A 57,671-nucleotide genomic window follows, 5' to 3' on the forward strand; every position below is an offset into this window, starting at 1 on the left:
ATATCCCCCAAACCGCACCCCCCTCCCCCCCCACCCCCCTCCACCCCCCCCCCCCCCCCCCCCCCCCCCCCCCCCCCCCCCCGCCCCCTCCCCCCCCCCCCCCCCCCGGCCGCTGGTGAGACGAGTGTTACAGCCGTCTCGTGGCGCCGGTGGCGGTCCTACAGGCCGAGCTCGACCTCGAACTCGCCGGCCTCCAGGATCGCCTTGACGGCCGTCAGGTAACGGGCCGCGTCGGCGCCGTCCACCAGACGGTGGTCGTAGGAGAGCGACAGGTACGTCATGTCGCGGACGCCGATGACGGTGCCCTCGGCGGTCTCGATGACCGCCGGACGCTTGACGGTGGCGCCGATGCCCAGGATGGCGACCTGGTTCGGCGGCACGATGACCGTGTCGAACAGCGCGCCGCGCGAGCCGGTGTTGCTGATCGTGAAGGTCGCGCCGGACAGCTCGTCCGGAGTGATCTTGTTGGCGCGGACCTTGCCGGCCAGCTCCGCGGTCGCCTTCGAGATGCCGGCGATGTTGAGGTCGCCCGCGCCCTTGATGACCGGGGTCATCAGACCCTTCTCGGAGTCCACGGCGATGCCGATGTTCTCCGAGTCGAAGTACGTGATGGTGCCCTCGTCCTCGTTGATCCGGGCGTTGATGACCGGGTGGGCCTTCAGCGCCTGGGCCGCCGCCTTCACGAAGAACGGCATCGGGGACAGCTTGACGCCCTCACGGGCGGCGAAGGAGTCCTTCGCCTGGCCGCGCAGCTTCATCAGCTTGGTGATGTCGACCTCGACGACCGAGGTCAGCTGGGCCTGCGAGTGCAGGGCCTTCATCATGTTGTCGCCGATGACCTTGCGCATGCGGGTCATCTTGACCGTCTGGCCGCGCAGCGGGGACGCCTGGAGGGACGGGGCGGCCTTCGCGGCGGGGGCCGCAGCGGCGGCGGCCGGAGCCGGAGCCTTGGCGGCCTCGGCGGCGGCGATGACGTCCTGCTTGCGGATGCGGCCACCGACGCCGGTGCCCTTGACCGCGCCCAGGTCCACACCGGACTCGGAGGCGAGCTTGCGCACCAGCGGCGTGACGTACGCGCCGTCGTCACCCGAGGTGGCGACCGGAGCGGCAGCCGGAGCAGCCGGAGCCGGGGCGGCCGGAGCCGGGGCAGCCGGAGCGGCCGCGGGGGCCGGTGCCGGGGCGGCCGGAGCCGGAGCCGGGGCGGCGGGCGCGGCCGGGGCGGCCGCGGGGGCGGGGGCCGGTGCCGGAGCGGGCGCCGGAGCGGGCGCCGGAGCGGCGGCCGGGGCCGGGGCGGCCGGGGCCGGAGCCGCGGCGGGAGCCGCACCCGGAGCACCGATGACGGCGAGCTTGGCGCCGACCTCGGCGGTCTCGTCCTCGCCGACCACGATCTCCAGGAGCACACCGGCGACCGGGGCGGGGATCTCGGTGTCGACCTTGTCGGTGGAGACCTCGAGCAGCGGCTCGTCCTCGGCCACCTCCTCGCCGACCTCCTTGAGCCAGCGGGTGACGGTGCCCTCGGTGACGCTCTCGCCGAGCGCGGGGAGGACGACGTCGGTGCCCTCGGCGGAGCCACCGCCGGAAGCGGCCTCGGCCGTGGGGGCCGGGGCGGGGGCGGCGGCCTCGGTGGAGGGCGCCGCCTGCGGGGCCGGGGCGGCGGGGGCGGCCGGAGCCTCGGCCTCGGCCGGAGCCGGGGCGGCGGCCGGGGCACCGGTGCCGTCGTCGATGATGGCGAGCTCCGCGCCGACCTCGACGGTCTCGTCCTCGGCCACCTTGATGGAGGCGAGGATGCCGGATGCGGGGGCGGGGATCTCGGTGTCGACCTTGTCGGTCGAGACCTCGAGCAGCGGCTCGTCGGCCTCGACGCGCTCGCCCTCGGCCTTCAGCCAGCGGGTGACGGTGCCCTCGGTGACGCTCTCGCCGAGCGCCGGAAGGGTTACGGAAACCGACATGGTTTCGGTTGCTCCTTACGAATTGCGGGAAGTGGTCGTCGCGCCCGAGGGGCTACTAGTCGTGGGAGTGCAGCGGCTTGCCGGCCAGCGCCAGGTGGGCCTCGCCGAGCGCCTCGTTCTGCGTCGGGTGCGCGTGGATGAGCTGCGCGACCTCGGCCGGCAGAGCCTCCCAGTTGTAGATCAGCTGGGCTTCGCCGACCTGCTCGCCCATACGGTCACCGACCATGTGGACGCCGACCACGGCGCCGTCCTTGACCTGGACGAGCTTGATCTCGCCCGCGGTCTTGAGGATCTTGCTCTTGCCGTTGCCCGCGAGGTTGTACTTCAGAGCGACGACCTTGTCCGCACCGTAGATCTCCTTGGCCTTGGCCTCGGTGATGCCCACGGAGGCGACCTCGGGGTGGCAGTACGTCACCCGGGGCACGCCGTCGTAGTCGATCGGGACGGTCTTGAGACCGGCCAGACGCTCCGCCACCAGGATGCCCTCGGCGAAGCCGACGTGCGCGAGCTGGAGCGTCGGGACGAGGTCGCCGACGGCGGAGATGGTGGGCACGTTGGTGCGCATGTACTCGTCGACCAGGACGTAGCCGCGATCCATCGCGACGCCCTGCTCCTCGTAACCGAGGCCCTGGGAGACCGGGCCGCGGCCGATGGCGACGAGGAGGACCTCGGCCTCGAACTCCTTGCCGTCGGCCAGCGTGACCTTCACACCGTTGGCGGTGTACTCGGCCTTCTGGAAGAAGGTGCCCAGGTTGAACTTGATGCCGCGCTTGCGGAACGCGCGCTCCAGGATCTTGGAGCTGTTCTCGTCCTCGACCGGCACGAGGTGCTTGAGGCCCTCGATGACGGTGACGTCGGTGCCGAAGGACTTCCACGCCGAGGCGAACTCGACGCCGATGACGCCGCCGCCCAGGATGATCGCGGACTGCGGGACGCGGTCCAGGGTCAGCGCGTGGTCGGAGGAGATGATCCGGTTGCCGTCGATCTCCAGGCCCGGCAGCGACTTCGGCACGGAGCCGGTCGCCAGGAGGACGTGGCGGCCCTGGATGCGCTGGCCGTTGACGTCCACGGAGGTCGGGGACGACAGGCGGCCCTCACCCTCGATGTAGGTCACCTTGCGGGAGGCGACCAGGCCCTGCAGACCCTTGTACAGGCCCGAGATGACCTCGTCCTTGTACGCGTGGACCGCGTTGATGTCGATGCCCTCGAAGGTGGCCTTGACGCCGAACTGGCCGGCCTCGCGCGCCTGGTCGGCGATCTCGCCGGCGTGCAGCAGGGCCTTCGTGGGGATGCAGCCGTTGTGCAGGCAGGTGCCGCCGAGCTTGTTCTTCTCGATCAGTGCGACGTCCAGGCCCAGCTGCGCTCCGCGCAGGGCCGCGGCGTAGCCGCCACTGCCACCGCCGAGGATCACTAGGTCGAAAACGGTGCTGGCGTCGTTCGCCACGTCACGTCCTCCATGCATGTGCGCCGGGCGCGGTCGTCGATGACCGGCGGCGGCTGGTGTTCGGCCGCTTGTCTTCGGCCCTGTGGTGGGGGCCCTGTCCTGCCGAGAACCCATCTTCGCACTTGTTGACGGAAGGCGGGACGCGGGGCCGGGGTCTGAGACGGCTGATCGTCGGGCTCAGCGCCTCTCAGAGGTCACTCCACCGCCGCGCGGAGAGGCACGGATTTCATCCACAGCGAAATCCGGCCGGAGCGCGGCGGTACGGAGCGTGCACACGGGCGGCCCCGGAGCGTGTGCCCGGGGCCGCCCTGTGGGTCGGCTGTGCCCGGGCTGTCAGCCGAGGTCGCCGGAGGCGGTGCGCTCCGCCAGACGGAGCAGGGTGCGCACGGAGGAGCCGGTGCCGCCCTTGGGGGTGTAGCCGTGCGGGGCGCCCTCGTTGTAGGCCGGGCCCGCGATGTCCAGGTGGGCCCAGGTGATGCCCTCGCCGACGAACTCCTTCAGGAACAGGCCGGCCACCAGGCCGCCGCCCATCCGCACGCCCATGTTGGCGAGGTCGGCGGTGGGGGAGTCCATGGTCTTGCGCAGGTTGGCGGGGAGCGGCATGGGCCACGACTGCTCGCCGGACTCCTCCGCGATCTCGTGGATCGCGGTGCGGAAGGCGTCGTCGTTGGCCATGATCCCGAAGGTGTGGTCGCCGAGGGCCAGCACCATGGCGCCGGTCAGGGTGGCCACGTCGACGATCGCGTCCGGCTTCTCCTCGGAGGCCTTCCACAGGGCGTCGGCCAGGACCAGGCGGCCCTCGGCGTCGGTGTTGAGGACCTCGACGGTCTTGCCGCTGTACATGCGCAGGACGTCACCCGGGCGGGTGGCGGAGCCCGACGGCATGTTCTCGGCCAGTGCGAGCCAGCCGGTGACGTTCACCTCGAGTCCCAGGCGCGCGGCCGCGACGACGGCGGCGAACACGGCGGCGGCGCCGCTCATGTCGCACTTCATCGTCTCGTTGTGGCCGGCCGGCTTGAGCGAGATGCCGCCCGAGTCGTAGGTGATGCCCTTGCCGACGAAGGCGAGGTGCTTGGCGTTCTTGGCGTGGGTGTACGAGATCTTCACCAGGCGGGGCGGGTTGGCCGAGCCGACGCCGACGCCGAGGATGCCGCCGTAGCCGCCCTTCTCCAGCGCCTTCTCGTCGAGCACCTGGACCTTGAGCCCGTGCTCCTTGCCCGCGGCCGACACGACGGCGGCGAAGGCCTCGGGGGTGAGGTCGTTCGGCGGGGTGTTGATCAGGTCGCGGGCGCGGTTCATCTCCTCGGCCAGCGCGAGGGAGCGCTCGGCGGCGGCCTTGTGGGCCTTGTCGCGCGGCTTGGCGCCCAGCAGCGCCACCTCGGCGAGCGGGTTCTTGGCGTCGGCGCCGCGGTCCTGGTAGGCGGTGAAGGCGTACGCGCCCAGGAGGGCGCCCTCGCCGATCGCCTCGACGTCCTCGGCGGCCTCGACCGGCAGCGCGAACGCGGCCTTCTTCACGCCGTGCAGGGCGCGGGCGGCGTTGCCCGCGGCGGTGCGCAGCACCTCGGCGGCGTACGCCTCGTCCTGGGCGGGGGCGGTGCCGAGGCCGACCGCGAGCACGAACGGCGCCTTGAGGCCGGCGGGGGAGACCACCTTGGTCACCTCACCCTCGGCACCGGTGGCGCCGAGGGTCGCCAGGACGGTGGCGAGCTTCCCGCCGAACGCCTTGTCCACGGCCTCGGCGCCGGGCGCGACGACCAGCCCACCCTTGGGGCCGGCGGCCTTGGCGACGCCGACGACGAGGGCGTCGGCACGCAGCGTTGCCGCACCGGCAGTGCTGAGAGTCAGAGCAGTCACGGTGGTGAGATCTCTCTTCCTTGAGAAGCCTGTGGAGTGTTCGACCGTCGGATGGGCCGGCCGGGGCCCGGTCCATCGTATTTCGGGCGGGTCGACCACCAGCCACGAGCCTACGCGCGGTGACGGCGTTCGATAGCGGTGGCCGCAATTCACTCATCCGTGGTGTCTCTTTCACGTTTGGGCCGCACACTCCGTGAGAGCTCCGTCACACTCGCCTCAATCGAGTACAGGGGGCACCGCGCCCCTTTGCATCATCACCACAGGTTCTTCGTGCAAGCTCTGAGCGCGAAGGCTCTATGAGGGGGGACAAATGAAGGCGAAGGCCTTGAATGTGGGCAGAACCCGGCTTGCGCTCACCGCGCTGATGGCCGCCGGACTGCTCACCACCGCCATCCCGGCCGCCAACGCGGCGGCCACGGTGGCACCGCGCATCGATCTGAAGGTGCTGGTCCTCGACGACGGCGGAAGCGCGGTCGGGGCGGTCGTCGCCGAACTGAAGAACACCGGAGTCCCGTACCAGACGGTCCAGTTGAGCGCCGCCGGCCGGCCCACGGTCGACGCCGCTTTCCTCAGCGACACGGTGGGCGGGCGGCCGCGCGCCAAGTTCCAGGGCGTGGTCGCGCCCAACGAGATCCCGTTCGGCTCGGCGAGCGCGCCCGAGCAGACCGCTCTCGCCGCGTACGAGAAGACCTTCGGGATCCGCCAGATCGACGCCTACACCTGGGCGCACCCCGAGGTGGGGCTCGACTACACGGACCAGAACGGCGGTTGGTCCGGCGTCCTGGACGGGGCGAAGACCCAGGTCACCGCAGCTGGCAAGGCGGGCCCCTTCGGTTACCTCAACGGGCCGCTCACCTTCGAGGACAACGACCCTGCGGTTCCCGAGAGTTACGGCTACGCGGCCCATCCCAGGGACGGCTTCACCAGCTACCTGGACGCGCCGACCGGCGGCAGCATGCTCGGCCAGTACACCCACGACGGCCGCAGCGAGCTGGTCGTCACCTTCGCCTACAACCAGTACCAGGAGCAGTTCCAGGCACTGGCCAAGGGCATGGTGGAGTGGCTCACCCAGGGCGTGCACCTGGGCCAGAGCCGCAACTACTTCTCGGTGCACGTGGACGACGTGTTCGCGCCCGACTCCCGCTGGGACAGCGTGCACAACTGCACCCCGGGCGACTTCGACTGCCCCGCCGGCGGCGCCACCAACCCGGACATCCGGATGACCGCGGCCGACGCCCAGTACGCGGCCCAGTGGGAGCAGGCCAACGGGTTCACGCTCGACATGGTCTTCAACGCGGGCTCCGGCGAGGAGTGGAAGTCGGAGAACGGCGGCACCGACGCGCTCGCCGCGCAGCTGCTCGCCGACAAGGCCAAGTTCCGCTGGGTGAACCACACCTACACCCACGAGTTCCTCGGCTGCGTCCAGGACAACACCGTGGTGCCCTGGCAGTGCAAGAAGAACGCCGACGGCTCCACCCAGTGGATGAGCCGGGCCGACATCTCCGCCCAGATCTCGCAGAACAACACCTGGGCGGCCCAGAAGGGCCTGCCGGTCGACAGGAGCGAGCTCGTCACCGGTGAGCACTCCGGCATGAAGGTCCTGCCGCAGCAGCCCGACGACAACCCGAACCTGGCGGGCGCGCTCGCCGACAACGGGGTCAAGTGGACCGGCAGCGACGCCTCGCGCGAGCCCGACCAGCGCGCGGTCGGCGCGGCCCAGACGGTGCCCCGGCACCCGATGAACGTGTACTACAACGTCGGCAAGGCCGCCGAGATGACCGACGAGTACAACTGGCTGTACACCTCCAAGGCCGACGGCGGCAGCGGCGTCTGCGAGAACAACCCGGCCTCCACCTGCATGGCCGCCCCGCTCGACACCGCCACCGGCTACCAGTCGTACATCGTCCCGAGGGAGGCCAAGACCGCGCTGTCGCACGTGCTGTGGAACGACCCGCGGCCGCACTACGTGCACCAGTCCAACCTGGCCGAGGAGCGGATCCTCTACCCGGTCCTGGACACGGTCCTCGGTGACTACAAGGCCCTCTACGCCGCCAACGCCCCGATCGTGAACCTGCGCGAGAAGGACGCGGGAACCGAGTTCGCCCGGCGCGCGTCCTGGGACAAGGCGCTGGCTTCCGGTTCGGTGACCGCCTACCGGATCGGCGACACTGTCACCGTGCAGGCTCCGAAGGGGGTGGCCGCACCGATCACGGCACCGGAAGGCACGCGCAAGCAACTGCTGCTCGGCACCGCCGTGTTCGGCACGCCGTACGCGGGTCAGCGCTCCGACTGGTCCTCTCCCGAGCTGCTCCAGTCGGCGATCACGCTGAAGCTGCCGGCCTGATCGCTCGTCTCGCACGACCGCTTGTCCTGGGGGGACATCCATGCCGAGCAGTGGCCGTCATGTCACCATGCTCACCGAAGGCACATATCCGCACATACACGGGGGTGTGAGCACCTGGTGCGACCAGCTCGTCCGCGGCATGCCGGAGGTCGACTTCAACGTCGTCGCCCTCACCGGCAGCGGCCGCGAGCCGGTCGCCTGGGAGCTTCCGGCCAACGTCTACCGGCACACGGCCTTCCCCCTGTGGGGGCCGCGGCCCGGTGGGCGGCGGCCGCTCCTCGGCAAGGAGAGGCGCCGGTTCACCGACACCTACGAGCGCTTCCTGCTCGCCATGCTCGACCCGGAGTCCGGTTGCGACTTCACCTCGGCCCTCTACGGGCTCGCGGAGCTGGCCCGGGCCGGGCGGCTCTCGGCGGCGCTGCGTTCCGAAGCGGCGCTGAAGTCGCTGATGTGGATCTGGACCATGCCGCACCTGGCGCTGTCCAGGGCGAAGCCCACCGTGCACGACGCCCTGACCGCGACCGACCTTCTGGAACACGCACTGCGCCCGCTGTCCGCCCGCATTCCGGCGGACAGCGTGGCGCACGCGGTCAGCAGCGGCCTCGCCACACTGCCGGCGCTCGCCGCGCAGTACTTCGACGGGGTGCCGTTCCTGCTGACCGAGCACGGGATCTATCTGCGCGAGCGCTACCTCGGCTACCGCACCGGCGAGCAGAGCTGGCCGGTGAAGGCGGTCCTGCTGGGCTTCTACCGGGAGCTCAACTCCACGGGCTACCGCCAGGCCGACCTCATCACCCCGTGCAACCAGTACAACCGCCGCTGGGAGGAGCGCGGAGGCGCCCCGTCCGAGCGCATCCGCACGGTCTACAACGGGGTCGACCCCGACCTCTTCCCGCACGCCGGGCCCGACCCGGCCGTCCCCACCCTGAGCTGGTGCGGACGCATCGACCCGATCAAGGACCTGGAGACCCTGATCCGCTCGTACGCCATCGTGCGGGCCGAACTCCCCGAGACCCGGCTGCGGTTGTACGGCGGAGTCCCGGCCGGCGGCGAGGACTACCGCACCCGCCTGGAGAAGCTCGCCGCAGAGCTGGGCGTCACCGACGGCATCTCCTACGAGGGCCGGGTCAGCGACGTGGCGAGCGCCTACGCCTCGGGCAGCGTGGTGATGCTCTCCAGCATCAGCGAGGGCTTCCCGTTCTCGCTGATCGAGGCGATGTCCTGCGGCCGCGCCACGGTGTCCACGGACGTCGGGGGCGTACGGGAGGCGGCCGGTGAGGCCGGACTCGTCGTGCCGCCCCGGGAGCCCGCGGTGATGGCCGAGGCGACCCTCGGGCTGCTGCGCGACCACGAGCGGCGGGCCGAGCTCGGGGCCGCCGCCCGGCAGCGGGTGATCGACAAGTTCACCCTGCACCGCTCGGTGGACGGCTTCCGCCGCATCTACCTGGAACTGGCGGGCCACCCCGAACCGGAGCTCGCGCAGGCCGCGTTCACGCCCGAGGACGACTGGACCCTTCAGCTCACCGGGCCGTGGTACCGCGAGCTGTCCGGCGGGGCCAAGGCCGGTCTGCTCGACGGGGCACCCCGGTGAGCGGATCCCTGTGGGTCGGCGGGGAGGAGGGGCAGGACACCCTGCCCTTCATCCCCCGCCAGCGCCTGCCCAAGCTGCCCGAGGACGACCCGCTGGCCGAACTCGCTCTGCGCCTGGACGACTTGATAGCCGCGGCCGTGCACCCGGACGAGATAGCCGCGATCATCGAGTCCGACGGCATGACGGACGCCCAGATAAGAGCCGTCTACGGCCACCCCGACTCCTTCTCGCTCGCCGAGGAGCTCTACGGCCGCGTCGAGCGCCGCTACCCCGCGGCCGCGGCGCCGCCCGCCGAACCCTGGCACGCCCACCTCGGCTCCTGCCTCCTGCGCGGCCTCGTCTTCGCGCTGCCCGGCCTCGCCTACGTCCTGGGCGCGCCCCTGCTCGGCGGCCCGCGCGCCACGCTCGGCCTGCCCGCCGGAACCATTCCGCTGCTCGCCGGAGCCGTCACCGGCTGGGTGTGGAACCAGTCGCTCTCGCACCGGGCCCACTCCTGGCTCAGCCTCGCCGACCGCCCGACCGCCGTCCGCGCCCTGCGCCTGGGCGCCCCGCTCGGCGCGGCGCTCAGCTCCCTGGCCGCGCTGGCCGTGACCGGCCCGGGCGAACTGCCCGCCGCCGCGTTCGCCGCCGGACAGTGCTGTTACCTCGCGGCGGCCACCGCGCTGCTCGTGCTCGGCCGCGAACGCCCGCTGTTGTGCGCCCTGTTGCCGCTGACCCTCGGGCTCGTACCCGGGCTGCCGTCCGCCGTCGGCCCGGTGCTGCTGCTCGTCTCGCTGCTCGCGGCGGTGACCCTCGCCGTGCTCGCGCTGCGCGGCGAGACGGCCGGGGCCGGGCCGCGCGGCGCCGTGTCGCCCCCGATGGCCGCCTCCGTGCCGTACGGCCTGTTCGGGCTCGGCGCGGGCGTGCTCGTCCTGTACGCCGCCCTCGGCGACGTGTTCCGGCACGGCTCCGCCGGAGCGGTGGCCGGGCCGTCCGCGGTCGCGCTCACCCTCAGCATGGGCCCCGCGGAATGGCTGCTGCACCGGTTCCGGGCCGTGAGCCTGGCCGGGCTGCGGACCACGTCCAGCGCCCGGGCGTTCCGCGGCTCGGTCGCCGCCACCGTGACCTGCTGCCTCGGCGCCTATCTGCTGATCCTGGCCGCGCTCGCCGAGGCGGGCACCCGGCTGTGGCCGGACGCCCCGGCCCTCGGCGGCCTGCGCCTGGCGACGCTGCTCCTGATCGGCGCGGTGCTGTGGGCCGGGCTGCTGCTCCAGTCGTTCGGGGCGGCGCCGGGCGCGGCCCTGGTGTGCTGCGCGGCGGCCGTCGCGCAGACCCTGGCGCTCGCCCTCGGCGCGCCCCCGTCGACCGGTCTGGTGGTGTCGGGGTGTGCGGCCGCGCTGCTCGCCGTGCTGGTCTGTGTCCTGCTGGGGAGGGCGACCGCCCACCGCCCATGAGGACGCCGTCGAGGAAACAGAGCCACCCGAGGACCCCGAGCATGCTGCGAGGAAGCCCATGAGCAAGCTGCTGGTGCCCTACTACGAGCACCCGGCCGAGCAGCCCGAGGCCTGGGACGCGCTGATCGCCGCCGCACCCTCGCTGTACGGGGTCGTCCTCAACCCGGCGAGCGGCGCGGGTCCTTCGCCCGACGCCGCCTTCGCCGCGGTGGCGGGCCGGCTGCGCTCGGCGGGGGTGCGGGTGCTCGGGTACGTGGACACCGCCTACGGCCGCCGCCCCCCGCAGGACGTCGTGCGCGAGGCGGCCCGCCACCGCGCCTGGTACGGGGTGCACGGGCTCTTCCTCGACCAGGTGGCGACCTCGGCCGTCCAACTGCCGTACTACGCCGACCTGCGGGCCGCGCTCGCCGCCACGTACGACACGTATGTCACCCTTGTTCTGAACCACGGCGCCGTGCCGCATCCCGGCTACGCCCGGATCGGCGATCTTCTGGTCACCTTCGAGGGACCGTGGTCGGCGTACCGGCCGACCGGGCCGACCACCCCCGACACCTGCCACCTCGTCTACGGGGCCCCGCCGGACGCGGTGGCCCTGGCCCCCGTCCACTGCCTCGTCCCCGGTCAACTGCCGCACCCCTGGGGCACGTTGCCGCACCGCTTGGAGCCCGTCCGGTGAAACGCGCACTCTGGCTGCTTGTCCCGCTGTTCCTGCTGGCGGCGTGCTCCAGCTCCCCGGACGGCCCCGACGACGGGCACGACCGGACCACCTCGCCCCCCGCGCCCTCCGGCCCGCACTGGCAGCCCACCCCGGGCCTGACCTGGCAGTGGCAGCTCAAGGGAAAGCTCGACCCGGGCGTCGACGTCCAGGTGTACGACATCGACGCCGTCGACCAGGACGCGGCGGCCGTGGCCGATCTGCACCGCCGGGGCCGCAAGGTGATCTGCTACGTCTCGACGGGCGCCTGGGAGAACTGGCGGCCCGACGCCAAGCAGTTCCCAAAGGCGGTGCTCGGCAAGGGCAACGGCTGGGACGGCGAGCGCTGGCTCGACATCCGCCGCACCGACGTCCTGGAACCCCTGATGGCCAAGCGGTTCGACCTCTGCAAGCAGAAGGGCTTCGACGCGGTCGAGCCGGACAACATGGACGGCTACAACAACGACACCGGATTCCCCCTCAAGGCCGCCGACCAGCTGAAGTACAACGAGCTCATCGCGAGGCTCGCCCACGACCGGGGCCTGGCCGTGGGTCTGAAGAACGACCTCGACCAGATCCCGCAACTGCTCGCCCACTTCGACTTCGCGGTCAACGAGCAGTGCGCCCAGTACGGCGAGTGCGACAAGCTCGCGCCGTTCGTCAAGGCGAACAAGGCCGTCTTCCACGTCGAGTACGAACTGCCGCCGGAGCGCTTCTGCGCCCAGTCCAAGAAGCTCGGACTCAGCTCGATGGAGAAGAAGTACGACCTGCTGGCGTGGCGCAGACCCTGCTGAGCCTCAGCCGAGGGTGAGGGCGGCCAGGGCCGCGGTCGCGGCGGTCTCCGCGACCGCCCCGAACACATCGCCCGTCACCCCGCCGAACCGTCCCACGCACCGCCGCAGCAGCACCTGGGCGGCGGCGAGACCGGCCGCGACGGCGAGCGCGAAGTGCAGCGCGGACCAGGGCCCGAACAGCGCTCCCGCCGCCGCGCAGGCGGCCGTCACCAGGGCGGCCACCGCGAACGCGCGGCGCACCGGCACCGTGCCCGCCACCACCGCGCCGAGCCCCTCCGGACGGGCCGCCGGGACCCCGCGCCGGGAGGCCAGGGTGAGGGCGGTGCGGGCGGCCACGGCCGAGACGACGGTCGCCGCGGCCCCCCGGGCCCAGCCGCCGTCCTCGTACAGCCGGGACAGGGCGGCGATCTGGGCCAGCAGACAGAAGAGCAGCGCCACGACGCCGAACGGGCCGATGTCGCTGCGCTTCATGATGCGCAGCGCGTCCTCGGCGGGCTTGGCGCTGCCGAGGCCGTCGGCGACATCGGCGAGCCCGTCCAGATGCAGACCCCGGGTGAGCACAGCGGGCACGGCCGCGCTCACCACCGCCGCGAGCAGCGCCCCGGACCCGAGCCCCCAGAACCCCGCGCCCGCGGCCGCCGCGCACAGGCCGACGGCGAGCCCGGCGAGCGGGGCGAGCGTCATGCCCGCGCGGGCGGCGGAGCGGTCCCACCGGGTGATGCGGGCGGGGAAGACGGTGAGGGTGCCGAAGGCGAAACGTACGCCGTGCAGGGCCTTGCTGGGGTTCACCCGGCGCAGGGTATCCCGAGCGCTCCGGCCCCCGGCGGCGGTAAATTGCGCATACCAGCGCAAACAAGGGCGGGTGGGATGGGTCACTGGTTCTATCGGAACATCACGGAGCCGGGCAAGCTCCCGATGCTGCTCGCGCTGGCCTCGTTCGTCGTGACGTTCCTGGTCACGCGCTCCATCACCCGCCTGATCCGGGCCGGGCGCGGCCCGTTCCGGAACATCAGGCCGGGCGGGATGCACATCCACCACGTGGTGCCCGGCGTCATCCTCACCGTCGTCGGGGGCTTCGGGGCGGTCGGCAGCGGACGGCACGGCATCGCGGCGGCCACCTTCGCCGTGCTCTTCGGGACCGGCGCGGGCCTGGTTCTCGACGAGTTCGCGCTGATCCTGCACCTCGACGACGTGTACTGGAGCGAGAACGGGCGCAAGAGCGTCGAGATCGTGGTGATGGCCGCCGCCCTCATGACGCTGGTGCTCGCCGGGTTCTCACCGCTCGGGGTCAACGACGTGAGCCCCGAGGAGCGGCAGAGCCGGGGATCGTTCATCACCACGATCGCGATCAACTTCTGTTTCGTGCTGATCTCGCTGTTCAAGGGCAAGGTGCGGCTGTCGGTGATCGGCACGTTCGTGCCGTTCGTGGCCCTCTTCGGCGCGGTCCGGCTCGCCCGGCCGGGCTCCCCGTGGGCCCAGCGCTTCTACCGCAACCGGCCGCGCGCCAGGGCCAAGGCCGGGCTCAGGGCCTACCGCCACGACCGGCGCTGGTCACAGCCGCGGCGCCGCTTTCAGGACTGGATCGGCGGCGCACCCGACAGGCTCCCGGTGCGCCGCCCCTGATCAAGGCGGTCGCGGCGGCGCTTGCGTCGTTCCCAGGTGATCCAGCAGATCACGGCGACCGCCAGGAGCGCGGCGATGTGCTCCTTGCCCGCGAGGTTGTTCTTGAGCACCACCTCGACGACCATCGCCATCGCCACGGTCCCGGCCGTCCAGTACGCCCGGTAGCGCCAGCACACGTACACGGCGAGCGCGACGACCGCCGCCGACGGGCCGGTGTCGACCATCTTCGCGGCGGAGGCGGGCAGCCCGAACACGCTGTCCGGGCCGATGTGGATGCCCACCCGCGCGTACAGGGTGCCGGCCAGCGTCGCCACGTACGCGATGAGCAGCATCCGGCCCCGGCCGATGCAGATCTCGGCGATGCCGAACACGAGCAGCACCTGGGCGAGCGCGCCCCACACCGGCAGGTCGAGGGCCGGCACGAAGAGCGAGAGCGGGGTGCGCAGGAGCGAGATCCACAGCGGGTAGTCGGCCTTCACCGAGCCCACGATCTGCACCGGCCGAAAGCCCCAGGACTGGTTCTGGATGATCTGGAACACCGAGGTGAGGGCGACCGCGGAGAGGGTGAGCGGGATCGCCCGCCAGCGCTGGGTGCGCACCGCGTACTTCACGGTCCTGAACAGGGGCCCCCACTCGCGCGTGGCGAACCGGCGCGCGAACCCCTTCCCCGAGCCGCTCATCTCTGGGATTCCAGATGCCTGCGGTGCAGCCACTTGGGCAGCCCCGGGGCCTCCAGGAACCCTTCGGCGCGCGCGGACGCGATGGCGATGCGTGGCAGGTCTGCACTCTTCTCGAACAACGTGAACCGCGGCTCCCAGATCGGCCGGTACTTGGCATTGGACCGGTAAAGGGACTCGATCTGCCACCAGCGGGAGAAGAAGCTGAGGAGCGAGCGCCACAGCCTCAGCACGGGTCCTGCCCCGAGCTTCGAGCCGCGCTCGAAGACGGAACGGAACATCGCGAAGTTCAGTGAGACCTGAGTGATCTTGATCTCCTTGGCGCGCTGCAGGAGTTCGATCACCATGAACTCGATCAGGCCGTTCTCGGAGTCGCGGTCACGGCGCATCAGGTCGAGCGAGAGTCCGTGGGGGCCCCAGGGCACGAAGCTGAGCAGCGCCCTCAACTCGCCCTCGCCGTCGAAGCATTCGAGCATCATGCACTGGCCGTCGGCGGGGTCGCCGAGCCGGCCGAGTGCCATGGAGAAGCCGCGTTCGGTGGCACCGTCGCGCCAGTCGTCGGCCTTGCGCAGGAGTTCGTCCATCTCCTGGGCAGGAATGTCCGCGTGACGGCGGATCCGCACCTCGTACCCGGCCCTCTTCACCCGGTTGTACGCCTGGCGCACGGTCCGCATCGCGCGGCCCTCCAGGGTGAACTCGGCGGTCTCCACGATCGCCTCGTCGCCCATCTCCAGGGCGTCCAGGCCGTGCCGGGCGTAGATCTGCCCGGCCTCCTCGCTCGCGCCGGTCACGGCCGGGATCCAGCCGTGCTCCCGTGCCTCGGCCAGCCACGGCTCGATCGCGCCCGGCCAGGCCTCGGGGTCGCCGATCGGGTCGCCGGAGGCCAGCGAGACGCTGTTGATCACGCGGTAGGTGACGGCCGCCTTGCCGGTCGGCGACCAGATGACGGCCTTCTCGCGGCGCAGCGCGAAGTAGCCCAGCGAGTCGCGCTCGCCCTGCTTGTCGAGCAGCGCGCGCAGCTTCTCCTCGTCCTCGACGGTGAGCGGGTCGACGGCCTTGCGGTTGCGGAAGGCGGCGTAGATGACGGCGATCAGGAGCAGCGTGGCCAGGACGTTGATGGTGACGTTGACCCAGCCCGGCGTCGTGATGCCCTGGGTGTGCCGGTCGTCGGGGACCAGGAACACGAGCCGCATCACGCCGTAGCGCCAGCGCTCCAGGAAGGTCGAGTGGTCGGTGCCGTCGTACGTGTTGGTCGCGCTGACCAGGACCGCGGCGATCAGCGAGGTGATCAGCAGGCCGCCGACGGCGGTGGCCACCGCGGCCAGCGGGTTGGAGCGGTCGCCCTTGGCGTAGAACTCGCGGCGGCCGAGCAGCAGCGCGAGTACGAAGGCCGCGGTCAGCGCGAGCGAGATCCAGTTCTGCGCGTAGCGGTGGATGTCCGGGAAGACCATGGCGAACGCGAACAGGGCCAGGAAGAGCCCGCCCAGCACGATGTTGAGGATCCAGGCGGCCCGCTTGCGCCGGCGCATGGTGACGGCGAGGAACAGCGTGACGACGCCGGAGGTGAAGCCGGCTTCGAGCAGATACGGCGTGAAGTAGTCGTCCGTGTTGTGCCGCCGAAGCCCCTGGCCGAGGGTGACCCATACGGCGCTCAGGAAATTGATGAACGTCACGACGCGCAGGTACCAGACGGCGAACGCCGCGCTGCGACGCGACCGGGCGGTGCTCCGGTTCGTTCCTTCGGTGGTGCTCAAGCGGACTTCTCCCATGAAACGCGATGATATGGGGGCAAAGCGTTCCACAGTGGTCGCGGGTGGAGCCGAGGGCAGCCCCCGGCTCCGCCGCGGCTCACTCGTCGCCGCTCTCCTGCGCGCTCTCCGTGCGCGGGTCGGTGCGCTCGGGCAGCTCCGCGGCCAGCGCGGCCGCGGCTTGTACGAGGGGAAGAGCGAGCAGTGCCCCGGTTCCTTCGCCCACTGTGACGCCATGATCGAGCAGAGGGTTGAGCGCCATCCGGTCCAGCGCCTTGGCCTGGCCCGGCTCGCCGCTCAACTGGCCCGCGAGCCACCAGTCCGGAGCCCGGAAGGCCGCACGCTGAGCCACCAGCGCACAGGCCGACGAGACGACCCCGTCCAGGATCACCGGCAGCCTGCGCACCGCACACTGCAGCAGGAAACCGGTCGTCGCGGCAAGGTCCGCGCCTCCCACGGCGGCCAGAAGTTCCAGCTGATCGCCGAGAACCGGCCGCGCCCGGCGCAGCGCGTCCCGGATCGCGGCGCACTTGCGCATCCACGCCAGGTCGTCGATCCCGGCGCCGCCGCGGCCGGTCACCACCGAGGCGTCCGTCCCGCACAGCGCCGCGATCAGCACCGCCGCGGGGGTGGTGCCGCCCACGCTGAGATCGCCGAGCACCACCAGGTCGGTGCCGGAGTCGGCCTCCTCGTCGGCGATCCGCATGCCGAGCCGGACGGACGCCTCCGCCTCCTCGACGGTCAGCGCGTCCTCGATGTCGATCCGGCCGCTGCCGCGCCGCACCCGGTGGCGTACGACGTCCTCGGGCAGCAGGCCGGGGTCGCAGTCCAGGCCCGCGTCGACCACGCGGACCGAGGCGCCCAGGCGCCGGGCGAGCACCGCGGCGGGGCTCGCGCCGTCCAGGACGGAGCGCACGAGCGTGTGGGCGGAGGCCGCCGGGCGGGCCGAGACGCCGAGTCCGGCCACGCCGTGGTCGCCCGCGAAGAGGATCACGCGGGGCCGCTGGAGGGCCCGGACCGGGTTGGCGCCCTGCGCCGCCGAGAGCCAGGTGGCCAGCTCGTCGAGCCGGCCGAGGGCGCCGGGCGGCACGGTCAGCCGCTCCCGGCGTTCCTCGGCGTCCCGGCGCACACCGTTGTCGGGGCGTTCGATCAGATCGGAGAAGTCGTCCAGGTTCAGCCTGCTCATTTGCCGAACAGTACCGCCAGCGCGCCCGCCTCAGCCGCGCAGTGCGAGCGCCTGCCCCGCGACGACGAGCAGGACCTGCTCGCACTCGGCCGCGAACGCCGCGTTCAGGCGCCCCAGTTCGTCCCGGAACCGCCGTCCCGAGGAGGTGGCAGGCACCACGCCGGAGCCCACCTCGTTGCTCACCGCCACCAGCGTCCGCGAGGTTCCCCGGACCGCCGCGACGAGTTCCGCCGTACGTTCCCTCAGCGCGCGCTCGCCGCCCGCCGCCCACTTCTCGTCGTCCCACGCGCCGACCCGGTCCATCGCGTCGGTCAGCCACAGCGCCAGACAGTCGATCAGGAGCGGCGGCCCGGACTCCTCCAGGAGCGGGGCGAGCTCGCAGGTCTCCTCGGTGCGCCAGGAGGAGGGGCGCCGTTCGCGGTGCAGTCCGACGCGCGCGGCCCACTCCGCGTCGCCCTCGCGGGCGCCGCCCGTCGCCACGTACACGACCCCCGGGAAGCCCGTGAGCCGCCGCTCGGCCTCCACCGACTTGCCCGAACGCGCGCCGCCCAGGACCAGCGTGCGGCGCGGCAGGTCGGGCACCGCGTGGTACTCGCCGACGGTCAGCGTGGTGCTGTCGGGCACCGCACGCGCGCCGAGCGCCGCGAGCCGGCGCTCCAACTCCCGCCCGGGGGGCACGTCGTGGTCGAGGTGCACGGCGATCACGTCGGTGGCCGGGCCGATGCCGCCCGCCGCCCGCAGCCGCGCCAGCGCGTCGGGCCGCCCGGCGACATCGGCCACCACCATGTCGTACGGGCGCATCTCGGCGGCGCCCGCGGGAGCGCCGCCCGGAGGCAGGTAGAGCAGCCGCTCGCCCTCGGGCGAGGTCACCTCGTAGCCCGTCCCCGGCGAGTCCAGCGGCACCGCGAGCACCCGGTGACCGCTGATCAGGGTGAGCCTGCGGCCGTCCGGCACCCGCCCGGCCGCGGGCAGCCCGGCGGGCAGCTCCACGGCCGGCCCGTCGTGCGGATGGGTGAGCAGCACCTGCCGCACCCCGGCCAGGGTGTGCCCGGCCCGGGCCGCGGCCAGGGCCGCACCCGGGGTGAGGTCGAGCAGCAGCGCGCCGTCGACGAGCAGGGCGGTCGCGGCCCGCGCGTCGCGGCCGCGGGCCAGGGCGCACGCGGCGCAGGGACAGTCGGGGCGCGGCAGGCCCACGGGGGCCCCGGTGCCGAGGAGAGTCAGTTCCACAGGGACGATCCTCCCGCGTCACCGGCCCTCTTGCGCGCCCGGTTACGCTGCGGGCAGCAACGTGACCCAGGAGGCGGACATGGCGTGGACGTGGCGTTTCGAGAAGTCGGACGGTACGGAGGTCGAGCCGGCGGTGGCGCCGGAGGAGTTCACGACCCAGGGGGACGCGGAGTCCTGGATCGGTGAGGTGTGGAAGGACCTGCTCGAAGGCGGGGCCGACCAGGTCTTCCTGTTCGAGGACGGCGCGAAGATCTACGGCCCCATGAGCCTGCACGCCGAACAGGTCTGACGGCCCGGCCGGGGGCGCGGTCGGCGCCCCCGGCACGGCTCAGATCTCGCCGAGGGTCACCTCGGCGGTCTTCTTCGTGCCGTCGCGCGTGTACGTCACCTGGACCTTCTGGCCCGGCTTGTCCGAGGCGAGCGCCTCGGTGAGCGAGGTGATGGACGTGATGTCGGTGTCGCCGAGCCGGACGATGATGTCGCCCGTCCGCAGGCCCGCCTTGGCCGCGGCGCCGGTCGCCGGGGCCTGGACGACCGCGACGCCCGCGGGCTGGTAGCCGGAGTCCACCACGGTGCGCCCGGTGATGCCGAGGGCCGCCCGCCCGGAGTCGGTGACCTTGCCGCTCTTGATGATCTGGTCGGCGACCGTCTTCACCATCGACACCGGGATCGCGAAGCCGATGCCGGGCGCCGCGCTGCCGCCCATGTCCGGGTCGGTCGCGGCGAGCGTCGGGATGCCGATGACCTCGCTGTCGAGGTTGACCAGGGCGCCGCCGCTGTTGCCGGGGTTGATCGCGGCCGAGGTCTGCACCATGTTGGCGATGGTGGCGCCGGTCCCGCCGCCGCCCTGGCCCTCGGAGACGGTGCGGCCGGTCGCCGAGACGATGCCCTGGGTGACGCTGGAGGACAGGCCCAGCGGGGAGCCCATCGCCAGGACGATCTGGCCCATCTCCACCTTGGCGGAGTCGCCGAACCTCGCGGCCTTCAGGCCGCTGGGCACCGAGTCCAGCTTGATCACGGCGAGGTCCTGCTCGGGATAGGCGGCGACCAGCTTGGCGGTGACCGCCGAACTGCTGCCGGAGGTCGTGACCTTGAAGCTCCGCTCGTTGCCCACGACATGGGCGTTGGTGACGATGTGCCCCTGGTCGTCGTAGACGATGCCCGAACCGAGGCTGTTGGAGGCGTCGATCTGCACGACCGACGGCAGCACGTTCTTGATCACGCGCTGGTAGTCGCTCTGCAGGCTGTCGGTCCCGCCGGAGCCGTTGCGCTGGGCCGCCGAGGGGCTCGAAGAACTCGCCGACGGGCTCGGCGACGCCTTCCCCGCGGCGGCGGAGCCCGTGTCCGAACAACCGCCGAGGAGAACGGCGGTGGCGACGGCCGCGGTCAGGGGCAGCACCACACGGCGCACCCGACCGGGGCGAAGAGATGCATCCATGGCAGGAGTATCCCTTTGGTCCGATATGGCGGCCTGTCGGAGCGCCCGATCAGGTACCGGGGCCCCGGACCGGGACCCAATCGGCGGATACCCCTGCCTCAGTCCCGTACGCCGAAGAGGTGCAGCAGCGCCGCGACCTGGCGGTAGGGGTCGGTGCGGCCGGCCCGGTCCTCGGCGGCGAGCAGCCGGTCCAGCTCGTCGGCGGGCGGCAGTTGGGCCTCGTTCGGCACGTTGTCGGTGAACACCCGCACCCCGTACCAGGCGTGCAGCGGCGCCGCGATCCCGTCGAGCGTGCGGGTCAGCACGGCGAGGCGGTCGGCCCGCACCGGCAGGCCGAGCCGGTTGGTGTACGAGTCGGTGTCGAAGGCCGCCAGGGCGCCGGGCCAGTCACCGGCGAGCCCGGGGCGCACGGCCAGCGCGTCGGCGTTCCGCACGAGCAGCGAGAGCAGGCCGCCGGGGGCGAGCATCCGGGCCAGGCCCGCGAGCATCGCGTCGGGATCCGGGACGTACATCAGGACGCCGTGACAGAGCACCACGTCGAAGGAGCCGGGCAGGAAGTGCACCCCGGTCTCGCGGCCGTCGCCCTCGATCAGGCGAACCCGCTCGCGGATGCCCTCGGGCTCGGTGGCCAGCGACTCGCGGGCCACCTTCAGCATCGCGGGATCGGATTCGAGGCCGGTCACCGAGTGCCCGGCGCGCGCCAGGCGCAGGGCCTGGGTGCCCTGGCCCATGCCGACGTCCAGGATCCGCAGGCGCTGGCCGACCGGGAAGCGGCCGGCTATCTGCTCGTCCAGCTGCCGGGCCACGAGTTCCTGGCGGACGATGTTGCGCAGCCCGCCGAGGCCCTTCAGCCAGGCACCGGAGGCGCCCAGGAACCCGGACGGGTGCCCGCTCAGGGCCGCTCTCCGCGCTTGACCTGCGGCTTGGGCAGCCGCAGCCGACGCATCTGGAGCGTGCGCATCAGGCCGTAGGCGACGGCGCCCTTCTTCGGCTCGTCCGGGAACCGGGCGGCCAGCGCCCTCCTGAGCCGGAAGGCGAGCCCGATCGAGTCGAGCACGATCAGCACGATCACGACGAGCCACAGGAGCAGCGAGAGGTTCTGGAGGCTGCCGACGCGGATCATCGAGAGGACCAGGATGATCACCGCGAGGGGCAGGAACATCTCGGCGACCGAGTACCGGGAGTCGACGAAGTCGCGGACGTACTTGCGCACCGGGCCCTTGTCACGGGCCGGCAGGTAGCGCTGGTCGCCATTGGCGAGCGCCTCGCGCTGCTTGGCCATGTCGACCCGGCGGGCCTCGCGCTGGCGCTTGGCGGCCTCCTTGCGGTCGGTCGGCACGGTCGAGGCACGGCGGCGCTGGGTCTGGGCCTCACTCCGCTTGGGAGTGGGGCGCCCCTTGGGGGCCTCGGGGTCGCGGGGCGCTTTGGAGAGGTCCGCCGTCACCTTGTCGGTGGGGGCCTTCTCTGCGTTGGAACGGCTACGGAACACAATCCCCAAGGGTACGGGGTACCCGGCATGGACCCCAGGCCGGTGGGGAACGATCCCACAACGCCTTGCGTCTGTAGGAGCGGGCGATGCACGGTTCCCCGAGGTTCACCTACTCCCTGCGCCGGACCGGCGCGGGGCGCAGTCGTCCTTGGGGATGAGCGCATCGGCGCCCGAACAGTGCGGTAATGGATGCAGGGCCCGTACTGTGGGTCCTGTTGCAGCAGCTGGAGCTGGAGTCCGTCAGAAGGGGGCGCGCGAAGCCCATGAGCGGTGTCATGAAGCGTATGGGGATGATCTTCCGCGCGAAGGCGAACAAGGCCCTTGACCGGGCCGAGGACCCTCGCGAGACCCTCGATTACTCGTACCAGAAGCAGCTTGAGCTGCTCCAGAAGGTGCGCCGGGGCGTCGCCGACGTGGCGACCTCCCGCAAGCGTCTGGAGCTGCAGCTCAACCAGCTCCAGAGCCAGTCCTCCAAGCTGGAGGACCAGGGGCGCAAGGCCCTCTCGCTCGGTCGTGAGGACCTGGCCCGCGAGGCCCTGTCCCGCCGGGCGTCGCTGCAGCAGCAGGTCACCGACCTGGAGACGCAGCACCAGACGTTGCAGGGCGAGGAGGAGAAGCTCACCCTCGCGGCCCAGCGCCTCCAGGCCAAGGTCGACGCCTTCCGCACCAAGAAGGAAACGATCAAGGCGACCTACACCGCGGCCCAGGCCCAGACCCGCATCGCCGAGTCCTTCTCGGGCATCTCCGAGGAGATGAGCGACGTCGGCATGGCCATCCAGCGGGCCGAGGACAAGACCGCGCAGCTCCAGGCGCGGGCCGGCGCGATCGACGAACTGCTTGCCTCCGGTGCCCTCGACGACCAGTCGGGGCTCGCCAAGGACGACATCCAGACCGAGCTGGACCGGCTGTCCGGTGGTACGGATGTAGAGCTGGAACTGCAGCGGATGAAGGCCGAGCTGATGGGTGGCGGAGCCAACGGGAAGCAGGCCATCGAGGGCGGCGCCGCCGCTCCTCAGGACAAGGCCCCGCAGCAGGGCCCGCGCTTCGACAAGCAGTGACGAGCGGCAGGAGACGTTCATGATCGTCCGGATCATGGGGGAGGGGCAGGTGAAGCTGGCGGACAGCCACTTCACCGAGCTCAACAGGCTCGACGACGACCTCCTCGCCGAGATGGAGGCCGGTGACGAGGAGGGCTTCCGGCGCACGCTCGGCGCGCTCCTCGACGCGGTGCGCCGTCTGGGCGAGCCCCTTCCCGATGACGCCCTGGAGCCGTCCGAGCTGATCCTGCCGAGCCCGGACGCGACGCTGGACGAGGTCAAGGACATGCTCAGCGACGACGGCCTCATCCCGGGCTGACGCGGACCGGGGCGGCGCGCCCCCGTTACGGTAGGTGGCCGTGACCCTCCTCGACCGTGCCCGCCCCTGGCTCCGGGCGCATCCACTGGCCCTGGATGCCGCCCTCGCCTTCGGCGTACTGCTCTGCATGGTCCTCGGGTCCTTCGCCGACCCGCACGGGCCGAACGGGCCGACCTTCGGCACCCGTACGCCGGGTCTGCGTTCGCTCGTCCTGATGACGCTGGCCGCCGCCGTCCTCGTCCTGCGGCGGCGCAGGCCCATGGCCGTGCTCGCCTGCACCAGTGCCCTCGCCATGGTCGAGCTGGGCCTCGGCGCGCCGCCCGCGCCCGTCGCGATGAGCGCCGTCGTCGCGCTCTACACGGTCGCCGCCCACACCGACCGGCCCACCACCTACCGGGTCGGCGTGCTCACCATCGTGGTGCTCACCGGTACGGCGATGCTCTTCGGCGTTCCGCCCTGGTACTCCCAGGAACACCTCGGGATCTTCGCCTGGACCGGCATGGCCGCGGCCGCCGGGGACGCCGTGCGCAGCCGGCGCGCCTTCGTCGACGCGATCAGGGAGCGCGCCGAGCGGGCCGAGCACGGGCGCGAGGAGGAGGCCCGGCGCCGGGTCGCCGAGGAGCGGCTGCGCATCGCGCGCGACCTGCACGACGTGGTGGCCCACCACATCGCGCTGGTCAACGTCCAGGCCGGTGTCGCCGCGCACGTCATGGACAAGCGGCCCGACCAGGCCAAGGAGGCCCTCGCCCACGTGCGCGAGGCCAGCCGCTCGGCGCTGGGCGAACTCCGCGCCACGGTCGGCCTGTTGCGCCAGTCCGGCGACCCCGCCGCCCCCACCGAGCCCGCCCCCGGGCTCGCCGTCCTCGACGATCTGCTCGGCGGCTTCCGGCGGGCCGGGCTGCCCGTGGAACTCGCCCGCTCCGACGACGCCCCGCTGCCCGCCTCCGTCGACCTCGCCGCCTACCGGGTCATCCAGGAGGCGCTCACCAACGTGCAGAAGCACGCCGGGCCCGGCGCCAAGGCCGAGGTGAGCGTCGTGCGGGTCGGCCCCCACACCGAGATCACCGTCATCGACAACGGCACCGGCACCGGCGCCGCCGCGGGCGACGGCGGCGGCCACGGGCTGCTCGGCATGCGCGAACGCGTCGCCGCGCTCGGCGGCACCTGCACCGCCGGGCCCCGCTACGGCGGCGGCTTCCGGGTCCAGGCGATACTGCCGGTCAAGGCCGCGGAGACCGGGGCCACGGGGGAAGGCACGTCATGACGATCAAGGTGGTACTCGCCGACGACCAGGCGCTGCTGCGCTCGGCGTTCCGCGTGCTGGTCGACTCGGAGCCGGACATGGAGGTCGTCGGCGAGGCCGCGGACGGCGCCGAGGTCGTCACCGTGGTCCACCGGACGCTGCCCGACGTCGTCCTGATGGACATCCGGATGCCCGGCACCGACGGGCTCGCCGCCACCCGTGCCATCACCGCCGACCCGGCCCTGGCCGGTGTCCACGTGGTGATGCTGACGACCTTCGAGGTCGACGAGTACGTGGTGCAGTCGCTGCGCGCCGGTGCCTCGGGCTTCCTCGGCAAGGGCGCCGAGCCCGAGGAACTGCTCGGCGCGATCCGGATCGCCGCAGCCGGTGAGGCCCTGCTGTCCCCGGCCGCGACCAAGGGTTTGATCACCACCTTCCTTGCCCAGGGCGGCAGTTGGGACGGCGGCGAGGACGCGCGGCGGCACGGCGAGCGGCTCGCCGCGCTCACCGTCCGCGAGCGCGAGGTGCTGGTCCAGGTCGCCGGGGGCCACTCCAACGACGAGATCGCCGAACGCCTCGCGGTGAGCCCGCTGACCGTCAAGACCCACGTCAACCGCGCGATGGCCAAATTGAGCGCCCGTGACCGCGCCCAACTGGTGGTCATCGCGTACGAATCGGGCCTGGTCCGCCCACGGGTGGACTGAAGGGTGGAGCGCGGCGTACTGCGGCTGCGGTATGCGCGGGATAAGGAAAGGGACCTGGGAGCGAGGAATCGGACCCGCCCGATGGCCGAGGGTGGTAGGCGGGGGCCGGGTCTTCCCGGGTGACGCGCCGCGCGATCGCGGGCCGGTCCCGTCTGTCTCGTACCGCCGCTCGCACGCCACAGAAGAGAGACCCCACCCATGTCCTGGCTGTCCAGATTCAGCCTCGCACAACGGGCCCTGATAGGCCTGATGTCGATCGTCGCGATCGTCTTCGGGGCGATCGCCATTCCGCAGCTCAAGCAGCAGCTGCTGCCCACCATCGAACTGCCGATGGTGTCGGTGCTCGCCCCCTACCAGGGCGCGTCCCCCGACGTGGTCGAGAAGCAGGTCGTCGAGCCGCTCGAAAAGAACATCAAGGCCGTCAGCGGAGTCAAGGGCATCACGTCCACGGCGTCCGAGGGCAACGCCGTGATCATGGCGACCTTCGAGTACGGCAACGGTACGAAGCAGCTCGTCGCCGACATCCAGCAGGCCGTCAACCGGTCGCGCAACCAGCTCCCCGCCGAGGTCGACCCGCAGGTCGTGGCCGGTTCCACCGACGACATGCCGACCGTGGTGCTCGCGGTGACCTCCGACAAGGACCAGCAGGCGCTCGCCGACCAGCTGGACCGCACGGTCGTCCCGGTCCTCCAGGACATCAAGGGCGTCGGCCGCGTCAGCGTCGACGGCGTGCAGGAGCTCCAGGTCAACGTCACGCCCGACCCGAAGAAGCTCGCCGCGGCCGGTCTGAACACCATGACGCTCGGCGACGCCCTGAAGGCGGGCGGCGCGACCATACCGGGCGGCTCCTTCTCCGAGGACGGCAAGAGCCGCACCGTCCAGGTCGGCGGCCCCTACACCTCGCTCCAGCAGATCGAGAACCTGCGCATCAAGCCGCAGCAGGGCGCCCCGGTCCGCCTCGGTGACATCGCCACCGTCAAGCAGCAGCCCGCGAAGCGGGTCTCCATCACCCGCACCAACGGCAAGCCCAGCCTCGCCGTGATGGCCACCATGGACCACGACGGCAGCGCCGTCGCGATCTCCCAGGCGGTCAAGGACAAGCTGCCCGACCTGAAGAAGGACCTCGGCTCCGGCGCGGAGCTCACCGTGGTCTCCGACCAGGGCCCGCAGGTCTCCAAGGCCATCTCCGGCCTGACCACCGAGGGCGCGCTCGGCCTGCTCTTCGCGGTGATCGTGATCCTCCTCTTCCTCGCCTCGATCCGCTCCACGCTGGTGACCGCGGTCTCCATCCCGCTGTCCGTGGTCCTGGCGCTGATCGTGCTGTGGACGCAGGACCTCTCGCTCAACATGCTGACCCTGGGCGCGCTGACGATCGCGATCGGCCGGGTCGTCGACGACTCGATCGTGGTCCTGGAGAACATCAAGCGCCACCTCGGCTACGGCGAGGAGCGCCACTCGGCGATCCTGGCGGCCGTCAAGGAGGTCGCGGGTGCGGTCACCGCGTCGACGCTCACCACCGTCGCGGTCTTCCTGCCGATCGCCTTCGTGAACGGCATGGTGGGCGAGTTGTTCGGCTCGTTCAGCCTGACGGTCACCGCGGCGCTGCTCGCCTCGCTGCTCGTCTCCCTGACCGTCGTGCCGGTCCTGTCGTACTGGTTCCTGCGCGCCCCGAAGTCGATCGCGGGCATCGACCCGGAGGAGGCGCGCCGCAGGGCGGAGGAGAAGGAGAACAGGTCCCGCCTCCAGCGGCTGTACGTCCCGGTGCTCCGCTTCGCCACCCGCCGCCGCGTCACCAGCGTGGTGCTCGCGGTCGTCATCCTGGTCGGCACCTTCGGCATGGCCGGGCTGCTCAAGACCAACTTCTTCGACCAGGGCGAGCAGGACACCCTGTCGATCAAGCAGGAGCTGGAGCCCGGCACCAGCCTGGACGCGGCGGACGCGGCCTCCAAGAAGGTCGAGGGGATCCTCGCGGCCGACCCGGCGGTCAAGAGCTACCAGGTCACCGTCGGCTCCTCCGGCTTCATGGCGGCCTTCGGCGGCGGCACCGGCGCCAACCAGGCCTCGTACACGGTGACGCTGAAGAGCGCGGGCGACTACGACAAGGCGCACGACCGTCTGGAGGCGGCCCTCAAGGACCAGCCGGGCCACCCCGCCATCTCGTCCGGCGGCGGCTTCGGCAGCCAGGACCTGAGCGTGGTCGTCAAGGCGGCCGACGGGGACGTCCTGAAGAAGGCCTCCGAGCAGGTGCGCCAGGCGGTCGCGAGCCTGAAGGACGTCAGCGACGTCCAGAGCGACCTGGCGCAGAGCGTGCCCCGGGTCTCGGTGCAGCCCAACGACAAGGCGGCCGACGCGGGCTTCAACCAGACCACGCTCGGCATGGCCGTGGCCCAGCAGGTGCGGGGCACCCAGGTCACCAAGGCGATCATGGGCGACGCCGAGCGGGACGTGTACATCACCGCGGCCGACCCGGCCACGACGGTGGACCAGCTCAAGAACCTCCCGCTCGGCCCGGTCAAGCTCGGTGACATCGCCGACGTGAAGCTGGTGCCCGGCCCGGTCTCGATGACCCGGATCGACGGCGCCCGCTCGGCGACCATCACGGCCAAGCCGGTCGGCGACAACACCGGCAAGGTCAGCACCGACCTCCAGGCCAAGATCAAGGACCTGAAGCTGCCGGCCGGCACCACCGCTTCCATCGGCGGTGTCTCCTCGGACCAGTCGGACGCGTTCAAGAACCTGGGCCTGGCGATGCTGGCGGCGATCGCGATCGTCTTCATGCTCCTGGTCGCGACGTTCAAGTCCCTGATCCAGCCGCTGATCCTGCTGGTCGCCATCCCGTTCGCGGCCACCGGCGCCATCGGCCTGCTGATCGCCACCGGTACCCCGATGGGTGTCCCGGCGATGATCGGCATGCTCATGCTGATCGGCATCGTGGTCACCAACGCGATCGTCCTGATCGACCTGATCAACCAGTACCGCAAGCAGGGTCTCGGCGTCGTCGAGGCGGTCGTCGAGGGCGGCCGCCACCGGCTCCGCCCGATCCTCATGACGGCCCTGGCGACGATCTTCGCGCTGCTCCCGATGGCGCTCGGCGTCACGGGCGAGGGCGGCTTCATCGCCCAGCCGCTGGCGGTGGTGGTGATCGGCGGTCTGGTGACGTCGACCCTGCTGACCCTCCTCCTGGTGCCGACCCTCTACGCGATGGTCGAGCTCCGCAAGGAGCGCAAGGCCACGAAGAAGGCGGCCAAGCGCGCCAGGAAGGCGGGCGCCGCGGCGTCGGACGACTCCGCCGACCGCGAGCCGGCCAACGCCTGATCCGGCGACCGGCCGGGGCGGGCCCGCGCCCGCCCCGGCCGGTCCGCCCGCTCGGTACAGACGACGATGGCCGCCCCCACCGGTGTGGGGGCGGCCATCGTCGTCGTGCGGGCCGGGGGAGTGGCTACGGCAGCGCCAGCATCCGCTCCAGAGCCAGCTTCGCGAAGCTCTCGGTCTCCTTGTCGACCTGGATCTGGTTGATCAGCTTGCCCTCGGCGAGCGACTCCAGGGTCCACACCAGGTGGGGGAGGTCGATGCGGTTCATGGTCGAGCAGAAGCAGACCGTCTTGTCGAGGAAGACGATCTCCTTGTCCTCGGCGGCGAACCGGTTGGCCAGGCGGCGCACCAGGTTCAGCTCGGTGCCGATCGCCCACTTCGAGCCGCGTGGGGCGGCTTCGAGGGCCTTGATGATGTACTCGGTCGAGCCCACGTAGTCGGCCGCGGCCACCACCTCGTGCTTGCACTCGGGGTGCACCAGGACGTTCACGCCCGGGATGCGCTCGCGCACGTCGTTCACCGAGTCCAGCGAGAAGCGGCCGTGCACCGAGCAGTGCCCGCGCCACAGGATCATCCTGGCGCCCCGCAGCTCCTCGACGGTGAGCCCGCCGTTCGGCTTGTGCGGGTTGTAGAGCACGCAGTCCTCCAGGGACATGCCGAGCTCGCGCACCGCGGTGTTGCGGCCCAGGTGCTGGTCCGGCAGGAACAGGACCTTGTCACCCTGCTCGAACGCCCAGTTCAGGGCGCGTTCGGCGTTGGAGGACGTGCAGATGGTGCCGCCGTGCTTGCCGGTGAAGGCCTTGATGTCGGCCGAGGAGTTCATGTACGAGACGGGCACGACCTGCTCGGCTATGCCGGCCTCGGTCAGCACGTCCCAGCACTCGGCGACCTGCTCGGCGGTGGCCATGTCGGCCATCGAGCAGCCGGCGGCGAGGTCCGGCAGGACGACCTTCTGGTCGTCGCCGGTCAGGATGTCCGCGGACTCGGCCATGAAGTGCACACCGCAGAACACGATGTACTCGGCCTCCGGCTTCGCGGCGGCGTCCCTGGCCAGCTTGAACGAGTCGCCCGTCACATCGGCGAACTCGATGACCTCGTCGCGCTGGTAGTGGTGCCCGAGGATGAAGACCTTGTCCCCGAGCTTCGCCTTGGCCGCGCGGGCGCGCTCCACCAGGTCCGGGTCGGAGGGCGACGGCAGGTCACCGGGACACTCCACGCCGCGCTCGCTCTTGGGGTCGGCCTCGCGGCCGAGCAGGAGCAGCGCGAGCGGCGTCGGCTGGACGTCGAGCTCGACGCGGCCGGCGAGGTCCTGACGGGGCTGGGCGGTGGTCACGTCACGCACCCTTTCTGTTTCCTGAGCAGTGCGGCGGAGCCGCTCCAGTGGAGCCAGTGCTTGGTGCTTGCACCGGGGTTTTCGTCTAAATGACGCTATCTATCATAACTGCTTCACGTCACTTTGACGATGGCCATAGCGTCGATGTGACGCACCCGGCCACCGCCCGCCCCCGTACGGAGTTGTCCCCAGGCCTTTCCGTGCCCGGCGCTCCGTGTGCGAGCATGAAAGGGAAGAACCCCAGAAGAGCCCGGAATGAATCCGGGGCCCCGCCGGTTGCAACCGTCGGCAAGCAGTCTCCGTACAACCCGGGAGAGAAGCAGATGTCCGTATCGGACGAGACCACCACCGTGAGCGACGGCATCCTCCTGTCCGACGCCGCCGCGGCCAAGGTCAAGGGCCTCCTTGAGCAGGAGGGCCGGGACGACCTGGCGCTGCGTGTCGCCGTTCAGCCGGGCGGCTGCTCCGGCCTGCGCTACCAGCTGTTCTTCGACGAGCGCTCGCTCGACGGTGACGTCGTCAAGGACTTCGACGGTGTCAAGGTCGTCACCGACCGCATGAGCGCCCCGTACCTGGGCGGCGCCTCGATCGACTTCGTCGACACCATCGAGAAGCAGGGCTTCACGATCGACAACCCGAACGCGACGGGTTCCTGCGCCTGCGGCGACTCCTTCAGCTAAGCCCCACGGCGGCCGAAAGGCGGGTGCCCCCGGTCATCGGGGACACCCGCCTTCGCCATGTCCGGCGCGCGGCCGGGCCTGCCTACTTCTTCGGCAGCTCCTTGCCGGTGTCGGCGTCGATCACCTGCCGCGCCCCGAGCGCCTCGTGCAGCTGCACCTGGACGGTCTGCTGCTTGGCCAGCAGGACGCACATCTTCTTCGGGTCCTTGACCTGCCCGGTCACCTTCACCCGCACGCCGCCGCCGCTCTCGTCGGCGATCGCCGTGTACGTGCTGCACACCCCGCCCCAGAACGTGACGGTCAGCGTCCGCCCGTCCGGCGCGACGGCGTACGACACCAGGGCCTGGCCGTGGTCGCCAGGCGTGGCCGACCCCGACGGCGCCGGCACGGGAGCGCCGGTCGGCGGGGCGGGCGGCTTCGCGATGTACTGGGGCGCCACCGCCGGAGCGGTGATCGTGAACGGCTGCCCCGCGGTCGGCTTGACCTCGAAGAGCCACGACGGCACGAGCGCCTGCACCCCGTCCACGAACTGCGCGGCGAGCCCGAAGGTGGCCCCGTCGATCGTCACGGTCGAGGGCGTGCCCTGCTTGCACGGCTGCTGGAGGTTGCCCTGCGGATCACTCGGGAGCCTGCCCTGGGTGGGCTGCCCGTCGAGCGGCACCGGCGCCGCGCAGTCCTTGCTCCTCGGCCGCTCGGTGGTGTGGCCGTTGAGCTGCGCCAGCGTCTGGTCCGCGCTCAGCACCGGATAGGTGGCGCCCTTGTCCGGTGTCTTCAACTGGCCGCTGCCGGCCACCACTTGACCGTCCGGGCCGACCTGGATGCCGGTCGTCCAGCCGTAGGTGGGAAGGCCGTCGACGACCGGGTCGGCGTTGACCACCCGGGCCGAGGCCAGGATCTCCTTGGCGTCCAGCTTGGCGTCGTCCTCGCCGAGCGCCTTGAGGACCGGCGCCGCGGCCGCCTTCGCCGCCTCCTCGCTCACCGGCGCGCCGCCGCCCGGGCCGCCGCCCGAATCCGCGCCGGTGGTGTGCATCGGACACATCTTGCCCTTGGGGCAGTTGTCCGACCCGCCGGTGCCGTACCGGGCGAACGTCCAGGTGCCCGGCGCCCTCTGACTGACCGTCAGGGTCGGACCCGAGCCGTCCTTCGTCGCGCCCACCTTCCAGGTGCCGCCCTCGAGGCGCGCCGTACCCTCGACGCCCAGCGCCTTGGCGAGCCGGTTCACGTCGGCCTCGTCCACGGTGCCGCGCGGTTGGTGGACGGCCGCCTTGCCCGGGCCGCCGGGCAGCTTGACCGACGCCCGGTAGACCACCCCGTTCGGGTCGGGCTCGCCGGGCGCGATCCCGTTGCCGCCACCGCTGGGGCCGGGGCCCGCGGTGGCGTCGAGTGCGAGCGGCGGAGGTGCGCCGTCCCCTCCGGGCGCCGTGTCGCCGCCGCCCGAGGATGCCGTCGAGGCCCAGTACGCCCCACCGCCCCCCGCGGCCAGTACGGCCACGGCGGCCGCGGCGAGGATCAAGGGAGATCGTCGCGAACGCCGCTGTCGGGGCTCGTCCTGCGTGTGCTCGCTGCTCACCAGATCGCTCCTGTCCAGTCGTATCCCGCATCCCCCTTACGAGGGACGCCGATTGGACGGAGCGGGGGAGCGCACGGTTCCATCCGTGCGCCGCACCCCGCGCGATCAGGCCGTTTCAGTCCCCGTATTCGGACATGCCCGCGATCAGCCGCACCGACGAGGGCGGAATCGTCACACCGTGGATGCGGGACGGCGGCACGGGCGCCGGAGCCGCCGGGGCGGGGACGACCCAGTGCGGCGCCATCCGTGCGCAGTCCCCGCGCAGCTCCGCGAGACCCTGATCCGTCGCCACCCCGTACCCGCCGCTCACCTTGGTTTCCATGCTTCGCACCGTACGCATCGGGAAGGGTGCGCAGAAAGACCTACTATTGGGTAGTTTCCGCCGGTCGGCCCAGCAGGGGCGAGCCGGTAGCGTGAACCGTCAACGCCGTCCCCCAGCTGTCCCTCATCAGGAGCGCCTCCGCCGTGCGTATCGCAGTCACCGGCTCCATCGCCACCGACCACCTCATGACCTTCCCCGGCCGCTTCGCCGACCAGTTGGTCGCCGACCAGCTGCACACGGTCTCCCTCTCCTTCCTGGTCGACAACCTCGACGTGCGCCGTGGCGGTGTCGGTCCCAACATCTGCTTCGGCATGGGCCAGCTCGGCGGCCGGCCGATCCTGGTCGGCGCGGCCGGCTCCGACTTCGACGAGTACCGCGCCTGGCTGGACCGGCACGGCGTCGACACCGGCTCGGTCCGCATCTCCGAGGTGCTGCACACCGCCCGCTTCGTGTGCACCACCGACGCCGACCACAACCAGATCGGCTCCTTCTACACGGGCGCGATGAGCGAGGCCCGCCAGATCGAGCTCAAGGCGGTCGCCGACCGCGTGGGCGGCCTCGACCTCGTGCTGATCGGCGCGGACGACCCCGAGGCGATGCTGCGGCACACCGAGGAGTGCAAGGCGCGGAGCATCCCCTTCGCGGCCGACTTCTCGCAGCAGATCGCCCGCATGTCCGGCGACGACATCCGCACCCTGCTCGAAGGCGCGACGTACCTCTTCTCCAACGAGTACGAGAAGGGCCTCATCGAGTCCAAGACCGGCTGGAGCGACGCGGAGATCCTCGCCAAGGTCGACTACCGGGTCACCACCCTCGGCTCGCGCGGGGTGCGCATCGAGAAGGTCGGCGCCGAGCCGATCGTCGTGGGCGTGCCCGAGGAGGAGGCCAAGGTCGACCCGACGGGCGTGGGCGACGCCTTCCGCGCCGGGTTCCTGACCGGCCTGTCCTGGGGCGTCTCGCACGAGCGCGCCGCCCAGCTCGGCTGCATGCTGGCCACCCTGGTCATCGAGACGCTCGGCACCCAGGAGTACACCCTGCGCCGGGCCAACTTCATGGACCGCTTCACCAAGGCGTACGGCGACGAGGCCGCCGCCGAGGTGCGGGCCCACCTCCAGTAGGGCTCAGCCCGTACGGCGCACCCGGTAGGCGGTTCCGCCCGCCGCCGGGTGCTCGCCCAGGTACTCCTGGTTCCGCATCTCGCACCACGCCGGGATGTCCAGGCGGGCCGCCTCGTCGTCGGCGAGCACGGTCACCACGCCGCCGACGGGCACGCTCCCGATGGCCTTCGCGAGTTCGATGACCGGGATCGGGCAGAGCCGGCCGAGCGAGTCCACCACGACCTCCCCGGCGTCGCCGGGCCCGGGCTGCGCGACCGGTGCCCCCAGCCTGGTCCGTACGGACGCGACCACCCCGGGCAGCAGGTCGAGGAACCGGTCGACCTCCTCCGCGGGGGTGCCGAGGGGGAGCGAGACCCGGACGTTGCCCTCGCTCAGCACCCCCATCGCGCGCAGCACATGGCTGGGCGTCAGGGTGCTGCTGGTGCAGGACGAACCGGATGAAACAGAGAATTCCGCCCGGTCGAGCTCGTGCAGCAGGGTCTCTCCGTCGACATAGAGACAGGAGAAGGTGACCAGGTGCGGCAGCCGCCGCGCCGGATCGCCGACCACCTCCACGTCCGGCACCAGCTCCACCACCCGGGCCCGGATCCGGTCCACCAGACCCCGCAGCCGCGCGGCCTCCGCCTCGGCCCCGGCCCGGACGGCCCGCAGTGAGGCGGCGGCCGCCACGATCGCCGGGATGTTCTCGAAGCCGGCCGCGCGCCCCGACTCCCGCTCGTCGGTGGGCCCTTGCGGGGCGAAGCGGACGCCCTTGCGGACCGCGAGCAGCCCGACTCCTGCCGGACCGCCCCATTTATGCGCACTCGCGGCGAGGATCGACCAGTCGCCCTCGACCGGCCCCCAGGCCAGCGACTGGGCCGCGTCCACGAGCAGCGGCACCCCGGCGGCCCGGCAGGCCTCGGCGACCTCGGCGACGGGCTGGACCGTGCCCACCTCGTGGTTGGCGGACTGGAGGCAGGCGAGCGCGGTGTCCGGCCGCAGGGCCGCGGCGTACGCGTCGGGGGAGACCCGGCCCGCGCGGTCCACGGCGACCTCGGTCACCGAGCCGCCGCCCGCCTCGTGGGAGGCGGCCGAATGGAGGACCGAGGAGTGTTCGACCGCGGAGACGACCAGATGCCCTCCGACACGCCGACGCCCGGACAAGGATCCGTAAATTCCGGAGTGCACCGCGCGGGTCCCCGAACTGGTGAAGCTGAGCTCGTCCGGGCGGCAGCCGACGGCCTCCGCGGCCGCTTCGCGCGCCGCGTCCAGGAGCAGCCTGGCGCGCCTGCCCTCCCGGTAGAGCCGGGCCGGATCGGCCCATCCCTCGTCCAGGGAGGCTTGCAGGGCCTGGCGGGCGACGGGGTGCAGGGGGGCCGAGGAGGCCGCGTCGAAGTAGGGCACCCGGCCACGCTAACCCCGGCCCGGCGCGCGAGCTGCGGGGGCCGGGGCGAGGGGTCGTCAGATGGCGCCCGGAGGCCGGGATTCCACCGGGACTCCACCCCTTCGGGGACTCGGACGGCGCGTTGGGCACCCTCCCCGCGCGACCCCAAATAGCGTCCAGTAGGGTTTGGTCCGCATAAACATCCAAACCCCTGCCCGTGTGCCAGGGCGGCGACCGACCAGCGAGACGGCCGTAGCCGACCACCGCGGGCGAGACTCTCGGGAAGGCGCTACGTGAGTCCCAACGGCTCCGACCGCTCGTCGCGGCGCCCGATGCGGCGGAAGCTGCCGCAGGTGCTGACTGCGGGCCTGGTCCTGGCGACAGCATCCGGTTGCTCGTACAACTGGAAAGACTTCCCTCGACTTGGTATGCCCACTCCGGTGACGGACGAGGCTCCCAGGATCCTGTCCCTCTGGCAGGGCTCGTGGGCGGCTGCGCTCGCCACGGGCGTGCTGGTCTGGGGCCTGATCCTGTGGAGCGTCATCTTCCACCGGCGCAGCCGCACCAAGGTCGAGGTACCCGCGCAGACCCGGTACAACATGCCCATCGAGGCGCTGTACACCGTGGTCCCGCTCATCATCGTCTCCGTGCTCTTCTACTTCACGGCACGCGACGAGACGAAGCTCCTGGCTCTGACCCCGAAGCCCGCCCACACGGTCAACGTGGTCGGCTATCAGTGGAGCTGGGGCTTCAACTACGTCGAGGACGTGCCCGGTGTGAAGGGCGACGCCACGACGGACAAGAACCTGGCAGCGATTCCGGACCGGTTCAAGAAGGACTTCCCCGCGAACGCGGGCGGTGTCTACGACGTCGGCATCCCCGGCACCCGTAACCCGCAGACCGGAAACCCGGGCCCGACCCTGTGGCTGCCGAAGGGCGAGAAGGTCCGCTTCGTGCTGACCTCGCGCGACGTCATCCACTCCTTCTGGGTGGTGCCGTTCCTGATGAAGCAGGACGTCATTCCGGGACACACCAACTCCTTCGAGGTCACGCCCAACCAGGAAGGCACCTTCCTGGGCAAGTGCGCCGAACTCTGCGGTGTCGACCACTCGCGCATGCTCTTCAACGTGAAGGTCGTCTCCCCGGAGCGCTACCAGCAGCACCTCAAGGAGCTGGCGGCGAAGGGCCAGTCCGGCTACGTGCCGGCGGGCATCGCTCAGACCGACCCCGCCAAGAACGCGGAGACGAACAAACTGTGAGCATCCTCAACGAATCTCAGGGTGCCGCGGCAGCAGACGACTCGTACGAGAACGAGCTGCCGGTCCGGCGCAAGCAGCCGGGAAACGTCGTCATCAAGTGGCTGACCACCACTGATCACAAGACGATCGGCACGATGTACCTGGTCACGTCGTTCGCGTTCTTCTGCATCGGCGGGATCATGGCGCTCTTCATGCGCGCCGAACTCGCCCGCCCCGGCACGCAGATCATGTCGAACGAGCAGTTCAACCAGGCGTTCACGATGCACGGCACGATCATGCTGCTGATGTTCGCGACGCCGCTGTTCGCCGGATTCGCGAACTGGATCATGCCGCTGCAGATCGGCGCGCCCGACGTGGCGTTCCCGCGGCTGAACATGTTCGCCTACTGGCTCTACCTGTTCGGCTCGACCATCGCGGTCGGTGGCTTCCTCACCCCGCAGGGCGCGGCCGACTTCGGCTGGTTCGCCTACTCCCCGCTGTCGGACGCCGTCCGCTCGCCGGGTGTCGGCGCCGACATGTGGATCATGGGTCTGGCCTTCTCCGGCTTCGGCACGATCCTCGGTTCGGTCAACTTCATCACCACGATCATCTGCATGCGCGCTCCCGGCATGACGATGTTCCGTATGCCGATCTTCGTGTGGAACGTCCTGCTGACCGGTGTGCTGGTCCTGCTGGCCTTCCCGGTCCTCGCGGCCGCGCTGTTCGCCCTGGAGGCGGACCGCAAGTTCGGTGCCCATGTCTTCGACGCCAGTAATGGCGGCGCGATCCTGTGGCAACACCTCTTCTGGTTCTTCGGCCATCCAGAGGTGTACATCATCGCGTTGCCCTTCTTCGGAATCATTTCCGAAGTGATCCCGGTGTTCAGCCGCAAGCCGATGTTCGGCTACAGCGGCCTGATCGGCGCCACCATCGCGATCGCGGGTCTCTCCGTGACCGTGTGGGCGCACCACATGTACGTCACCGGTGGCGTGCTCCTGCCGTTCTTCTCCTTCATGACGTTCCTCATCGCCGTTCCGACGGGCGTGAAGTTCTTCAACTGGATCGGCACGATGTGGAAGGGCTCACTGTCCTTCGAGACGCCCATGCTGTGGGCCATCGGCTTCCTGATCACCTTCACCTTCGGTGGTCTGACCGGCGTCATCCTGGCCTCGCCGCCGATGGACTTCCACGTCTCCGACTCGTACTTCGTCGTCGCGCACTTCCACTACGTCATCTTCGGCACCGTGGTCTTCGCGATGTTCTCCGGATTCCACTTCTGGTGGCCGAAGTTCACCGGAAAGATGCTGGACGAGCGGCTCGGCAAGATCACCTTCTGGACGCTGTTCGTGGGCTTCCACGGCACGTTCCTGGTGCAGCACTGGCTGGGTGTCGAGGGCATGCCGCGTCGTTACGCCGACTACCTGGCGGCCGACGGGTTCACCGCCCTGAACACGATCTCGACGATCTCCTCCTTCCTGCTCGGTCTGTCGATCCTGCCGTTCTTCTACAACGTCTGGAAGACCGCCAAGTACGGCAAGAAGATCGAGGTCGACGACCCGTGGGGCTACGGCCGTTCGCTCGAATGGGCGACCTCCTGCCCGCCGCCGCGGCACAACTTCCTCACCATGCCGCGCATTCGCTCCGAATCGCCGGCGTTCGACCTCCACCACCCGGAGATCGCGGCTCTCGACCAGCTCGAGAACCACGGCGACGTCCACGGTGACCACATGATCGCCGGTGGCAAGGAGGCCGGGAAGTGAAGATCCAGGGCAAGATGTTCCTGTGGCTGTCCGCCTTCATCCTGATCATGGCCGTCGTCTACGGCGTGTGGTCGAAGGAAGCGGCCGGAACCACCGCGCTCGTCATGGCCTTCGGCCTGAGCGTCATGATCGGCTTCTACCTGGCCTTCACGGCCCGGCGGGTCGACGTGGGTGCCCAGGACGACAAGGAGGCCGACGTCGCGGACGACGCCGGTGAGGTCGGCTTCTTCTCGCCGCACTCCTGGCAGCCGCTCTCGCTCGGCATCGGCGGCGCCCTGGCCTTCCTCGCGATCGCCATGGGCTGGTGGCTGCTGTACTTCTCGGCGCCGCTGATCCTGGTCGGCCTCTACGGCTGGGTGTTCGAGTACTACCGCGGCGAGAACCAGAACCAGTAGGTTCCGCGCCCGCCGCGCTGCTCCAAGAGGGGCCCTCCGTCTCACCACGAGACGGAGGGCCCCTCGTTTGCAGTCACCCCGCGCGCCGGATCTGACGAATCTTCATACCGTGTGGTCATGAGCCACGCACCGCGCATCCGCACCGTAGTGAGCTGCACCCTCCTGGTCCTGTCCCTCGGTGTGGGGGCCACGGGGTGCGGCGGGTCCGACGGCAACCCGCTTTCGGCCAAGCCGTACGACGCGGCCGGGCAGGTCGCGTACAACGGCCCGGCGGGCAGTCAGAAGGCCGATCCCAACAAGCCCCTTGAGATCACCGCCAAGGGCAAGGACGGCCGCATCACGGACGTCACGGCCGTCGACGGCAACGGGCGCTACCTCGCGGGCGAGCTCGCCGCCGACGGCAGCCGCTGGCACTCCACCGCCCCGCTGGTGGCCGGCGCGCACTACACCGTCAAGGTCTCCACGGAGAACGAGGACGGCTCTCCGGGGCTGCGCACGCTGACGTTCGACACCGCGGCGGTCAAGGACGCCGTGGAGGTCGAATTCGGCCCGGACGCGGGCAAGTACGGCGTCGGACAGCCCATCACCGCCCAGCTGAGCAAGCCGGTCAAGGACAAGGCGGCCCGGGCGATCGTGGAGCGGGCGCTGCGCGTGGAGTCCACACCCGCGGTGGAGGGCGCCTGGTACTGGGTGGACGACAAGGTGCTGCACTACCGCCCCAAGGAGTACTGGCCCACCCACGCCACCATCAACGTCCACTCCAACCTGGAGGGCGTGAAGATCGCCGACAAGCTGTACGGCGGCCCGGCCAAGCCCCTGAAGATCACCACGGGCGACCGGGTGGAGGCCATCACCGACGCCGCCGGGCATTACATGACCTTCAAGCGGAACGGAGAAGTGATCAATACCATTCCGGTCACCACCGGAAAGCCCGGCTTCTCCACCCGCAACGGCGTCAAGGTGGTCCTGGGCAAGCAGTACTTCGTACGCATGCGCGGGGAGACCGTCGGCATCTCGTCGAGCAGCTCGGACGGGTACGACCTGCCCGTCTACTACGCCACCCGCGTCACCTGGAGCGGCGAATACGTGCACGCCGCGCCCTGGTCGGTGGGCTCGCAGGGCTCCGAGAACGTCAGCCACGGCTGTACGGGCATGAGCACCGGCAACGCCGCGTGGTTCTTCGAGAACATCAACGAGGGCGACATCGTCAAGGTCGTCAACAGCATCGGCGAGGACATGACGCCCTTCGACAACGGGTTCGGCGACTGGAACGTGTCCTGGGACAAGTGGCGGACGGGCAGCGCCCTGCTGGCCGACCTCAAGGCCGGCCAGACCAGGGCCAACGCCGCCCGGCTGCGGCCGGGAGTGTGAGCTCAGGCACCCACGGCGAGCCGCTTGCGCAGCAGGGAGGCCAGGGCGTCCGCGAACTCGACCGGCTCGACCGGAAGGGTCACCGCGGCGTCCGCACGGCTCCAGGTGGCCAGCCAGGCGTCCTGCGGGCGCCCGATGAGGAGCAGCACCGGCGGGCACTGGAAGACCTCGTCCTTGATCTGCCGGCAGACCCCCATGCCGCCCGCCGGGACGGCCTCGCCGTCCAGGACGCAGACGTCGATGCCGCCGCGGTCCAGCTCCTTGAGGACCGCCGGCAGCGTGGCGCACTCCAGGAATTCCACCGGGGGCACGTCGGAGGCGGGCCTGCGCCCGGCCGCGAGCCGCACCTGGGCGCGGGTGTTCGCGTCGTCGCTGTAGACCAGAACGGTGGCGCTCGACTGCATGGATCCTCCGAAGGTCCGGCGGGTCCGCCGGCGTTGGCTCATGAACCGATGCGCGGATGCTACTCCGTCCGACTGCCCGTCAACACCGGTTCGGGCAGCCCTTCGATGGGCCGTTCGGGCCCTGCATACGGCCCTGACACACCGAACGGCACCCCCCGGAGTGAGGGCGGGATAAGCGACCGACATAATGTCGGTCGTGGCGACAGCAACGACAGTAGAAACCGGGCACGCGCACCCGTCGGTCAATCGGCCGAACCTCACCAGCGTCGGAACCATCATCTGGTTGAGTTCCGAGCTGATGTTCTTCGCGGCCCTCTTCGCGATGTACTTCACTCTGCGATCGGTAACGGGTGCCGCGCACTGGTCAGAAATGGCCTCGTCCCTGAACCTTCCGTTCTCGGCGACCAACACCACGATCCTGGTGCTCTCCTCCCTCACCTGCCAGCTCGGCGTCTTCGCCGCCGAGCGCGGCGATGTGAAGAAGCTCCGCACCTGGTTCATCATCACGTTCGTGATGGGTGCGATCTTCATCGGCGGCCAGGTCTTCGAGTACACCGAGCTGGTGAAGAAGGACGGCCTCTCGCTGTCCTCGGACCCGTACGGCTCGGTGTTCTACCTGACCACGGGCTTCCACGGACTGCATGTGACGGGCGGCCTGATCGCCTTCCTGCTGGTTCTCGGCAGGACGTACGCGGCCAAGAGGTTCACCCATGAACAGGCGACCGCGGCCATCGTCGTGTCCTATTACTGGCACTTCGTCGATGTCGTGTGGATCGGCCTCTTCGCCACGATCTACCTGATCCAGTAACCAGGGCCCGTAGGTCCGCACCACATCCAGCATCGACGCAGAAGATCCTGACACCGGGGTAATCCGTGAAAAAGCTCTCCGCACGACGACGCCATCCGCTGGCGGCGGTCGTCGTCCTACTCCTCGCGCTGGCGGCCACCGGGGGGCTGTACGCCGCGTTCGCGCCCGCGGGCAAGGCCAAGGCTGACGAAACCGCCCAGTCCCTCGCCATCGACGAGGGCAAGAAGCTCTACTCCGTCGGCTGCGCCAGCTGCCACGGAACCGGCGGTCAGGGCACCTCTGACGGCCCCTCCCTGGTCGGTGTGGGCGCCGCCGCGGTGGACTTCCAGGTCGGCACCGGCCGCATGCCGGCGCAGCAGCCCGGCGCGCAGGTGCCGAAGAAGAAGGTCATCTACTCGCAGTCCGAGATCGACCAGCTCGCCGCGTACGTGGCCTCGCTGGGCGCCGGCCCGAGTGTGCCGACCAACTCGCAGTACAACCCGAGCGGTGCGGACATCGCCAAGGGTGGCGAGCTGTTCCGCACCAACTGCGCCCAGTGCCACAACTTCACGGGTGAGGGCGGTGCCCTGACGAACGGCAAGTTCGCCCCCAGCCTGGAAGGCGTGGACCCCAAGCACATCTACGAGGCCATGCAGACCGGCCCGCAGAACATGCCGTCCTTCCCGGACACGACGATGCCGCAGAAGCAGAAGCAGGACATCATCGCGTACCTGCACGCTGTCAACAGCGACAAGTCCCCCAGCCCCGGTGGTCTCAAGCTCGGCGGGCTCGGTCCGGTCAGCGAGGGCCTGTTCGGCTGGATCTTCGGTCTGGGCGCCCTTATCGCAGTAGCCATCTGGGTCGCGGCCCACACCGCTAAGGCCAAGAAGTCATGAGTAGCCAAGAGAATTCCGAGAGCCTGCCTGAAGCGCAGGCCACCGCGCACGGCGCGGTAGAGCACGCGGGCGACCCCTTCGCCGACCCGGGACTGCCGGCCCACAAGCCGCGCATCCAGGACATCGACGAGCGGGCGGCCAAGCGCTCCGAGCGCGCGGTCGCGTTCCTGTTCTTCCTGTCCATGGTCGCGACGGTCGGCTTCATCGCCTCGTACGTGATCTTCCCGGTCGACAAGATCGTCTTCATCTTCCCGTTCGGGCACGTCAGCGCGCTGAACTTCGCCCTGGGTCTGACCCTGGGTGTCGCGCTGTTCTGCATCGGCGCGGGCGCGGTCCACTGGGCCCGCACCCTGATGTCGGACGTGGAGATGCCGGCCGAGCGGCACGAGATCGCCGCCCCGCCGGAGGTCAAGGCGCAGGTCCTGGCCGACTTCAAGCAGGGCGCGGCCGAGTCCGGCTTCGGACGGCGCAAGCTGATCCGCAACACCATGTTCGGCGCGCTCGCGATGGTGCCGCTCTCCGGTGTGATGCTGCTGCGCGACCTGGGCACGCTGCCCGAGACCAAGCTGCGGCACACCATGTGGTCCAAGGGCAAGGCCCTGATCAACATGAACACCAACGAGCCGCTGCGTCCCGAGGACCTGCTGGTCGGTTCGCTCACCTTCGCCAAGCCCGAGGGCCTGGAGGAGGACGCGGAGGACTTCCAGACGCAGATCGCCAAGGCGGCCCTGATGCTCGTCCGGATCAAGCCGGAGGACATCAAGGACAAGCGCGAGCTCGAGTGGTCGCACCAGGGCATCGTCGCCTACTCGAAGATCTGCACCCACGTCGGCTGCCCGATCTCCCTGTACGAGCAGCAGACGCACCACGTGCTCTGCCCGTGCCACCAGTCCACCTTCGACCTCTCCGACGGCGCCCGCGTCATCTTCGGCCCGGCCGGTCACGCCCTTCCGCAGCTGCGGATCGGCGTGAATGACGAGGGTTACCTCGAAGCGCTCGGCGACTTCGAAGAGCCCGTCGGTCCTGCCTTCTGGGAGCGCGGATGAGCACCACGACAGACGCACGGCGCGAAGCGCCCGCCGGTGAGCGGATCGCGGACTGGGCGGACGGCCGGCTCGGGATCTACTCCCTGGCCAAGGCCAACATGCGCAAGATCTTTCCGGACCACTGGTCCTTCATGCTCGGCGAGATCTGCATGTACAGCTTCATCATCATCATCCTCACGGGTGTGTATCTGACGCTGTTCTTCCACCCGAGCATGAACGAGGTCGTCTACGACGGCTCGTACGTGCCGCTGCAGGGCATGCACATGTCCGAGGCGTTCAACTCGACCATGCACATCAGCTTCGATGTGCGCGGTGGTCTGCTGATCCGGCAGATCCACCACTGGGCGGCGCTGATCTTCCTCGCCGGCATGTTCGTGCACATGATGCGCGTGTTCTTCACGGGCGCGTTCCGCAAGCCGCGTGAGGTCAACTGGCTGTTCGGCTTCCTGCTGTTCGTCCTGGGCATGTTCACCGGCTTCACCGGTTACTCGCTCCCGGACGACCTGCTGTCGGGCACCGGTGTCCGCTTCATGGAGGGCGCGATCCTGTCCGTGCCGGTCGTCGGCACGTACATCTCGTTCTTCCTCTTCGGTGGCGAGTTCCCCGGCGGGGACTTCGTGGCCCGGTTCTACTCGATCCACATCCTGCTGCTGCCGGGCATCATGCTCGGCCTGATGGTGGCTCACCTGATCCTGGTCTTCTACCACAAGCACACCCAGTTCGCGGGTCCGGGACGTACGAACAAGAACGTCGTCGGCATGCCGCTGCTCCCGGTGTACATGGCGAAGGCGGGCGGCTTCTTCTTCCTGGTCTTCGGTGTCATCGCGGTGGTCGCGGCGATCGCCTCGATCAACCCGATCTGGGCGATCGGCCCCTACCGGCCGGACCAGGTGTCCACCGGTGCCCAGCCCGACTGGTACATGGGCTTCTCCGAAGGCCTCATCCGTGTGATGCCGGGCTGGGAGATCAACCTGTGGGGGCACACGCTCGTCCTGGGTGTGTTCGTCCCGCTGGTGATCTTCCCGCTGGTCCTGGCGACCATCGCGGTGTACCCGTTCATCGAGTCCTGGATCACCGGGGACAAGCGCGAGCACCACATCGCGGACCGGCCGCGCAACGCGCCGACGCGCACCGCGTTCGGTGTCGCGTGGATCACCTGGTACCTGGTGCTGCTCGTCGGTGGTGGAAACGACCTCTGGGCGACCCACTTCCACCTCTCGATCAACGTCATCACCTGGTTCGTGCGGATCGCGTTCTTCGTGGCCCCGGTCCTCGCCTTCATCGCCACCAAGCGGATCTGCCTGGGTCTGCAGCGGCGCGACGCCGAGAAGGTGCTGCACGGACGCGAGTCCGGCATCATCAAGCGGCTGCCGCACGGCGAGTTCATCGAGGTGCACGAGCCGCTGGACGCCGGTGCGCGCTACAAGCTCACCGCGCACGAGCAGTACAAGCCGGTCGAGGTCGGCCCGGCGGTCGACGAGAACGGTGTCGCCCGCAAGATCTCGCGGACGCAGAAGCTGCGCGCCAAGCTCAGCAAGGGCTACTTCGGCGAGGGGAACCAGATCCCCAAGCCGACGGCCGAGGAGTACGAGGAGATCACGAGCGGCCACGGCCACCACTGATCCCCGCCTGACCTGACGGTCGCCACAACCGAGGCTCCGGCCCGGCCCCTTGACGGGGGCCGGGCCGGAGTCTTTCGCGTACCCGGTCCCCGGCGCGTCCGTACTGCGGGCACGGGCGCGGGGCGGGCCGCCCCTGTCGATAGGCTTACGGGCGGTATCCAGTCCCTTGACCACCAGGAGCGAGCATGAGCGCTGTTACCCCCACCGGAGGCGACACCGTGGCGGCCCACTCCTGGCCGGGCGTCCTGGACGCGCTCCTGAGCGGCACCGACCAGAGCGCGGACGTGACCGCCTGGGCGATGGACCGGATCATGCGCGGCGAGGCCACCGACGCGCAGATCGCCGCCTTCGCGGTGGCGCTGCGCGCCAAGGGCGAGACGGTCGCCGAGATCACCGGCCTGGTCCGCACGATGTACCGGCACGCCAACCTCATCGAGGTGCCCGGACCCAGCGTGGACATCGTCGGCACCGGGGGCGACGGCGCCAAGACCGTCAACATCTCCACCATGTCGGCGATCGTGGTCGCCGGCACCGGCGCCAAGGTCGTCAAGCACGGCAACCGGGCCGCGTCCTCGGCCAGCGGCGCCTCGGACGTCCTGGAGAAGCTCGGGGTCAACCTCGACCTCAGCCCGGCACGCGTCGCCGAGGTCGCCGAGGAGGCGGGCATCACGTTCTGCTTCGCGGTGAAGTTCCACCCGGCGCTGCGCTACGTCGCCGCCGCCCGCCGCGAGATGGGCATCCGCACCACGTTCAACTTCCTCGGCCCGCTCACCAACCCGGCCCGGGTGCGCGCCCAGGCGACCGGGGTCGCCGACGCGCGGATGGCGCCCATCGTGGCGGGCGTGCTCGCCGAGCGCGGCTCCTCGGCGCTGGTCTTCCGCGGCGACGACGGCCTCGACGAACTGACCACCACCGGCACCTCCCGGGTGTGGGTGGTGCGCGACGGCCAGGTCACCGAGGAGCGCTTCGACCCCCGCGACGTCGGCATCGAGATCGTGCCCATCGAGGCCCTGCGCGGCGCGGACTCCTCGTACAACGCCGATGTCGCCCGCCGTCTCCTCGCGGGCGAGCGCGGTCCGGTGCGGGACGCGGTGCTGCTGAACTCGGCGGCGGCCCTGGTCGCCCTCGAACCCGGGCCGGGCCCGCTCGCCGGGCAGATCGGCGCCGCGATGGCGCGGGCCGCCGAGGCCGTCGACTCCGGGGCGGCCCGCGCCGCCCTGGAGCGCTGGGTCGCGGCGAGCAACGCCTGAGGCGTGGGCCGCCCGGTCCACAGCCCTCCGCACGTCTTCCGTACGTGATGTGACGCAAGGCGCAGTCCGGATCGCGGACTGTGCCTTGCGCACCCGTGGACGTGTGGCAGGATGCTGTCCAAGGTCATGAGTGACAGCGATTTAGGCCCCGGCTCGCTGTCCGGCAACCCTCCGTCCGTGGCGGGGTGCCCCGGGTGAAGACCAGGTCGTAGGCAGCAAGGCCTACGGCAAGCGCGGACCCCTGGACATCATCGGATGTCACAGCCCTGGGGTCCTGGTCCTCAAGGGAGCAGTCTCGTGAGCAAGCGAATGCGATAGGGCGTACCGCCCCTTCTTCACATCCTCCGCGCACCCTTCTTCGGGCTGCGTGTCCGAGGTCAACACCCGTACACGGCAAGGCAGTCGCACCCTCTCGCTCGATGCAGGGTCACGCCGCCGTACCCGGGGTCCGAAGTCAACTCGCCTTGTCCTGCCGGGAGATACCGCCATGTCCGCACGCCCTGTCGCCACCGTCCCCGCCGCCGCTCAGTCCGCCGACCCCTGCTGTGCCGCGCCGCTGCCCGTGCTCGGCCGCGACGTCACCGTGCCGCTGGTCACCGGCGGCGAGGTGACGTACGCCGCCCTCGACTACGCGGCCAGCGCGCCCGCCCTCCAGCGGGTCTGGGACGACGTCGCCGCGTACGCCCCCTACTACGGCAGCGTGCACCGCGGCGCGGGCTACCTCTCGCAGCTCTCCACCGACCTGTTCGAGAACAGCCGCGAGACGGTGGCCGAGTTCCTCGACTGCCGCCCCGGCGACCAGGTCGTCTTCACCCGCTCGACCACGGACTCGCTCAACCTGCTCGCCCAGGTGGTCCCGGCCGACTGCCAGGTCTTCGTCTTCGAGACCGAGCACCACGCCTCGCTCCTGCCGTGGCGCGACGCCCGGGTGACGTACCTGAACGCGCCGCGCACCCCGCAGCAGGCCGTCGAGACCCTGGAGCGCGCGCTCGCCGACCGCGACCCCTACGGGCCCGCGCTCGTGTGCGTCACCGGCGCGTCCAACGTCACCGGTGAGCTGTGGCCGGTGCGGGAACTCGCCGCCGCGGCACACGCGCACGGCGCCCGCATCGTGCTCGACGCGGCCCAGCTCGCGCCCCACCACCCGGTCTCCGTACGGGAGTTGGACGTCGACTGGATCGCCTTCTCCGGGCACAAGCTGTACGCGCCGTTCGGCTCGGGCGTGCTCGCCGGGCGCGCGGACTGGCTCCAGGAGGCCGAGCCGTACCTGGCCGGTGGGGGCGCCTCCAAGAAGGTCGCGCGGCGCGGTGACGGCGGGGTGGACGTCGAGTGGCACACCACGGCCGCGCGCCACGAGGCCGGCTCGCCCAACGTCATCGGCGTCTACTCCATCGCCTCCGCCTGCAAGGCGCTCACCGAGGCGGGCTTCGACGCGCTGGTCGAGCGCGAGCGGCACCTGATCGCGAAGGTCCGCGAGGGCCTGGCGGCGGTCCCCGAGGTCCGGGTGCTGTCGCTGTTCGGGGACGACGCGCCCCGGGTCGGCGTCCTCTCGTTCGTCGTCGACGGCTGGAACAGCTCGCACTTCGCGGCGGCCCTGTCGGCGGAGTACGGCATCGGGGTGCGCGACGGCCTCTTCTGCGCTCACCCGCTGGTGCGCACGCTGCTCGGCAGCGACCCGCAGGACCCGGGCGAGTGCGGTGCGCCCGAGGGGGAGCCGGGCGAGCGGTCCCTCAACGCGATCCGGGTCAGCTTCGGGGCGGGGACCCCGGACGAGCACGTGGACCGCTTCGTGCGGGCGGTGCGTGAGCTGGTCACGCAGGGGGCGAAGTGGCAGTACCGCACGGAGGGGGGCCGCTGCGTCCCGGCGGTGTAACCCCGCCGGACCACGCCCACCCGGGGCTCCGCCCCGGACCCCGTTCGCGCCTTGAGGGCGCTCGTCCTCAAGCGCCGGACGGGCTGGGTGGGCTTGGGTGGGCACTCTCGTTGGTGGCGGGCGTCCTGCTGAAGGCGACCCTGCTCAGGGGCGCGGGGAACTGCGCGAGCGGCCACGCACGGTTCGCAGACCGGCGTGCTTCGACGCCCACCCCGCAGGGGGCTACGAGTCCAGGCCGATGGCGAACGCTGCTTCCAGGTCGTGCTGGGAGTACGTGCGGAACGCGACGTGCGTGTCCGTGGCCTCCACGCCGGGGATCTTGCTGATGCTGCCGGGGATGATGTCCGCCAGATCGTCGTGGCGGGCCACCCTGACCAGCGCGATCAGATCGTACGTACCGGTCACCGAGTACACCTCGCTGACGCTGTCGAGCGCCGCGATGGACTCCGCGATCTCGGGAATCCGGTCCACGCTGGTCTTGATGAGCACGATCGCGGTGATCACGGCTGGCTTTCTCCCTCGGTGGCGGCCGGACCCGCGGGCTTCACGGGCTTTCGGCGTTTCACTCTATCCGCCCCGCCGAACCGGGCCCACGCGTAGAGGAAGCCGAGGCCGAAGCCGATGAGATGGGCGAGGTAGGCCACGCCGGGCCCGGCCGATGAGCCCTGGATCGCCAGCCACTGGAGGGCGAACCAGAAGACCAGCACGATCCAGGCCGGAAAGCGCAGCGGCAGGAACAGCAGGAACGGGAAGATGCTGGTCACCCTGGCCCGGGGGAAGAGCCAGAGGAAGGCGCCGAGCACCGCCGAGATGGCCCCGGACGCCCCCACGAGCGTCTGGTCCGAATCCGCGTGCGCCGCCGCGTACCCGAGCAGCGCCAGATAGCCGGCCACCCCGTAGAAGAGGGCGAACTCGAAGCGCCCCACCCGCTCCTCGGCCATCGCGCCGAAGACGTACAGGAACAGCATGTTGCCCAGCAGGTGCAGCCAGCTGCCGTGCACGAACAGGGCGGTGAGCGGGGTGAGCAGGGCGTGCGGGCGTCCCACCATCAGGTCCCGCGGGATGACCCCCCAGCGGGCGAAGTAGTCGCTCTGGGCGCTCAGGATCGCGTCGCCGGTGCCGTACCCCGGGTTCAGGCCGGAGACCGGACTGATGACGAAGAGCAGACAGCACGCCGTGATCAGCCCGTACGTCACGGTCGGGCCCCGCACCGCGCCCTTGAGGATCGCCGCTCCCCGCCACTTGATCATGGGGAGAGAATGGCCCAAAGGGAGCTTTCGGTACAGACCGCCTCGCCGTGCCGAGGGCCGACGGGTAGGCCGTAGGGTTGCGGGCAGTACTCCCGCAGTTCGACGGCGCACCGCGAGATCCTGGACCATGGAAGTGGAAAAGAGGACGGCACCACATGACCACCGTTCCCCAGATGACCACCGAGACCCGGTGGCGCTGCACGCTCTGCGGAAACCTCACCCGTTTCGATGTCACCCGCTCGTCGAAAGTGATCGAGTACGTCCATCTGGACCTCGCCGGAGAGCCCAAGGTGGAGGAACGCGAGGTGGTCAGTGAGACCATCGAGTCGGTCCGCTGCCGCTGGTGCAACGCGGTGGACCAGATCGAGCTAGTGGACCGGCCGGGTACCGACACCGCGACCGCCTCCTGAGGGCGGCCGCCCAGGCGGTACGGATGACAGTTGGGGTGACGGATTGTGGAGCATGCAAGCGGTGCTGAACCGGCCGCTTCGGCCGGTGACGGCCCCGCCGAGGTGCTCGACCGCCCGCTGCCCGAGGCGGTGCGACGCCGGGTCGTCGCCTTCGTCTCGGAGGCGTTCGGCGGCCTGACCGTCGCCGAACTGCCCGGACAACTGCGGCAGTACGCCCGTTTCACCCCGACCCGGCGCGCCAAGTTCGCGGGCAACGCGATGGCCGCCGCGCTGGAGAGCGACCCCGTGTTCCGCCAGCGGATCGGCGAGCGGCTCAAGGAGTCGCAGCCGGAACTCGCGGGCGCCGTCGAGGCGGGCTCGCCGCCGGCCGCCGCCGATCCCGTGGACGTGGCGGCCGCCGCCTATGTGCTGCGCCCCACCGGCTGGGTGAAGCTCGTCGCCGCGGCCGGCGAGGAGGCCCAGCGGGCGTTCGCCGAGCGGGTCGACGAGGAGGGCCGGCGCGAACTGGAGCGGCTGCGCGAGGAGCTCGCCGAGGCGCGCGACCGGATCAAGTCCGAGAACGAGGCGCTGCGCCTCGAACTGCTCGCCGCCCGCAAGGAAGCCGAAACGCTCCAGCGCAAACTGCGCAGCGCCCAGAGCGATGTGAAGCGGGGCGAGGCCGCGCTGCGGCGCGTCACCGCCGAGATCGACGGCATCAAGGCGGAGGCGGCCGCCCAGGTGGCCACCGCCGAGAGCGAGGCGCGCCGGCTCAAGACGCGGCTCGGCGAGGCCGAGGCCGGTCTTGAGGCGAGCCGGCGGGCGGTGCGCGAGGGCCGCTCCGTCGAGGACATGCGGCTGCGGCTGCTGCTCGACACCGTCCTGGAGGGCGCCCAGGGCCTGCGCCGCGAACTGGCCCTGCCGCCCGCCTCGGTGCGCCCCGCCGACACCGTGGACGCGGTCGCGCCGGGCAACATGACGCCCAAGGACATCGCGGCCCGGGCGCTGTCGGAGACCGACCCGGCGCTGCTCGACCAGCTGCTCGCGCTGCCCCAGGTGCACCTGGTGGTGGACGGCTACAACGTCACCAAGACCGGCTATCCGACGATGCCGTTGGAGAAGCAGCGCCTGCGGCTGCTCGGCGGCCTCTCGGTGCTCGCCGCGCAGACGGGCGCCGAGGTCACCTGTGTCTTCGACGGCGCGGAGCTGGCGGCGCCGGTGCTGCTCGCGCCGCCCCGGGGCGTACGGGTGCTGTTCTCCAAGCCGGGTGTGACCGCGGACGAGCTGATCCGTCAGCTGGTGCGGGCCGAGCCGTCGGGACGGCCCGTGGTGGTCGCCTCGACGGACAAGGAGGTCGCGGACGGCGTGGCGAAGGCGGGCGCCCGCCCGGTCGCCTCCCTGCTGCTCCTGAAGCGGCTTTCGCGCGTCTGACGCATTCGAGGCCTTTGGTAACTCCTGTGTTCAATGCCCGAATTCGGGTGACCGCTGGCGAGCGCTCCGTCAAGTGCCCACTACTGCGCGTGGGATGACAGTAAAGAATCCTCACGATGACCGGATTTTTTCCCATCAGGATTTGAACTGATCACAGGAAGGTCACTAGGGTCGGGCCTCGTACCTTCATGCGGTTGATCACTCGTTCGGGGTGTCCGTGAAGGTCCCGCCGACTGTGCCGTGTTCGGCGGCTGAGGAAGAAGGAGCTCGCCTTCGTGGGGTCCCACCGTCGTCCCAAGCCCGCGAGCCGCACCCGCGTGACCGTGCTCAGCGCGACCGCCGCCGCCGTCGTCGCCCTTACCTCGCAGGCCGCGCAGGCCGACCCGAAGCCCACCAAGGACGAGGTCAAGAGCAAGGTCGACAAGCTCTACGACGAGGCCGAGCAGGCGACCGAGGCGGCCAACGGCGCCACGGAGAAGCAGCGTCAGCTCGAAACCGAGATCAGCCAGATCCAGGACAAGGTCGCCCGTGGTCAGCAGGAGCTCAACACCCTGCGCAGCGGCCTCGGTTCGATGGCCTCGGCGCAGTACCGCTCCGGTGGCATCGACCCCTCGCTCGCCCTCTTCCTCTCGTCCAACCCGGACGACTTCCTGGACAAGGCGTCCTCGCTCGACCAGCTGAGCGCCACCCAGACCGAGGCGCTCCAGAAGATCCAGGGCAAGCAGCGCACCCTCGCGCAGGAGCGCAAGGAGGCCCAGGACAAGCTGAAGGACCTGGCCGACACCCGCACGGTGCTCGACGCCAAGAAGAAGGAAGTCCAGGGCAAGCTCAGCGACGCGCAGCAGCTGCTCAACACCCTGACCGCGCAGGAGAAGGCGGCCCTCGCCTCCGACGACGCGCGCGCCAACCGCTCCACCGAGCGCCCGAACCTCGGCAAGGACGTGCCGGCCTCCCAGGTCGGCGCCGCCGCCCTGGCCGCGGCCCAGACCCAGCTCGGCAAGCCGTACAGCTACGGCGCGACCGGCATGGCCACCTTCGACTGCTCGGGCCTGACGGGCTACGCCTACGGTCAGGCCGGCGTCAACCTGCCGCGCACCTCGCAGGAGCAGGCCAACGCGGGCACCCGGATCGGCCGCAGCGAGCTGAAGCCCGGCGACCTGGTGCTCTTCTTCGGCGACCTGCACCACATCGGCCTGTACGCCGGCAACAACATGGTGCTGCACGCGCCGCGGACCGGCACCGTCGTGCGCTACGAGTCGATGGACAACATGCCCTTCCAGTTCGGTGTGCGCATCGGCTGATCCGCCCTCCCCGTCAGCCGCCGACCCCGCCCAAACGGGCGAATTGCGGCAACCCGCGCTGACGCGACGCCCCGCCGGTGACCTGTGTTCTCCGGTGGGGCGTCACTTTGCGTAGGCGGCGCGGTCGTTGGCCGCCCGGCGTGCGCCCGGTTACTGTCCGGCGTGCGGTGTCCCCGATGACTCGCCGCCCGCCCGGGCGGCAGGGGCCGCACGCAGTGCAAGGGAGTGCGGCATACGTGGCGTCCCATCGCCGGCCTTCGCAGTCGGGCCTGACCCAGAGCGCCCGCGTCACCGTCCTTTCGGCCGCGGCGGCGACGGCCGCGGCAGCCCTCGCGGCACCCGGCGCGAGCGCGGCCCCGCACGAGCCGGGCTCCTCGGGCCAGGCCAAGGTCGACCGGCTCTTCCAGGAGGCCGAGCGGGCCACCGAGCAGTACGACAAGGCCGATGAGCACGCCAAGCAGCTGCGCGAGGAGGTCAGACAGGCGCAGGACGGTGTCGCGCGCGGCCAGGAGAAGATCAACCGCATGCGGGGCGCGCTCGGCGCGATCGCCGGGGCGCAGTACCGCGCGGGCGGCATCGACCCCGCGCTCGCCCTGCTCCTGTCGTCCAACCCGGACACCTACCTCGACCAGGCCGCGACCCTCGACCGCCTGAGCGAGCGTCAGGCCGGTGCCCTCCAGGACCTCCAGCACGAGCAGCGCCGCCTCTCGCAGCAGCGCGCCGAGGCCGGCCGCAAGCTGGTCGAGTTGGAGCGCAGCCGCACGGAAGTGGCCCGGCACAAGCGGACCGTGGAGTCGAAGCTGGCCGAGGCGCGCCGGATGCTGAACGCGCTGCCGACCGCCGACCGGGCCGCCTTCGACCACGCCTCCCGCTCCGGGCGCTCCGAACTGCCCGCCCTCTCCGGCTCGGCGCCCGCCTCCTCGCGGGCCGCGGCGGCCGTGCTCGCGGCCCGCTCGGCGATCGGCAAGCCGTACATCTGGGGCGCCAACGGGCCCTCCGGCTTCGACTGTTCGGGCCTGATGCAGTGGTCGTACGCCCAGGCCGGCGTCGGCCTGCCGCGCACCTCGCAGGAGCAGCGGTACGCGGGTCACCAGGTGCCGCTCTCCGAGGCGAAGCCCGGCGACCTGATCGCGTACCGGCACGACGCCAGCCACATCGCCATGTACATGGGAAACGGCCAGGTGGTGCACGCCCCCTATCCCGGTGCGCCGGTGCGGTACGACCCCGTCGGGATGATGCCCATTTCCTCGGTGACGCGCGTGTGACCGTACGATCGGCGGCGTGGCAGGTCATGGACGCGGTCGGACGGCGCGGCGCGGGCGGGCGGCGGGATGCGTCCTCGCCGCGCTGCTGATCGTCTGCGGCTGTTCGGCGCCCGGCCCGGCCGCCGACGGTGCCGCGAGCGAGGTGCAGCGGGTCCTCGACCGGCGCGCGAGGGCGGTCCTGGCGCACGACGAGAGCGGCTACCTGGCGGCCGTCGACCCCGCCGCCACGGGCCTGCGGGCGGCCCAGCGGGCCGAGTTCGGCAACCTGGCGCAGGTGCCGCTGACCTCCTGGGCGTACCAGGTCACCGGGGTGGACCGGCACGGGTCGACGGCCACCGCGAAGGTGGACCTGCGCTACCGCGTCCAGGGCTACGACACCGCGCCCGCGACGGCCGCCCGCACCCTCACGCTCGACCGGCGCGGCGGCCGCTGGTACGTCACCGGCGACCGGCCCGCCCAGGGCGCCGCCCAGCTCCTGTGGCAGCAGGGCCCGGTCACCGTCGTGCGCGGCACGCACAGCCTGGTCCTCGGGGTGGGCCAGGACGCGGCGAAGCTGCACGAGATCGCGGCCACCGAGGACGCCGCGGTGCCCGCGGTGTCGGCGGCCTGGCCGGGCGGCTGGGCGGGCCGCGTCGTGGTCCTCGTCCCCTCCTCGCTGGACGGCATGGCCGCGCTGCTCGGCGCGCCCGCCGCCTCCTACCGGGGCATCGCGGCGGTGACCACCGGCGAGGCGGGCGGCGCCGGGGCGGCCCCGGCGGACCGGGTGATCGTCAACCCGGAGGCGTACGCGGTCCTCGGCGACCTGGGCCGCAAGGTCGTCCTCACGCACGAGACCACGCACGTCGCCACCCGCACGCACACCTCGCCCGCCACCCCGATGTGGCTCTCGGAGGGGTACGCGGACTGGGTCGGCTACCGCGACACCGGCCGCACCGCGCCCCAGGCCGCCCCCGAACTCCAGAAGGCCGTCCGCGCGGGCCTGCTCCCCGCCGACCTCCCCTCGGACGCCGACTTCGGCTTCGACGGCGGCGCGGACCGGCTGGCCCGCGCCTACGAGGGCGGCTGGCTGGCCTGCCGCCTGATCGCGACCCACTGGAGCGAGGCGACGCTGGCCCGCTTCTACCGGAAGGTGGGCGACCAGCAGCACCGCGAGGGCGCGGTCGAGAAAGCCATGACCGAGGAACTCGGCCTGTCGCCAAGGGAGTTCACCGCGCGCTGGCGGGAGTACGTGCGCGAGCAGCTGGCCTGAGCGGCGGGTGCCGCGCGTCAGCCGGTCCGGGAGGGCTCGGTGGTGCGGGTGGGCTGAGCGGGGACGGGGGGCAGGTTGTGGGTGGCGGAGGTCGAGCGCCACAGGCGGCGGCAGGCGAGGAGCGAGGCCGTCACCAGGAGGCCGTTGCGTACGCACAGCAGGAGCAGGCCCAGCCAGTCGCTCGCCACCACGTGCGAGAACCAGATCGGGAACTCCAGGAGGGTCACAAGTGCCGCGGCGAGGACCAGGAGCGCCGGACGGGTCATCGGGGAGCGGCGGAAGGCGAGGCACACCGCGGCGAGGCCCACGAGCCACAGGAGGTACTGCGGGCTGATGACCCGGCTCGTCGTGGTGAACAGCAGCACGGCGGTGAAGGCCGCGTCGGCCAGGGTGCTCGGGCGCCGCGTGTCCCAGGCCCGGAGGCGCCACAGCAGCAGCCAGCCGAACGCGAGCACGCTCAGCGCCATCGCCAGGGTGGACACCAGCGGCACGTACGGCCCCAGGAACTCCACCGAGCCGTAGTTCAGCTGTACCCGGCCCGACCAGCCGAAGTGGCGGGCCGCGTGGAAGACCAGCGCGCCCAGCGACTCGACCTCCGTGCCCCGCTCGCGCTGGAAGGCGAGGAAGGCGAGGGACCCCGGCGCCGCCGCGGCACACGTCACGAGGAGGGCCGCGGCGCTCACCGCGGCGGTCGTCCAGGCGCGGCGCGGGGCGCGGACCAGGAGCAGGACCGGCCACACCTTCAGGAGCGCCCCGAACGCGGCCAGCGCGCCGAGGGTGCGTGGATGGCGGGCGCCCGCGAGCAGCGCCGCGACCGCGACGGCGGTCACCATCAGGTCGTAGCGGGCGTACGCGGTGGGGCCGAGCAGCGGCACGCCCACCGCCCACACCCAGGCGCCGTTCAGGGACTTGCCGGGGCGGCCCGCCGCGTACATCAGGAGGGCGAAGACCAGCGCGTCCGCCAGGAAGCAGAGGACGAAGAACGCCGTCGCGTAGCCGAGGAAGGGCAGCGCCGCGGGGGAGAGGATCGCGAGCGCGGCGGCCGGCGGATACTGCCAGGTCACGTCGTCCAGCGGATACGTGCCGGTCAGGAGGACCTGCGACCAGCCCTGGTAGATGACGTGCACGTCGCTCGTGACGTCCGGGCCCGGGAGCACCAGCACCCGGAAGACGCAGAGCAGCAGCAGATAGCGGGTCGCGGCCCAGGTGGCCGCCACCGCCAGGGTGCGCCGGGGGATGCTCATGGTGTCCGCCTCGTCCTTGTTTCAGGTGGTTCGGGGGCCGGCGTCAGCCATGATGCCGGGTGCCCGGTCGCGTCGTCCGTGAGGCGGGGCCGCGCGCCGCTCCCGGGCTGCCTCGCGGCAGCGCGCCCCGGGTTCGGTACTGTCGGCGGCGATGCACAAGACCTTGATCGTGACCAATGACTTCCCGCCGCGCCCCGGCGGGATCCAGGCGTTCCTGCACAACATGGCGCTGCGGCTCGATCCCGAGCAGGTCGTCGTCTACGCCTCGACGTGGAAGCGGAGCCGGGAGGGCGTCGAGGCGACCGCCGCGTTCGACGCCGAGCAGCCGTTCACCGTCGTACGGGACCGCACCACGATGCTGCTGCCCACGCCCCGGGTCACCCGGCGGGCGGTCGCCCTGCTGCGCGAACACGGGTGTTCCTCGGTGTGGTTCGGGGCGGCGGCGCCGCTCGGCCTCATGGCGCCCGCGCTGCGCAGGGCCGGGGCCGACCGCCTGGTGGCCACCACGCACGGGCACGAGGCGGGCTGGGCCCAACTGCCCGTCGCGCGGCAGCTGTTGAGGCGGATCGGCGAGGGCACCGACACGATCACCTATCTCGGTGAGTACACCCGCTCGCGGATCGCGGGCGCGCTGACCCAGCAGGCCGCGGCCCGCATGGTCCAACTCCCGCCCGGCGTCGACGAGAAGACCTTCCACCCCGGCTCCGGCGGCGACGCCGTGCGCGCGCGGCTCGGGCTCACCGACCGGCCCGTCGTGGTCTGCGTCTCGCGCCTCGTGCCGCGCAAGGGGCAGGACACGCTGATCCGCGCCATGCCGGCCATCCTCGCGAAGGTGCCCGACGCGGTCCTGCTCATCGTGGGCGGCGGACCGTACGAGGCCGACCTGCGCAAACTCGCGCTCGACACCGGGGTCTCGTCCTCGGTCCGCTTCACCGGGGCGGTGCCCTGGGCGGAGCTGCCCGCGCACTACGGGGCGGGCGACGTCTTCGCGATGCCGTGTCGCACCCGGCGCGGCGGCCTGGACGTCGAGGGCCTCGGCATCGTGTACCTGGAGGCCTCCGCGACCGGCCTGCCCGTGGTCGCGGGCGACTCCGGCGGCGCGCCCGACGCGGTCCTCGACGGCGAGACCGGCTGGGTCGTGCGGGGCGGGTCCCCCGAGGACTCGGCGGACCGCATCGTGACCCTGCTGCGGGATCCCGGTCTGCGGGGGCGGATGGGGGAGCGGGGGCGGGTGTGGGTCGAGGAGAGGTGGCGCTGGGATCTCCTCGCGGAGAAGCTGAGGGGTTTGCTTTAGCCGTCCGGCTGGGGTTTTGACGGGCGGGCCCGTCTGCCCCTTGGCGGCGTCCCCCGCGCCTCCCTTGCCGGGAGGGCCCTGGGGGCGGGCGCGGTGGTCCTCATGCGCCGTTCCCCGCGCCCCTTTCTGTTGGGCGGGGGGTGGAGCGGCCGCGTTGTCGCCCTTTTGCGCCGTTCCCCGCGCCCCTCAAGGGGTGGGGTTTTGGCCGCGGGCCGTGGGTGGTCGCTCGCGCAGTTCCCCGCGCCCCTTATGGGGTCGGTTGTCAGTCGCGGGCTGTGGGTGGTTGTTCGCGCAGTTCCTCGCGCCCCTTGGCAGGGCTGTTGTCTGCTGCGGGCCGTGCGTGGTTCTCGCGCAGTTCCCCGCGCCCCTAGGGGGGGTGATGCCTCGCCGTGTCGAGTGGGGGCCAATCCAGCCCCTGCGGCGTTTGAGCAGCGGGGTCCGGGGCGGAGCCCCGTGTCCACCGGCCGGAGGGGAATTTCGAAGGCCGAGGCGGCAGGGACAGGGGGCCAATCCAGCCCCTGCGGCGTTTGAGCAGGCGGGGTGCGGGGTGGAGGCCCGCGGCTTCGGGGCCGCAGGCCGGGGCCGCCGGTGAGGGGCGGGGCCCCCGGGGTCCCCGGGGCCGCAGGCCGGGGCCGGTGAGGGGCGGGGCCCCGGGGCTCCCGGGGCTGGGAGGTCAGCGGGTGTAGATTGCCTCGATCTCGTCCGCGAAGTCCTTCGCCACCACGTTCCGCTTGAGCTTCAGCGAGGGCGTGATGTGCCCCGCCTCCTCCGTGAACTGCGCCCCGAGGATGCGGAACTTGCGTACGGACTCGGCCTTGGAGACCGCCGCGTTGCCGTCGTCCACGGCCCGCTGCACCTCGGCGAGCAGGTCGGCGTCGTCGCGCAGCGCGGCCACCGTCGCCACGGACTTGCCGTGCTCCTCGGCCCAGCGGCCCAGGAACTCCTCGTCCAGGGTGACCAGCGCGCCGACGAACGGCCGCCCGTCGCCGACCACCATGCACTCCGCGACCAGCGCGTGCGCGCGGATGCGGTCCTCGATGACCGCGGGGGCGACGTTCTTGCCGCCCGCGGTGACGATGATCTCCTTCTTGCGGCCGGTGATCGCGAGATAGCCGTC

General features: G+C 71.3%; 50 protein-coding genes and 1 riboswitch (1 of these 51 running past the window's edge). Of the genes, 30 read left to right on the forward strand and 20 right to left on the reverse strand.

The features are described 5' to 3' along the window. Positions 1-158 precede the first annotated feature (158 nt). The 3 genes from sucB to AC07F3_RS27075 form a co-directional block, all read right to left on the reverse strand. Positions 159-1,949 carry a 2-oxoglutarate dehydrogenase, E2 component, dihydrolipoamide succinyltransferase gene (sucB, locus tag AC07F3_RS27065; RefSeq protein ID WP_479117041.1) on the reverse strand — a complete coding sequence of 597 codons (1,791 nt, stop codon included), beginning with the start codon at positions 1,947-1,949 and terminating at the stop codon, positions 159-161. 55 nt (positions 1,950-2,004) lie between these two features. Continuing rightward, positions 2,005-3,393 carry a dihydrolipoyl dehydrogenase gene (gene lpdA, locus AC07F3_RS27070; RefSeq protein WP_053727683.1) on the reverse strand — a complete coding sequence of 463 codons (1,389 nt, stop codon included), beginning with the start codon at positions 3,391-3,393 and terminating at the stop codon, positions 2,005-2,007. Positions 3,394-3,726: 333 nt separating this feature from the next. Then, positions 3,727-5,247, reverse strand: coding sequence for a leucyl aminopeptidase (locus AC07F3_RS27075; RefSeq protein WP_479117042.1), 1,521 nt, complete (start codon positions 5,245-5,247; stop codon positions 3,727-3,729). Positions 5,248-5,557: 310 nt separating this feature from the next. Here AC07F3_RS27075 and AC07F3_RS27080 point away from each other — a divergent pair, with 310 nt between their 5' ends. From AC07F3_RS27080 to AC07F3_RS27100, 5 genes are read left to right on the forward strand one after another with little or no spacing between them, the layout of a single operon-like run. Next, a complete protein-coding gene (locus tag AC07F3_RS27080; protein WP_479117043.1) occupies positions 5,558-7,591 on the forward strand; it encodes a hypothetical protein in 2,034 nt (677 codons plus the stop codon). 40 nt (positions 7,592-7,631) lie between these two features. Then, entirely contained in the window at positions 7,632-9,182 is a 1,551-nt protein-coding gene (gene pelF / locus AC07F3_RS27085; protein WP_479117044.1) for a GT4 family glycosyltransferase PelF, read from the forward strand. Continuing rightward, a complete protein-coding gene (locus AC07F3_RS27090; protein ID WP_479117045.1) occupies positions 9,179-10,615 on the forward strand; it encodes a hypothetical protein in 1,437 nt (478 codons plus the stop codon). Before pelF ends, AC07F3_RS27090 begins: the two co-directional genes overlap by 4 nt. 58 nt (positions 10,616-10,673) lie before the next feature. After that, positions 10,674-11,291 carry a spherulation-specific family 4 protein gene (locus AC07F3_RS27095; protein WP_479117046.1) on the forward strand — a complete coding sequence of 206 codons (618 nt, stop codon included), beginning with the start codon at positions 10,674-10,676 and terminating at the stop codon, positions 11,289-11,291. Beyond that, a complete protein-coding gene (locus AC07F3_RS27100) occupies positions 11,288-12,103 on the forward strand; it encodes an endo alpha-1,4 polygalactosaminidase (RefSeq protein WP_479117047.1) in 816 nt (271 codons plus the stop codon). Before AC07F3_RS27095 ends, AC07F3_RS27100 begins: the two co-directional genes overlap by 4 nt. Positions 12,104-12,106: 3 nt before the next feature. On the opposite strand, the gene AC07F3_RS27105 is transcribed toward AC07F3_RS27100, so the two are convergent. Beyond that, positions 12,107-12,901, reverse strand: a complete 795-nt coding sequence (locus AC07F3_RS27105) for an adenosylcobinamide-GDP ribazoletransferase (RefSeq protein ID WP_479117371.1) — start codon at positions 12,899-12,901, stop codon at positions 12,107-12,109. A gap of 69 nt (positions 12,902-12,970) precedes the next feature. On the opposite strand from AC07F3_RS27105, the gene AC07F3_RS27110 reads away from it, so the two are divergent. After that, on the forward strand, positions 12,971-13,726 hold the full coding sequence (locus tag AC07F3_RS27110; protein WP_479117048.1) for a hypothetical protein: 756 nt from the start codon (positions 12,971-12,973) through the stop codon (positions 13,724-13,726). On the opposite strand, the gene AC07F3_RS27115 is transcribed toward AC07F3_RS27110, so the two are convergent. The 4 genes from AC07F3_RS27115 to AC07F3_RS27130 form a co-directional block, all read right to left on the reverse strand. Continuing rightward, positions 13,675-14,406, reverse strand: a complete 732-nt coding sequence (locus tag AC07F3_RS27115) for a hypothetical protein (RefSeq protein WP_479117049.1) — start codon at positions 14,404-14,406, stop codon at positions 13,675-13,677. The two genes, AC07F3_RS27110 and AC07F3_RS27115, sit on opposite strands and share 52 nt — an antisense overlap. Next, positions 14,403-16,172 carry a phosphatidylglycerol lysyltransferase domain-containing protein gene (locus AC07F3_RS27120; RefSeq protein WP_479117050.1) on the reverse strand — a complete coding sequence of 590 codons (1,770 nt, stop codon included), beginning with the start codon at positions 16,170-16,172 and terminating at the stop codon, positions 14,403-14,405. Before AC07F3_RS27120 ends, AC07F3_RS27115 begins: the two co-directional genes overlap by 4 nt. A gap of 79 nt (positions 16,173-16,251) precedes the next feature. After that, on the reverse strand, positions 16,252-17,337 hold the full coding sequence (gene cobT, locus AC07F3_RS27125) for a nicotinate-nucleotide--dimethylbenzimidazole phosphoribosyltransferase (RefSeq protein WP_479117051.1): 1,086 nt from the start codon (positions 17,335-17,337) through the stop codon (positions 16,252-16,254). Positions 17,338-17,367: 30 nt separating this feature from the next. Further along, positions 17,368-18,564, reverse strand: a complete 1,197-nt coding sequence (locus tag AC07F3_RS27130) for a bifunctional adenosylcobinamide kinase/adenosylcobinamide-phosphate guanylyltransferase (RefSeq protein ID WP_479117052.1) — start codon at positions 18,562-18,564, stop codon at positions 17,368-17,370. 79 nt (positions 18,565-18,643) lie between these two features. Between AC07F3_RS27130 and AC07F3_RS27135 the strand changes: the two genes are divergently transcribed. Continuing rightward, positions 18,644-18,853, forward strand: a complete 210-nt coding sequence (locus AC07F3_RS27135) for a hypothetical protein (protein ID WP_261710985.1) — start codon at positions 18,644-18,646, stop codon at positions 18,851-18,853. Between the two features lie 39 nt (positions 18,854-18,892). On the opposite strand, the gene AC07F3_RS27140 is transcribed toward AC07F3_RS27135, so the two are convergent. The 3 genes from AC07F3_RS27140 to AC07F3_RS27150 all read right to left on the reverse strand — a co-directional run bounded on the left by AC07F3_RS27140 (position 18,893) and on the right by AC07F3_RS27150 (position 21,491). Next, entirely contained in the window at positions 18,893-20,002 is a 1,110-nt protein-coding gene (locus tag AC07F3_RS27140; protein ID WP_479117053.1) for a S1C family serine protease, read from the reverse strand. Between the two features lie 98 nt (positions 20,003-20,100). Further along, positions 20,101-20,808, reverse strand: coding sequence for a class I SAM-dependent methyltransferase (locus tag AC07F3_RS27145; protein WP_114036040.1), 708 nt, complete (start codon positions 20,806-20,808; stop codon positions 20,101-20,103). 86 nt (positions 20,809-20,894) lie between these two features. Beyond that, positions 20,895-21,491: a DUF3043 domain-containing protein gene (locus AC07F3_RS27150; protein WP_388975399.1), complete on the reverse strand. Its 597-nt coding sequence runs from the start codon at positions 21,489-21,491 to the stop codon at positions 20,895-20,897. Positions 21,492-21,754: 263 nt separating this feature from the next. Here AC07F3_RS27150 and AC07F3_RS27155 point away from each other — a divergent pair, with 263 nt between their 5' ends. The 5 genes from AC07F3_RS27155 to AC07F3_RS27175 all read left to right on the forward strand — a co-directional run bounded on the left by AC07F3_RS27155 (position 21,755) and on the right by AC07F3_RS27175 (position 28,109). Beyond that, entirely contained in the window at positions 21,755-22,549 is a 795-nt protein-coding gene (locus tag AC07F3_RS27155; protein WP_479117054.1) for a PspA/IM30 family protein, read from the forward strand. Positions 22,550-22,568: 19 nt separating this feature from the next. Beyond that, positions 22,569-22,847, forward strand: coding sequence for a PspA-associated protein PspAA (gene pspAA, locus AC07F3_RS27160; protein ID WP_479117055.1), 279 nt, complete (start codon positions 22,569-22,571; stop codon positions 22,845-22,847). Positions 22,848-22,887: 40 nt separating this feature from the next. Then, a complete protein-coding gene (locus AC07F3_RS27165) occupies positions 22,888-24,111 on the forward strand; it encodes a sensor histidine kinase (RefSeq protein WP_479117056.1) in 1,224 nt (407 codons plus the stop codon). Continuing rightward, the gene (locus AC07F3_RS27170; protein WP_479117057.1) at positions 24,108-24,794 is read left to right on the forward strand and encodes a response regulator; all 687 of its coding nucleotides are present in this window, start codon (positions 24,108-24,110) and stop codon (positions 24,792-24,794) included. Before AC07F3_RS27165 ends, AC07F3_RS27170 begins: the two co-directional genes overlap by 4 nt. Before the next feature lie 198 nt (positions 24,795-24,992). Beyond that, positions 24,993-28,109: an efflux RND transporter permease subunit gene (locus AC07F3_RS27175; RefSeq protein ID WP_479117058.1), complete on the forward strand. Its 3,117-nt coding sequence runs from the start codon at positions 24,993-24,995 to the stop codon at positions 28,107-28,109. A 124-nt stretch (positions 28,110-28,233) separates the two neighbouring features. Here the strand turns inward: AC07F3_RS27175 and nadA are convergent, their stop codons facing one another. Continuing rightward, complete coding sequence (nadA, locus tag AC07F3_RS27180) at positions 28,234-29,448, reverse strand: quinolinate synthase NadA (RefSeq protein ID WP_479117059.1); 1,215 nt, start codon at positions 29,446-29,448, stop codon at positions 28,234-28,236. Positions 29,449-29,762: 314 nt separating this feature from the next. Between nadA and AC07F3_RS27185 the strand changes: the two genes are divergently transcribed. Continuing rightward, a complete protein-coding gene (locus AC07F3_RS27185; protein ID WP_030933606.1) occupies positions 29,763-30,119 on the forward strand; it encodes a HesB/IscA family protein in 357 nt (118 codons plus the stop codon). 82 nt (positions 30,120-30,201) lie between these two features. Here AC07F3_RS27185 and AC07F3_RS27190 read toward each other — a convergent pair whose 3' ends face one another. Further along, positions 30,202-31,689 (reverse strand): hypothetical protein, encoded by a 1,488-nt coding sequence (locus AC07F3_RS27190; RefSeq protein WP_479117060.1) that lies wholly within the window; start codon positions 31,687-31,689, stop codon positions 30,202-30,204. A 115-nt stretch (positions 31,690-31,804) separates the two neighbouring features. Beyond that, positions 31,805-32,011, reverse strand: a complete 207-nt coding sequence (locus AC07F3_RS27195) for a hypothetical protein (RefSeq protein ID WP_479117061.1) — start codon at positions 32,009-32,011, stop codon at positions 31,805-31,807. Between the two features lie 143 nt (positions 32,012-32,154). On the opposite strand from AC07F3_RS27195, the gene AC07F3_RS27200 reads away from it, so the two are divergent. Beyond that, positions 32,155-33,129, forward strand: a complete 975-nt coding sequence (locus tag AC07F3_RS27200; protein ID WP_479117062.1) for a carbohydrate kinase family protein — start codon at positions 32,155-32,157, stop codon at positions 33,127-33,129. Between the two features lie 3 nt (positions 33,130-33,132). On the opposite strand, the gene AC07F3_RS27205 is transcribed toward AC07F3_RS27200, so the two are convergent. Beyond that, positions 33,133-34,512, reverse strand: coding sequence for an aminotransferase class V-fold PLP-dependent enzyme (locus AC07F3_RS27205; protein ID WP_479117063.1), 1,380 nt, complete (start codon positions 34,510-34,512; stop codon positions 33,133-33,135). Positions 34,513-34,785: 273 nt separating this feature from the next. Here AC07F3_RS27205 and ctaC point away from each other — a divergent pair, with 273 nt between their 5' ends. The 4 genes from ctaC to AC07F3_RS27225 all read left to right on the forward strand — a co-directional run bounded on the left by ctaC (position 34,786) and on the right by AC07F3_RS27225 (position 39,256). After that, positions 34,786-35,751: an aa3-type cytochrome oxidase subunit II gene (gene ctaC, locus AC07F3_RS27210; protein ID WP_479117064.1), complete on the forward strand. Its 966-nt coding sequence runs from the start codon at positions 34,786-34,788 to the stop codon at positions 35,749-35,751. After that, entirely contained in the window at positions 35,748-37,490 is a 1,743-nt protein-coding gene (ctaD, locus tag AC07F3_RS27215; RefSeq protein WP_479117065.1) for an aa3-type cytochrome oxidase subunit I, read from the forward strand. Before ctaC ends, ctaD begins: the two co-directional genes overlap by 4 nt. After that, complete coding sequence (locus tag AC07F3_RS27220) at positions 37,487-37,885, forward strand: cytochrome c oxidase subunit 4 (RefSeq protein ID WP_114035663.1); 399 nt, start codon at positions 37,487-37,489, stop codon at positions 37,883-37,885. The genes ctaD and AC07F3_RS27220 overlap by 4 nt, the downstream gene beginning before the upstream one ends. Positions 37,886-38,002: 117 nt before the next feature. After that, positions 38,003-39,256 (forward strand): L,D-transpeptidase, encoded by a 1,254-nt coding sequence (locus tag AC07F3_RS27225; protein ID WP_479117066.1) that lies wholly within the window; start codon positions 38,003-38,005, stop codon positions 39,254-39,256. Positions 39,257-39,258: 2 nt separating this feature from the next. Here the strand turns inward: AC07F3_RS27225 and AC07F3_RS27230 are convergent, their stop codons facing one another. After that, positions 39,259-39,660, reverse strand: coding sequence for a hypothetical protein (locus AC07F3_RS27230; RefSeq protein ID WP_479117067.1), 402 nt, complete (start codon positions 39,658-39,660; stop codon positions 39,259-39,261). 187 nt (positions 39,661-39,847) lie between these two features. Here AC07F3_RS27230 and ctaE point away from each other — a divergent pair, with 187 nt between their 5' ends. The 6 genes from ctaE (at position 39,848) to AC07F3_RS27260 (ending at position 47,134) form a co-directional block, all read left to right on the forward strand. Beyond that, complete coding sequence (ctaE, locus tag AC07F3_RS27235) at positions 39,848-40,468, forward strand: aa3-type cytochrome oxidase subunit III (protein ID WP_053727713.1); 621 nt, start codon at positions 39,848-39,850, stop codon at positions 40,466-40,468. A 65-nt stretch (positions 40,469-40,533) separates the two neighbouring features. Next, positions 40,534-41,343, forward strand: a complete 810-nt coding sequence (gene qcrC, locus AC07F3_RS27240) for a cytochrome bc1 complex diheme cytochrome c subunit (RefSeq protein WP_479117068.1) — start codon at positions 40,534-40,536, stop codon at positions 41,341-41,343. Continuing rightward, complete coding sequence (gene qcrA, locus AC07F3_RS27245) at positions 41,340-42,389, forward strand: cytochrome bc1 complex Rieske iron-sulfur subunit (RefSeq protein WP_114035666.1); 1,050 nt, start codon at positions 41,340-41,342, stop codon at positions 42,387-42,389. The genes qcrC and qcrA overlap by 4 nt, the downstream gene beginning before the upstream one ends. Continuing rightward, positions 42,386-44,011 (forward strand): cytochrome bc1 complex cytochrome b subunit, encoded by a 1,626-nt coding sequence (gene qcrB / locus AC07F3_RS27250; protein WP_479117069.1) that lies wholly within the window; start codon positions 42,386-42,388, stop codon positions 44,009-44,011. The genes qcrA and qcrB overlap by 4 nt, the downstream gene beginning before the upstream one ends. A gap of 185 nt (positions 44,012-44,196) precedes the next feature. Continuing rightward, on the forward strand, positions 44,197-45,261 hold the full coding sequence (trpD, locus tag AC07F3_RS27255) for an anthranilate phosphoribosyltransferase (RefSeq protein WP_479117070.1): 1,065 nt from the start codon (positions 44,197-44,199) through the stop codon (positions 45,259-45,261). Positions 45,262-45,383: 122 nt separating this feature from the next. After that, positions 45,384-45,501, forward strand: a riboswitch (SAM riboswitch). A 247-nt stretch (positions 45,502-45,748) separates the two neighbouring features. Continuing rightward, complete coding sequence (locus AC07F3_RS27260; protein WP_479117071.1) at positions 45,749-47,134, forward strand: aminotransferase class V-fold PLP-dependent enzyme; 1,386 nt, start codon at positions 45,749-45,751, stop codon at positions 47,132-47,134. A 222-nt stretch (positions 47,135-47,356) separates the two neighbouring features. Here the strand turns inward: AC07F3_RS27260 and AC07F3_RS27265 are convergent, their stop codons facing one another. Beyond that, complete coding sequence (locus tag AC07F3_RS27265) at positions 47,357-47,638, reverse strand: Lrp/AsnC family transcriptional regulator (protein WP_388975429.1); 282 nt, start codon at positions 47,636-47,638, stop codon at positions 47,357-47,359. Beyond that, complete coding sequence (locus AC07F3_RS27270; protein ID WP_479117072.1) at positions 47,635-48,384, reverse strand: rhomboid family intramembrane serine protease; 750 nt, start codon at positions 48,382-48,384, stop codon at positions 47,635-47,637. Before AC07F3_RS27270 ends, AC07F3_RS27265 begins: the two co-directional genes overlap by 4 nt. A gap of 155 nt (positions 48,385-48,539) precedes the next feature. Here AC07F3_RS27270 and AC07F3_RS27275 point away from each other — a divergent pair, with 155 nt between their 5' ends. From AC07F3_RS27275 to AC07F3_RS27295, 5 genes are all read left to right on the forward strand, one after another. Further along, positions 48,540-48,794 (forward strand): hypothetical protein, encoded by a 255-nt coding sequence (locus AC07F3_RS27275; protein WP_114035671.1) that lies wholly within the window; start codon positions 48,540-48,542, stop codon positions 48,792-48,794. Positions 48,795-48,839: 45 nt separating this feature from the next. Beyond that, positions 48,840-50,201, forward strand: coding sequence for an NYN domain-containing protein (locus tag AC07F3_RS27280; RefSeq protein ID WP_479117073.1), 1,362 nt, complete (start codon positions 48,840-48,842; stop codon positions 50,199-50,201). Positions 50,202-50,476: 275 nt separating this feature from the next. Then, a complete protein-coding gene (locus tag AC07F3_RS27285) occupies positions 50,477-51,502 on the forward strand; it encodes a C40 family peptidase (RefSeq protein ID WP_479117074.1) in 1,026 nt (341 codons plus the stop codon). Between the two features lie 236 nt (positions 51,503-51,738). Then, positions 51,739-52,767, forward strand: coding sequence for a C40 family peptidase (locus AC07F3_RS27290; protein WP_479117075.1), 1,029 nt, complete (start codon positions 51,739-51,741; stop codon positions 52,765-52,767). Between the two features lie 16 nt (positions 52,768-52,783). Continuing rightward, entirely contained in the window at positions 52,784-54,016 is a 1,233-nt protein-coding gene (locus AC07F3_RS27295) for a hypothetical protein (RefSeq protein WP_479117076.1), read from the forward strand. A 17-nt stretch (positions 54,017-54,033) separates the two neighbouring features. On the opposite strand, the gene AC07F3_RS27300 is transcribed toward AC07F3_RS27295, so the two are convergent. Further along, positions 54,034-55,260: a glycosyltransferase 87 family protein gene (locus AC07F3_RS27300; protein WP_479117077.1), complete on the reverse strand. Its 1,227-nt coding sequence runs from the start codon at positions 55,258-55,260 to the stop codon at positions 54,034-54,036. A gap of 151 nt (positions 55,261-55,411) precedes the next feature. Between AC07F3_RS27300 and AC07F3_RS27305 the strand changes: the two genes are divergently transcribed. Continuing rightward, positions 55,412-56,554, forward strand: a complete 1,143-nt coding sequence (locus tag AC07F3_RS27305; protein WP_479117078.1) for a glycosyltransferase family 4 protein — start codon at positions 55,412-55,414, stop codon at positions 56,552-56,554. Between the two features lie 673 nt (positions 56,555-57,227). Here the strand turns inward: AC07F3_RS27305 and AC07F3_RS27310 are convergent. Further along, positions 57,228-57,671, reverse strand: the final stretch of a protein-coding gene (locus tag AC07F3_RS27310) for an AMP-dependent synthetase/ligase (RefSeq protein ID WP_479117079.1). Its footprint extends 1,350 nt past the window's final position; only the last 444 of its 1,794 coding nucleotides appear in the window; its start codon lies beyond the right edge, outside the window — the gene reads right to left on this strand; the stop codon is at positions 57,228-57,230.

The sequence above is a fragment of the Streptomyces sp. NPDC045846 genome (assembly GCF_056431605.1).

What these genes read in the sequence shown, in the direction of transcription:
- sucB (WP_479117041.1), bottom strand. Translation starts at nt 1,949, where the DNA reads ATGTCGGTTTCCGTAACCCTTCCGGCGCTCGGCGAGAGCGTCACCGAG.
- AC07F3_RS27080 (WP_479117043.1), top strand. Translation starts at nt 5,558, where the DNA reads ATGAAGGCGAAGGCCTTGAATGTGGGCAGAACCCGGCTTGCGCTCACC.
- pelF (WP_479117044.1), top strand. Translation starts at nt 7,632, where the DNA reads ATGCCGAGCAGTGGCCGTCATGTCACCATGCTCACCGAAGGCACATAT.
- AC07F3_RS27095 (WP_479117046.1), top strand. Translation starts at nt 10,674, where the DNA reads ATGAGCAAGCTGCTGGTGCCCTACTACGAGCACCCGGCCGAGCAGCCC.
- AC07F3_RS27110 (WP_479117048.1), top strand. Translation starts at nt 12,971, where the DNA reads ATGGGTCACTGGTTCTATCGGAACATCACGGAGCCGGGCAAGCTCCCG.
- AC07F3_RS27115 (WP_479117049.1), bottom strand. Translation starts at nt 14,406, where the DNA reads ATGAGCGGCTCGGGGAAGGGGTTCGCGCGCCGGTTCGCCACGCGCGAG.
- AC07F3_RS27120 (WP_479117050.1), bottom strand. Translation starts at nt 16,172, where the DNA reads ATGGGAGAAGTCCGCTTGAGCACCACCGAAGGAACGAACCGGAGCACC.
- cobT (WP_479117051.1), bottom strand. Translation starts at nt 17,337, where the DNA reads ATGAGCAGGCTGAACCTGGACGACTTCTCCGATCTGATCGAACGCCCC.
- AC07F3_RS27135 (WP_261710985.1), top strand. Translation starts at nt 18,644, where the DNA reads ATGGCGTGGACGTGGCGTTTCGAGAAGTCGGACGGTACGGAGGTCGAG.
- AC07F3_RS27140 (WP_479117053.1), bottom strand. Translation starts at nt 20,002, where the DNA reads ATGGATGCATCTCTTCGCCCCGGTCGGGTGCGCCGTGTGGTGCTGCCC.
- AC07F3_RS27155 (WP_479117054.1), top strand. Translation starts at nt 21,755, where the DNA reads ATGAGCGGTGTCATGAAGCGTATGGGGATGATCTTCCGCGCGAAGGCG.
- pspAA (WP_479117055.1), top strand. Translation starts at nt 22,569, where the DNA reads ATGATCGTCCGGATCATGGGGGAGGGGCAGGTGAAGCTGGCGGACAGC.
- AC07F3_RS27170 (WP_479117057.1), top strand. Translation starts at nt 24,108, where the DNA reads ATGACGATCAAGGTGGTACTCGCCGACGACCAGGCGCTGCTGCGCTCG.
- AC07F3_RS27175 (WP_479117058.1), top strand. Translation starts at nt 24,993, where the DNA reads ATGTCCTGGCTGTCCAGATTCAGCCTCGCACAACGGGCCCTGATAGGC.
- AC07F3_RS27185 (WP_030933606.1), top strand. Translation starts at nt 29,763, where the DNA reads ATGTCCGTATCGGACGAGACCACCACCGTGAGCGACGGCATCCTCCTG.
- AC07F3_RS27195 (WP_479117061.1), bottom strand. Translation starts at nt 32,011, where the DNA reads ATGGAAACCAAGGTGAGCGGCGGGTACGGGGTGGCGACGGATCAGGGT.
- AC07F3_RS27225 (WP_479117066.1), top strand. Translation starts at nt 38,003, where the DNA reads ATGAGCCACGCACCGCGCATCCGCACCGTAGTGAGCTGCACCCTCCTG.
- AC07F3_RS27230 (WP_479117067.1), bottom strand. Translation starts at nt 39,660, where the DNA reads ATGCAGTCGAGCGCCACCGTTCTGGTCTACAGCGACGACGCGAACACC.
- ctaE (WP_053727713.1), top strand. Translation starts at nt 39,848, where the DNA reads ATGTCGGTCGTGGCGACAGCAACGACAGTAGAAACCGGGCACGCGCAC.
- qcrA (WP_114035666.1), top strand. Translation starts at nt 41,340, where the DNA reads ATGAGTAGCCAAGAGAATTCCGAGAGCCTGCCTGAAGCGCAGGCCACC.
- qcrB (WP_479117069.1), top strand. Translation starts at nt 42,386, where the DNA reads ATGAGCACCACGACAGACGCACGGCGCGAAGCGCCCGCCGGTGAGCGG.
- trpD (WP_479117070.1), top strand. Translation starts at nt 44,197, where the DNA reads ATGAGCGCTGTTACCCCCACCGGAGGCGACACCGTGGCGGCCCACTCC.
- AC07F3_RS27260 (WP_479117071.1), top strand. Translation starts at nt 45,749, where the DNA reads ATGTCCGCACGCCCTGTCGCCACCGTCCCCGCCGCCGCTCAGTCCGCC.
- AC07F3_RS27270 (WP_479117072.1), bottom strand. Translation starts at nt 48,384, where the DNA reads ATGATCAAGTGGCGGGGAGCGGCGATCCTCAAGGGCGCGGTGCGGGGC.
- AC07F3_RS27275 (WP_114035671.1), top strand. Translation starts at nt 48,540, where the DNA reads ATGACCACCGTTCCCCAGATGACCACCGAGACCCGGTGGCGCTGCACG.
- AC07F3_RS27300 (WP_479117077.1), bottom strand. Translation starts at nt 55,260, where the DNA reads ATGAGCATCCCCCGGCGCACCCTGGCGGTGGCGGCCACCTGGGCCGCG.
- AC07F3_RS27305 (WP_479117078.1), top strand. Translation starts at nt 55,412, where the DNA reads ATGCACAAGACCTTGATCGTGACCAATGACTTCCCGCCGCGCCCCGGC.